32 protein-coding genes are annotated in these 44,119 nt (G+C 63.0%); 7 read left to right on the top strand and 25 right to left on the bottom strand.

Annotation, left to right across the window (positions count from 1 at the left end):
- Positions 1–77: 77 nt before the first annotated feature.
- The gene (locus tag CP49_RS42255; RefSeq protein WP_082645846.1) at positions 78–242 is read right to left on the bottom strand and encodes a DUF3309 family protein; all 165 of its coding nucleotides are present in this window, start codon (positions 240–242) and stop codon (positions 78–80) included.
- Between the two features lie 164 nt (positions 243–406).
- Here CP49_RS42255 and CP49_RS03330 point away from each other — a divergent pair, with 164 nt between their 5' ends.
- A complete protein-coding gene (locus CP49_RS03330) occupies positions 407–718 on the top strand; it encodes a polyhydroxyalkanoic acid system family protein (protein WP_057848881.1) in 312 nt (103 codons plus the stop codon).
- 16 nt (positions 719–734) lie between these two features.
- Here CP49_RS03330 and treY read toward each other — a convergent pair whose 3' ends face one another.
- Genes treY through treS form a run of 5 tightly spaced genes read right to left on the bottom strand, consistent with a single transcriptional unit; the run spans position 735 to position 12,799 of the window.
- Positions 735–3,524: a malto-oligosyltrehalose synthase gene (gene treY, locus CP49_RS03325; RefSeq protein WP_057848880.1), complete on the bottom strand. Its 2,790-nt coding sequence runs from the start codon at positions 3,522–3,524 to the stop codon at positions 735–737.
- Between the two features lie 4 nt (positions 3,525–3,528).
- A complete protein-coding gene (treZ, locus tag CP49_RS03320) occupies positions 3,529–5,283 on the bottom strand; it encodes a malto-oligosyltrehalose trehalohydrolase (RefSeq protein ID WP_057848879.1) in 1,755 nt (584 codons plus the stop codon).
- Positions 5,280–7,355 carry a glycogen debranching protein GlgX gene (glgX, locus tag CP49_RS03315; RefSeq protein ID WP_057848878.1) on the bottom strand — a complete coding sequence of 692 codons (2,076 nt, stop codon included), beginning with the start codon at positions 7,353–7,355 and terminating at the stop codon, positions 5,280–5,282. The genes treZ and glgX overlap by 4 nt, the downstream gene beginning before the upstream one ends.
- Before the next feature lie 3 nt (positions 7,356–7,358).
- On the bottom strand, positions 7,359–9,506 hold the full coding sequence (glgB, locus tag CP49_RS03310) for a 1,4-alpha-glucan branching protein GlgB (protein WP_057848877.1): 2,148 nt from the start codon (positions 9,504–9,506) through the stop codon (positions 7,359–7,361).
- The gene (gene treS, locus CP49_RS03305) at positions 9,503–12,799 is read right to left on the bottom strand and encodes a maltose alpha-D-glucosyltransferase (protein ID WP_245310485.1); all 3,297 of its coding nucleotides are present in this window, start codon (positions 12,797–12,799) and stop codon (positions 9,503–9,505) included. Before treS ends, glgB begins: the two co-directional genes overlap by 4 nt.
- 299 nt (positions 12,800–13,098) lie before the next feature.
- Here treS and malQ point away from each other — a divergent pair, with 299 nt between their 5' ends.
- Both malQ and CP49_RS03295 read left to right on the top strand, forming a co-directional pair.
- Positions 13,099–15,048, top strand: a complete 1,950-nt coding sequence (malQ, locus tag CP49_RS03300; protein WP_057848876.1) for a 4-alpha-glucanotransferase — start codon at positions 13,099–13,101, stop codon at positions 15,046–15,048.
- 136 nt (positions 15,049–15,184) lie between these two features.
- Positions 15,185–16,984, top strand: coding sequence for a glycoside hydrolase family 15 protein (locus CP49_RS03295; RefSeq protein WP_057848875.1), 1,800 nt, complete (start codon positions 15,185–15,187; stop codon positions 16,982–16,984).
- Positions 16,985–17,050: 66 nt separating this feature from the next.
- Here CP49_RS03295 and CP49_RS03290 read toward each other — a convergent pair whose 3' ends face one another.
- From CP49_RS03290 to CP49_RS03255, 8 genes are all read right to left on the bottom strand, one after another.
- The gene (locus CP49_RS03290; RefSeq protein WP_057848874.1) at positions 17,051–17,851 is read right to left on the bottom strand and encodes a Cof-type HAD-IIB family hydrolase; all 801 of its coding nucleotides are present in this window, start codon (positions 17,849–17,851) and stop codon (positions 17,051–17,053) included.
- On the bottom strand, positions 17,848–18,336 hold the full coding sequence (locus CP49_RS03285; RefSeq protein ID WP_156438019.1) for a gluconokinase: 489 nt from the start codon (positions 18,334–18,336) through the stop codon (positions 17,848–17,850). The genes CP49_RS03290 and CP49_RS03285 overlap by 4 nt, the downstream gene beginning before the upstream one ends.
- Before the next feature lie 22 nt (positions 18,337–18,358).
- The gene (pgl, locus tag CP49_RS03280; protein WP_057848872.1) at positions 18,359–19,114 is read right to left on the bottom strand and encodes a 6-phosphogluconolactonase; all 756 of its coding nucleotides are present in this window, start codon (positions 19,112–19,114) and stop codon (positions 18,359–18,361) included.
- 3 nt (positions 19,115–19,117) lie between these two features.
- Positions 19,118–20,629 (bottom strand): glucose-6-phosphate dehydrogenase, encoded by a 1,512-nt coding sequence (zwf, locus tag CP49_RS03275; protein ID WP_057848871.1) that lies wholly within the window; start codon positions 20,627–20,629, stop codon positions 19,118–19,120.
- A gap of 6 nt (positions 20,630–20,635) precedes the next feature.
- Positions 20,636–21,631, bottom strand: a complete 996-nt coding sequence (gene gnd, locus CP49_RS03270) for a phosphogluconate dehydrogenase (NAD(+)-dependent, decarboxylating) (protein ID WP_057848870.1) — start codon at positions 21,629–21,631, stop codon at positions 20,636–20,638.
- An 11-nt stretch (positions 21,632–21,642) separates the two neighbouring features.
- Positions 21,643–24,489 carry a bifunctional transaldolase/phosoglucose isomerase gene (locus CP49_RS03265; RefSeq protein ID WP_057848869.1) on the bottom strand — a complete coding sequence of 949 codons (2,847 nt, stop codon included), beginning with the start codon at positions 24,487–24,489 and terminating at the stop codon, positions 21,643–21,645.
- A 494-nt stretch (positions 24,490–24,983) separates the two neighbouring features.
- Positions 24,984–25,424 (bottom strand): DsrE family protein, encoded by a 441-nt coding sequence (locus CP49_RS03260; protein ID WP_057848868.1) that lies wholly within the window; start codon positions 25,422–25,424, stop codon positions 24,984–24,986.
- A gap of 41 nt (positions 25,425–25,465) precedes the next feature.
- The gene (locus tag CP49_RS03255) at positions 25,466–26,068 is read right to left on the bottom strand and encodes a hypothetical protein (RefSeq protein WP_057848867.1); all 603 of its coding nucleotides are present in this window, start codon (positions 26,066–26,068) and stop codon (positions 25,466–25,468) included.
- 503 nt (positions 26,069–26,571) lie between these two features.
- On the opposite strand from CP49_RS03255, the gene CP49_RS03250 reads away from it, so the two are divergent.
- The 3 genes from CP49_RS03250 to CP49_RS03240 are packed head-to-tail and all read left to right on the top strand — an operon-like array spanning position 26,572 to position 31,352.
- Positions 26,572–28,515: a PrkA family serine protein kinase gene (locus tag CP49_RS03250; RefSeq protein WP_057848866.1), complete on the top strand. Its 1,944-nt coding sequence runs from the start codon at positions 26,572–26,574 to the stop codon at positions 28,513–28,515.
- Positions 28,516–28,533: 18 nt separating this feature from the next.
- Positions 28,534–29,811: a YeaH/YhbH family protein gene (locus CP49_RS03245; protein ID WP_197423009.1), complete on the top strand. Its 1,278-nt coding sequence runs from the start codon at positions 28,534–28,536 to the stop codon at positions 29,809–29,811.
- Complete coding sequence (locus tag CP49_RS03240; RefSeq protein ID WP_057848864.1) at positions 29,808–31,352, top strand: SpoVR family protein; 1,545 nt, start codon at positions 29,808–29,810, stop codon at positions 31,350–31,352. Before CP49_RS03245 ends, CP49_RS03240 begins: the two co-directional genes overlap by 4 nt.
- Before the next feature lie 149 nt (positions 31,353–31,501).
- Here the strand turns inward: CP49_RS03240 and CP49_RS03235 are convergent, their stop codons facing one another.
- From CP49_RS03235 to pqqA, 11 genes are all read right to left on the bottom strand, one after another.
- Complete coding sequence (locus tag CP49_RS03235; RefSeq protein WP_057848863.1) at positions 31,502–32,557, bottom strand: 2-oxoacid:ferredoxin oxidoreductase subunit beta; 1,056 nt, start codon at positions 32,555–32,557, stop codon at positions 31,502–31,504.
- Positions 32,554–34,404 (bottom strand): 2-oxoacid:acceptor oxidoreductase subunit alpha, encoded by a 1,851-nt coding sequence (locus tag CP49_RS03230; protein WP_057848862.1) that lies wholly within the window; start codon positions 34,402–34,404, stop codon positions 32,554–32,556. Before CP49_RS03230 ends, CP49_RS03235 begins: the two co-directional genes overlap by 4 nt.
- On the bottom strand, positions 34,374–36,173 hold the full coding sequence (locus CP49_RS03225; RefSeq protein ID WP_057848861.1) for an FAD-dependent oxidoreductase: 1,800 nt from the start codon (positions 36,171–36,173) through the stop codon (positions 34,374–34,376). The genes CP49_RS03230 and CP49_RS03225 overlap by 31 nt, the downstream gene beginning before the upstream one ends.
- 300 nt (positions 36,174–36,473) lie before the next feature.
- Positions 36,474–37,673, bottom strand: a complete 1,200-nt coding sequence (gene chrA, locus CP49_RS03220; RefSeq protein WP_057848860.1) for a chromate efflux transporter — start codon at positions 37,671–37,673, stop codon at positions 36,474–36,476.
- A 433-nt stretch (positions 37,674–38,106) separates the two neighbouring features.
- Complete coding sequence (locus CP49_RS03215; protein WP_057848859.1) at positions 38,107–38,772, bottom strand: DUF4286 family protein; 666 nt, start codon at positions 38,770–38,772, stop codon at positions 38,107–38,109.
- Positions 38,773–38,783: 11 nt separating this feature from the next.
- The gene (pip, locus tag CP49_RS03210) at positions 38,784–39,770 is read right to left on the bottom strand and encodes a prolyl aminopeptidase (RefSeq protein ID WP_057848858.1); all 987 of its coding nucleotides are present in this window, start codon (positions 39,768–39,770) and stop codon (positions 38,784–38,786) included.
- Positions 39,760–40,968 carry a pyrroloquinoline quinone biosynthesis protein PqqE gene (gene pqqE / locus CP49_RS03205; protein ID WP_057848857.1) on the bottom strand — a complete coding sequence of 403 codons (1,209 nt, stop codon included), beginning with the start codon at positions 40,966–40,968 and terminating at the stop codon, positions 39,760–39,762. Before pqqE ends, pip begins: the two co-directional genes overlap by 11 nt.
- Complete coding sequence (pqqD, locus tag CP49_RS03200; protein WP_057848856.1) at positions 40,965–41,276, bottom strand: pyrroloquinoline quinone biosynthesis peptide chaperone PqqD; 312 nt, start codon at positions 41,274–41,276, stop codon at positions 40,965–40,967. Before pqqD ends, pqqE begins: the two co-directional genes overlap by 4 nt.
- Before the next feature lie 6 nt (positions 41,277–41,282).
- Positions 41,283–42,038, bottom strand: coding sequence for a pyrroloquinoline-quinone synthase PqqC (pqqC, locus tag CP49_RS03195; protein WP_057848855.1), 756 nt, complete (start codon positions 42,036–42,038; stop codon positions 41,283–41,285).
- 20 nt (positions 42,039–42,058) lie between these two features.
- Complete coding sequence (gene pqqB / locus CP49_RS03190) at positions 42,059–42,988, bottom strand: pyrroloquinoline quinone biosynthesis protein PqqB (RefSeq protein ID WP_057848854.1); 930 nt, start codon at positions 42,986–42,988, stop codon at positions 42,059–42,061.
- A 165-nt stretch (positions 42,989–43,153) separates the two neighbouring features.
- Complete coding sequence (pqqA, locus tag CP49_RS03185; protein WP_057848853.1) at positions 43,154–43,234, bottom strand: pyrroloquinoline quinone precursor peptide PqqA; 81 nt, start codon at positions 43,232–43,234, stop codon at positions 43,154–43,156.
- A gap of 295 nt (positions 43,235–43,529) precedes the next feature.
- On the opposite strand from pqqA, the gene CP49_RS03180 reads away from it, so the two are divergent.
- A complete protein-coding gene (locus CP49_RS03180; protein WP_028347078.1) occupies positions 43,530–43,787 on the top strand; it encodes a DUF6894 family protein in 258 nt (85 codons plus the stop codon).
- Positions 43,788–44,119: the final 332 nt, after the last annotated feature.

The raw sequence follows: 44,119 nt of genomic DNA, 5'->3' as shown, positions 1-44,119 counted from the left end.
GCGTGCCCACCATGTTGATTGCGCTAAAGAAGGTGGGCACGGCTGCGCCTTTGCCCCCCCTACGATCTACAATCCGCTCAAATCTTCCCGAGCAGCAGCAGGATCAGCAGGATCACGATCACCAGGCCGAGCCCGCCGCCACCGTAATATCCGGTGCCGTAGAACGGACCGCCGCCGATGCCGCTGAATCCGCCGAGCAAGGCGATGATCAGAATGATCAGAAGGATGGTGCCGATAGACATAAACTTCTCCTCAGCCCAAAAGGGCGTTCTGTATGCTCTGCCCTTCGCGTGGATCAACAGCCGGGAGTCATCTAAGTTCCGGTTTGCGTTGCGATAATGCGCGCAGCCCTTCCTTTCGAAGCAGGTGCAATTACATCCGGTTGGACGAGAGAGGGATTTCTGCGATGACCAAACCGCTGGTGGTTTCCATCCCGCACAGCTTGGGACGCGAAGAGGCGATGCGCCGCCTGAAGACCGGGCTGTCGCGCGCCGCTTCCGGCGTGCCGGTGCTGAGCGTCGATGAGGAGCGATGGGAAGACAACCGCATGATTTTTCGCGTTCGCGCGCTAGGCCAGGCGGCCGCCGGCCATGTCGACGTCGCCGAGGATCATGTGCAGGTGGAAGTCATGCTGCCATGGCTGCTGCAGCGCTTTGCCGAAGTGGCCCAGGCCGCGATTCAGAACCGCGGCAAGCTGCTGCTGACCAAGAAGAGCTGACGCAGAACCGAAGGCGCTAGGCGCGCGTGCGTTTGCGCGCCGGCTTTACCGCGCCGGTGAATCTTGCTTTCAGCACGGCGACCGGTAGATGCGTCAGCAGGTCGGACAGGCGCAATTGCGCAGCATCGGCGTCGGCAAAGCCTTCCACCGCATAGCCGCCGACATTCAGTGCGGCGTCATAATTCTCCGGACCAGGCCAATGTCTGCCGCTGTCGGTAAACGGCGCAAACCAACGCGTGACCACGGTGATCGCGGCTTCGCGGCCGCGCCGCCGCGCGAACGCGATAAAATGGTCGCGATGCGGTCCGCTCGCTTCCAAGGGCTCGTAATCGCCGTCCGTGAATATGTCGGCGAGTTCGGTCCGCAGCTTGAGCAGATGCTTGGTCCAGGCCAGCTTCAGATGACCGCTCGGCCACTTCTCGACCAGCCGGTCCCAATCCGCATTCTCCGGCGCGTCGAGCCGTCCGGCGCGTTCGGCAAAGTCGACCGGTCGCCGATTGTCGGGATCGACCAGTGAGAAATCCCAAAGCTCCGTGCCCTGATAGAAATCCGGCACGCCCGGCATCGTCGTCTTCAGCGTGATCTGGCTGAGCGAATTCAAGCTGCCCAGCAGCGACAGCCGCTGCGCCAGCGTTTGAAGGGAGTTCAGGAATTCGCCCGAGAGCGAGGGATCGAGGATTTTCGTAATGAAGCTCTCTACGCCCGCCTCGTAGGCCGCGTGGGGATTGAGCCAGCTTGTTTCCTGCTTGCCCTCGCGCGCGGCCTTTAGCGCATATTCCTGCATTCGCTCCAGAAACGAGGCATCGTCCGGCTGCCATGCTCCGAGCAGCGCCTGATACAGCATGTATTCGAACACAGCCGACGGCGCGCGAAGATCGCCATCGACCAAGAGATGCGGCGCGTTGAGCAGCTTCCATCGGGCCACGGCGCTGGTCCATTCGCCCGGAATTTCCGCCAGCGCCATGATGCGCGCACGCGCATCCTCGCCGCGCTTGGTGTCATGCGTCGCGGTCGCCGTCATGCCATGCGGCCATTCGCTGGCACGGGACCGCATCATCCCGTGGAATTCGTCGATCGAAAGCGCCTTTGCGGCCGGATCGCCGCCGACCTCATTGAGGGCGAGCAGGCGGTGGTAGCGGTAGAACGTGGTGTCCTCGAGCGACTTCGCCATCATGGGCCCGGTGAACTGCTGCACCTTCAATGCGAACCGGCGGACGCGCGGCGCGCTGTGGTGTGCGCGGCCGGGCCTGATCAGGTCCATCGTCAGCGTGTGGCGCAGGAAATCGAAAATGCCGTCGTCGGCGGCATACCAGTCGGCGCGCGCCCGTTCGATCGTGTTGGAGATCAACTGGCGGTCATGCGCTGACGGCCCTGACGATGTCAGGTAGGTGCGGTAGACCGGGAAATGCAGCACGTAGAGTTCGAGCGCCTGCCGCAGGCTGTCGGCGGAGTAGTCGCGGGTGGAGTAGTGTCCGCTGGCAATCCGTGCCAGCAGGCGCGTCAGCACCGTGAACTCGCTGGTCAGCAACGTTTCCAGCACGCGGCGCTTAGCCTCCTTCAGGATCGGTTCGATCTGCGGTGAACGGTTGCTGATCTGCCGCCAGATCTCGTCGAGCGGCTCCAGGCCGCGGCCGTCAATCAGCACATGGGTGATTGCGTTCATCCACTCATAGCCGGTGGTGCCATGAAGGCCGGCGAATGACGGCAGCTTTTCCTGTTCGCCGAGAATCTTCTCGACCAACACATAGAAGGGCCTGTTACGGCCGCCATGCGCCTCGCGGACCAGCCGGCGCAGGCGCTGGAAATACTGGACGGGATCGCGCAGACCATCGATGTGGTCGAGCCGCAGCCCCTGCAGCTTTTCCTCCGCAATCAACCGTTTGACCAGGCGATGGATCGCCTCGAAGGTGCCGGCGTCTTCGACGCGCAGCCCCGCCAGCGTATTGATGTCGAAGAACCGCCGGTAGTTGATATCGCTGGAAGCAAGCCGCCAGTGACCGAGCTTGTAGTGCTGACGTTCGAGCAGATGGTGCAGCGAAAGCGTCTGGGCGGCCCGATCCGCTCCGGCGCGATAGGCTTCCAGGCCATGCACGATGATGTCGGCAGCCCCTGTGATGCCTTTCAGTTCGGCCTTGAAGGCAGGTGCTTCCTTGCGGTTGGGACGCCGCAACCCTTGATAACGGAGAGCCAGCGCAAGCATCGCCTTGCCGGGCGCGCTATCCTCCGCGCCCGCCTCTTTGACGATCACGCGCAGGATTTCGCCATAGCGCTCCGGCGCGATCGGCAGCCGATGCTCGAAATACCAGGCCGAAAAGCTGCCTTCGCCGGCGTCATAGCGCAGTTCGATCTCGCCATTTTCCAGCGCCTGACCGTAGGACGAGCCGATGATCGGCAGCAGCACGCCGCCGCGTGCGCGGTATGGTAACTGCTCCCAGTCGATGTCGAAGGAGGCGGCGTGCGGCGAGGCGGGGCCCCATTCCAGCACGTCGAGCCACCATGGATTGTCGGCAAAATGCACACCGACATGGTTCGGCACGAAATCCAGGATCAGCCCGAGATCGTGTTGCCGCAGCACGGCGCTCAACCGCTCGAAGCCGGCTTCGCCGCCGAGCTCCGGATTGAAATGGGCGTGGTCGGTGACGTCGTAGCCATGCGTGCTGCCCTTGCGGGCGCGCATGAAGGGCGAGGCATAGAGATGCGTGATGCCGAGCGCCTTGAGGTAGGGCACCACGGAAGCAGCGGCGTCGAAATCGAAATCCGCCGACAATTGCAGGCGGTAGGTCGCGATCGGGATCGCCGGGGGCATTTTCCTATCCGATGCGCCAGAGCACCGTCCATGGCGGGACACTGTCGCCCAACTCGCTGCCCCAGATCAGGGTTCCCGCAGGCCCACCGGGCGCATGGCTGATGGCTTGATCCGACAGGTTGGCGAGGAGACGAAGCGTTGCGCCGTCGCCCATCCGCCAATGGGCCGTGAGCAAACCATCGTCTGCTGCCTGTGCGTTCCCGAAGGCTGCGCCGGCCAGACGGGGGATAATCTGCTGCTTCCGGGTTCGCAGCAGTTCGCGCACGAGCGTCAGGCGCTTTCGTCCCGCAGGCGTCTCGCGTCCGTCCCAGTCGAGCACCGCGGAGTCCCTCGTCGAAGCTGCAAGCGCGTCGGGGACCTCATCGCCATATTCCGCATAGGCCCAGGCCAGTTCAACGCGGCGGCCCTTGCGGACGGCGTCGGCAAGATCGCCGCCGAAGTCGCAGAAGAACGGGAAGGGGACGGTTGAGCCCCATTCCTCGCCCATGAATAGCATGGGAATGTGAGGCGCGATCAGCAGGACCTGAAGCGCCGCCTCGATCATCCGCGCGTCGGCATTGCCTTCGAGCCGGTCGCCCAACGCGCGATTGCCGATCTGGTCGTGGTTCTGCACGAAGTTGATGAAGGCGGTCGGCGCCAGATGCCCGCTCGGCTCGCCGCGCTTGCCGCGCCGGAACGTAGATACCTCGCCCTGGTAGACGAAGCCGGAGGACAGCGAGCGCGCGATGTCAGACCTCGGCGAGCGCTGGTAATCGCCATAATAGCCCTGCTTCTCGCCGGTCATCAGCACGCGCCAGGCGTGATGATAGTCGTCGTTCCATTGCGCGCGATACTTTCCGCGCGGCGGGTCTTCAGCGGCGTCCAGAATACTGGCGCGGTTGTCGCCGTTTTCCAGCACCAGGTGAATGTGACGGCCGGTTTCTGCGGCGAGTTTGCCGGCGGCGGCGCTGAGATCGTGCAGCAGCGACAGCCCGCCCGGCTCGACGATGCTGTTGACGGCATCGAGCCGCAAGCCATCGAAGCGATAGTCGCGCAGCCAGTGCAGCGCGTTCTCGATCGCGAAGGCACGGACTTCTTTCACGCGATAATCGATCGCGCTGCCCCACGGCGTCTGCGCTTCGGTGAAGAACGTCGGCGCATAGCGGCCGAGATAATTTCCTTCCGGGCCGAAATGGTTGTAGACCACGTCGAGCATCACCATCAGCCCGCGCAGATGCGCCTCGTCGATCAGCGCCTTGAGATCTTCGGGCCGCCCATAGGCGCTGTCGGGCGCGTACCACAACACGCCGTCATACCCCCAGTTGCGCAAGCCGGCGAAATCCGCCAGCGGCATCAATTCCAGCGCGGTGATACCGGTCTCAACGAGATGATCGAGCCTGTCGATCATCGCGCGATAGCTGCCTTCTTTGGTGAAAGTCCCGACATGGGCCTCGATGACGATCGCCTCCTGCCACAGCCGTCCGCGCCAGTTCGTTGCACGCCATGGATAGGCCTCATGATCGATCACCTCGCTCGGGCCAAAGACGTCATCGGGCTGAAACGCCGACGCCGGATCCGGCACGTCGATCTCGTCATCGATGCGGAATTTATAGCGTGCGCCGGCCTTCACGCCGGCGATGTCGGCCGTGAACCAGCCATCCTCGCCGCGCTTCATCGCGTGAGGCCGCTCCAGCATCACCTCGACGCGTTTCGCCGCCGGCGCCCACAGCCGAAACCGCGTGCCGTAGTTTGTCAGAAATGGGCCGTGTCGGTCATTCATGCCGCGCCCGCAAAGGCAAGCACTGACCGCGGCGGCGCGCTGGTCTTGGCGCCCGACGCGTAACCGGTGGGACTCTGCCCGGCGTCGGTCGTGTTCAGCACCTGCTGCCAGTTTTTGTACTCGGTCATCTTGGGCAATGTGAAAGCGATCTCTTCGGGCGCGGCATTCAGGACGATAAAGATCGGCGGCTGACCTTGTTCCAACGGCCCCAGCACATAGGCGAGGAATCGTCCCTCCGGAAAATTCCAGTCGGCTTCCTGCATCTCCTCGGCTGCCGGCGTCAGCCACAGCACGCCATAGGAGCCATCCTTGCGTCGTCCGGAGAGCCAGCGCTGGTAGCGGAGTTGGGCGAAGCGCCGTCGCAGCGCGGTCATGTGGCCGATGAAATCGGTGAGGTCGTCGCCCGGCTTGCCGAGATTGTCCCAATTCACCCAGCCGATTTCGTTGTCCTGGCAATAGGCGTTGTTGTTGCCGTTCTGCGAATTGCCGACCTCGTCACCGGCCAGCAGCAAGGGCGTTCCTTGCGCGAGGAACAGGCAGGCGAGCTGGTTCTTGCGGAGCTGCCGGCGCAGCGCGACGATCGCGGCGTCAGTGGTCGGGCCTTCATGGCCGCAATTGTTGCTGTGGTTGTCGTTGGAGCCGTCGCGATTGTCCTCCCCGTTCGCCTCGTTGTGCTTCTCGTTGAAGCTGAACAGGTCGGCCAGCGTGAAACCGTCATGAACGGTGATGTGATTGATGCTCGCGCGCGTCGCGCGGTTGTCGTGATGAAACAGGTCGGACGAGGCGGTCATGCGACGCGATACTTCGCCGATCAGGCTGCCTTCGCCGCTCCAGTAGCGCCGCATGGCGCTGCGATAACGGTCGTTCCATTCTGACCATTGCGACGGAAACGCGCCGACCTGATAGCCGCCCATGCCGAGGTCCCACGGCTCGGCGACGAGCTTGACCGTTGCCAGCACCGGGTCCTGCCGCACCGCGGTCAGAAACGAGGAATTGCGGTCGAAGCCGTTCGGCCCCCGCGCCAGCGTGGTCGCGAGGTCGAAGCGGAAACCGTCGACGTGGCAGACCTCGACCCAGTAGCGCAGCGAATCCATCACCATCTGCAGCACGCGTGGATGGGTGAGGTTGACCGAGCTGCCGCAGCCGGTGAAGTCGTCGTAGTAGCGCGGGTTGTCCTTGCTGAGCCAGTAGTAGGACGCGTTGTCGATGCCGCGGAAACACAGCGTCGGGCCGAGATGATTGCCCTCGGCGGTGTGGTTATAGACCACGTCGAGCATCACCTCGATGCCGGCGTCGTGCAGCCGCGCCACCGTGGTGCGGAACGCGTCGAGCGCGTTGTCCTGCGCATAGCGCGGCTCCGGCGCGAAGAACGCCAGCGTGTTGTAACCCCAGTAGTTTGCCAGCTTCCGTTCCACCAGCACCCGGTCGTCGATCAGCCCGTGGATCGGCAGCAGTTCGATGGTGGTGACGCCGAGCCGCTTGAGATGATCGATCATCGTCGGCGAGCACAGCCCGCCATAGGTGCCGCGCCAGCCCGGACCGACATCGACGCGCCTTTGCGTCAGGCCCTTGACGTGGGCCTCGTAGATAATGGTGTCCTCCCAGGCGATGTTCGGCCGTATCTCGCGGCGGCCCCAGTTGAAGGTCTCGTCGACCACCACCGCTTTCGGCATGCCGCGGGCATTGTCGCGGCGGTCAAAGGAAAGATCCTCGCGCGCGCTGCCGGTGCGATAGCCGAAATGCGCATCGCTCCACACCAGCCGGCCGGCGATCCGCTTGGCATAGGGATCGAGCAGCAGCTTGTTGGCGTTGAAGCGGTGCCCGCGCTCGGGCGCATAGGGGCCATGGACGCGATAGCCATAGAGCTGCCCGGGCGAGACGTCATTGAGATAGCCGTGCCAGACATCCTCGTTGCGCTCGGGCAGTTCGATGCGCTCGAGCTCGCGGCGGCCCTGGCCGTCGAACAGGCAAAGCTCGACTTTCTCCGCATTGGCCGAAAACAACGCAAAGTTGGTGCCCCTGCCGTCCCAGCTTGCTCCGAGGCGGGCGGGGCTTCCCGCGGACAATCGCATGCGTCAGCTTTCCGGAACGAGAAAGATCGCGGCCAGCGGCGGGATGGTCAGGCTGAGCTCGGGGATGCTGCCTTCCAGGGTGTGGACTTCGCCGACATTGCCGACATTGCTGCCGCCGTAATGCGCGGAGTCGGAGTTGAGCGCTTCCTTCCACTTGCCGCCGAACGGCACCCGGACGCGATAATTGTGATAGACGTTCGGCGAGAAGTTCACGACCACGAGACAGCGCGCATGGGCGTCGAATCCCTTGCGTAGCCAGGCAAAGACGTTGCCGCCGGAATCGTGGGTGATGACCCATTCGAATCCCGCCTGGTTGCAGTCCATCTCGTGCAGCGCCGGTACGCTGCGATAGAGCCGGTTGAGGTCGCGGATCAGGTTCTGGATACCGGTATGGCGGTGCTGCGCCAGGAGGTGCCAGTCGAGCGAATGATCGTGATTCCATTCGCGCTCCTGGCCGAATTCGCAGCCCATGAACAAGAGCTTCTTGCCGGGATGGCCGAACATGAAACTGTAATAGGCGCGCAGGTTCGCAAAGCGCTGCCATTCGTCGCCCGGCATGCGGCCGAGGATCGACCGCTTGCCGTGCACGACTTCGTCATGCGACAGCGGCAGAATGAAATTCTCCGAAAACGCGTAATGCAGCCCGAACAGGACGTCGCCGTGATGGTGCTTCCGGTACACCGGGTCCTTGCCCACATATTTCAGCGTGTCGTGCATCCAGCCCATGTTCCATTTGAAGCCGAAGCCGAGCCCGCCATATTCGACCGGCCGCGAGACTTGCGGCCACGCGGTGGATTCTTCCGCAGCCGTGGTGGCCTCCGGAAAATGTCCGAACAGTTCGATGTTGAAGCGGCGCAGGAACTCGATGGCTTCGAGGTTTTCCCGGCCGCCATGCCGGTTCGGAATCCATTCGCCGGCGGGCCGGCTGTAGTCGAGATAGAGCATCGAGGCGACGGCATCGACGCGCAGGCCGTCGATGCCGTAGCGGTCGAGCCAGAACAGCGCGTTGGAGACCAGGAAATTGACTATTTCGGTGCGGCCGTAATTGTAGATCAGCGTACCCCAGTCGAGGTGGCGGCCCTGCAGGGGATTGGCGTGCTCGTAGAGCGCGGTGCCGTCGAAATAACCGAGACCGTGGGGATCGTCGGGAAAATGTCCCGGCACCCAGTCGAGCCACACGCCGAGCCCCTCGCGATGGCAGGCATCGACGAGAGCGGAAAAATCTTCCGGCGTGCCGAACCGGCTGGTTGGCGCGTACAGGCCGGTCGGCTGATAGCCCCATGAGCCGTCGAACGGATGCTCGCTGACGGGCAGAAACTCGATATGGGTAAAGCCCATATCCTTCGCATAGGCCGGAAGCTGCTCGGCGAGCTCGCGATAGGTCAGCCATTCGTTGCCGTTCTTGCGCCGCCAGGAGCCGAGATGAACCTCGTAGATCGAGATCGGCGCGCCCACCGCGTTGATGCCCGATGGCGCCGGTCGCGGTTGCGGGATTCTGCTTTGGTCGACCACGATCGAGGCCGTCGAGGGCCGGATCTCCGCGGCAAAGGCCACCGGATCGGATTTCAGCGGCAGATGCCGCCCGTCGGAGCCGGTGATGTCGAACTTGTAGCGGTCGCCGGCGCGGGCGTGGGGCACGAACAGTTCCCAATAGCCGACGCCGCGCACCCGCATCGGATGCCGCCGCGCATTCCAGAAATTGAAATCGCCGACCACGCTGACCGCCTTGGCGTTCGGCGCCAGCACCACGAACGCCACGCCGTCGACGCCATCGAGTATCATCGGATGGGCGCCGAGCTTGTCGTAGATCCGCCGGTGGGTACCTTCGCCCAGGAGATAGAGGTCGAAGTCGCTGAGCACGGGCGGAAAGCGGTAGGGGTCGTCGAGATCGACAACGTTCTCGCCGAAACGGGCGCGGAGCTGGTAGCGTTTCGATCCGTTCGGCAGCGCGCCAGCGAACAGCCCGGCATCGTGAATGCGCTCAAGCGGCGCCGTCTCGCCTTGCTCGCCGATCGCCTCCACGTTGGACGCTTCGGGGATGAAAGCGCGCACCACGCTGCGGCCGCCTTCGCTGTGCAAACCGAGGTAATGAAACGGATCGGAATGCTTGCCTTCGATGATGGCATAGGCCTCGGCGGGGAGCTTGGTCATGAGGCCTCGATGGATGGTTGCGACAACACTTGGATGATTCCGGCCAGCGGCACGCGCAGCCATTCCGGTCGGAATGACAGTTCGTGTTCGATCTCGTTCAAGGCCTTCTCGAACAGGAAGAAGGTCAGCAGGCCGCCTGCCGCTTTCGGATCGGCCGGCCACAGCCGCTGATCGGTCATGGCCTCGTGGTAGGCGGCGAGAAATGCGGCTGTCGCCCGGTCGCGCCACTCGCCAAGCGCCGCGCCGAGCTTGCCGTGCTCATCGTGGGCCACTTTGAGCGCGCGCTCAAGAGCCGCGGTTGCCGAATAATCGATCGAGCGGATCAGGCTGGCAACGTCGCGCGCCGCGGGCGCCTTGCGCCGGCGTTCGGCGATACTGCGCCGCGGCGCGCCTTCGAAGTCGACGATGAAGATGTCGTCCTTGACGATCAGCAACTGACTGAGATCGAGATCGCCATGGCAGCGGATGTTGGCGACATCGGCCTCGCGCAAGAGCAGCGTTTCCAGCCAATCCGGCAGGGCCGGCTGCAACGCCAGCACCTGGTCGGCCAGCGCGCGGTCGGCTTCCTTTAGCGTATCCCGCCGCTGCCGGAGCGCATCGAAAACGCGCCCGGCGCAGAGCATCAAATCGTCGATCCAGCCCTGCACGTCGTCGCGGCCGGTCGGCTCCGGCGCGAATTCGGCAAGCTCGTTGTGGCTGGCGAGCGCTGCATGAAGTTCGGCCACGCGGCGCCCAGCCTGCGAAATGTAACGCAGATAGGGGATCTCTTCTTCGCGCTCGCCGGGATGGATGCTCGCTGCCAGCAGGCGCTGCTCCTCGACGAAGCGGTCGAGATACGCCGCACTCACGGTCCAGAGGTCGCCCTGATTGGCGACGAAGGCGTGAACGACGCCGACCGCGCTCTTCTCGTTGCCCTCGACCAGTTCGACGCTGCCGAGCAGCGCCGGCGTGTTGGCAAAGTTGGCGACATCGGTGAGGAAGCGCCCCATCTCGATCTCGGGATTGAGGCCCGGCTGCAGCGTCCGGTAGATTTTGACGACGCAGTCATTATCCACGAGCGCGGTGCTGCGGGGCAGTTCGGAATCGACGGTGCGGATGTGCTCGGGCTGCCGGATCGGCTTGTCGCCGAAGCGGCCGGTCGGCCGGAATTCAAGCCGCAGGCCCTGTTCGCTCTCGTCGACCGTTAGCGATTGTTGCAGATTGCGCAACAGCAGTGAAATGAAGATCTGGTCGGTGGCGACGTCGAGCAGGGTTCCTTCGCGCGCGCCCTGGCGAACGGCGGCCAGCGCATGCGGATTGTAGCGCTCGCGGTCGAAGCGTACCCACTCGATCTGCATCGGCAGCACGTAGCGCGTCGTGATGCCGCGTTCGGTCGTTTCAAAGAAGGCGAGCCACGGCCGGTTGTCGCCGATGTCACAGAACGGGATCGCCGACGTCAGGGTCGGCTTTATCGCCTTGGCCGACCGTTCCGGAAACCAGCGGCTGCGCGCCAGATGTCCCGGAAGCACGTCGCGCTCGAACACGCCGCGTTCGCGCGCCAGCGACACCCAGGTCGCGTTCAGCGGCACCACTAGCGTTTCGAACTCGGGCACCGCGCGCTGCGGCGGCGGCGCCGACTTGTCGCGCTCCTGCAGCTCGAACCAGTAGAAGCCGTAAGGCGCGAGCGTGATCATGTAGGGCAATTCGCCGATCGCCGGGAAGCGGGTGCGGCCGAGCATTTCCAGCGGGATGCGGTCCTTGAAGGCGGAAAGGTCGAGTTCGGTCGCCTGCGCCGACCGCGACAGGTTGGCGACGCACAAAATGACCTCGCCCTGATATTGGCGCACGTAGCACAGCACCGAGCGGTTTTCCGGGCGGATGAACGTCATGGTGCCGCGGCCGAAGGCGATCGTCGATTTGCGGACCGCGATGAGCCGCTTGGTGGCCGAGAGCAGCGAGGAGAGGCTGCGTGACTGCGCCTCGACATTGACGGCTTCATAGCCGTAGACGGGGTCCATGATGGTCGGCGCGTAGAGCCTGGCCGGGTCGGCGCGGGAGAAGCCGCCATTGCGGTCCGGCGTCCACTGCATCGGGGTGCGGACGCCGTTGCGGTCGCCGAGATAGATATTGTCGCCCATGCCGATCTCGTCGCCGTAATAGATGATCGGCGTGCCCGGGAACGAGAACAAGAGCGAGTTCATCAGCTCGATCTTGCGCCGGTCATTGTCCATCAGCGGCGCGAGCCGCCGGCGGATGCCGACATTGATGCGCGCCCGCGGATCGTTGGCGTAGGTCGACCACAGGTAATCGCGCTCGACGTCGGTGACCATTTCCAGCGTCAGCTCGTCGTGATTGCGCAGGAACAGCGCCCACTGGCAGTTGCCTGGAATGTCCGGCGTCTGGCGCAGGATGTCGGTGATCGGAAAGCGGTCTTCCTGCGCGATCGCCATGTAGATGCGCGGCATCAGCGGGAAATGATAGGCCATGTGGCATTCGTCGCCGCGGCCGAAATATTCCTGCACGTCCTCCGGCCATTGATTGGCTTCGGCCAGCAGCACCTTGCCCTTGGCGTAGGCATCGAGCTCGGAGCGCAGCCGCTTGATGATGGTGTGCGTCTCGGGCAGGTTCTCGTTGTTGGTACCGTCGCGCTCGCAGAGATAGGGGATCGCGTCGAGACGGAAGCCGTCGACGCCGGTGTCGAGCCAGCGCTTCATCACCTGCACCAGCGCGCTCACCACGCGCGGATTGTCGAAATTGAGGTCCGGCTGGTGCGAGAAGAAGCGGTGCCAGTAGAACTGGCCGGCTTCCGGGTCCCAGGTCCAGTTCGACTTCTCGGTATCGGTGAAGATGATCCGCGTGCCCAGATATTTCTGGTCGGTATCGCTCCAGACATACCAGTTGCGCGCGCTGGAATTCGGGTCCGAGCGGCGGGCGCGTTTGAACCAGTCGTGCTGGTCGGACGTGTGGTTGACGACGAGTTCGGTGATGACCCGCAGGCCGCGCTTCTTGGCTTCCTGGATGAAGCGCCTGAAATCCTTCATTGTCCCGAAATCGGGGTTGATGTCGCCGTAATCGGCGATGTCGTAGCCGTCGTCGCGGCCGGGGGAGGGGTAAAACGGCAACAGCCACAGCGTGGTGACGCCGAGATCCTGCAGATATCCCAGCTTCTCGGTCAGGCCTGCGAAGTCTCCGATGCCGTCATTGTTGCTGTCGGCGAAGGCCTTGACGTGGAGCTGATAGATGATGGCATCTTTATACCAGAGTTCGTCGGTGACGGGTCCGGCGGCGGGCGCCTCCTTGGTATCGAGCAACAGGCTGCTGCCCTTATCCAGCGGATAGGCACCACCGATATCGATAGGAAGGGAGACGCCGGGGTTGGAGCTCTCGGCGGTTTGCGCTTTTTTGTTCACGGTGATGCCATTGCCATGGAAATGACGCTCCCGTTTCGTTTGCAGAAAGGGAGACGTTCCGGACAGAGATAGAATCCGCTCGGCTGGCTTTGGTTCCATTGGAACCGTTGGTGGGTCCGAGCGTTACACACCGTCTATCTCCTTCCCGTAATTGGACAATTTCGCGACATCGGTTTGATGTTTGCGTGCAAAGTACGTGCCGAATGGACCTTTTTGCTCAAGCCAAAGCCCAGGGAATTCAGACCGAGTTCCTGGACGGCCAGGGTCACCGCCGTGTGACGGATGCCGCCGCTCTCAAAATTATCCTGGATGCCCTGCCGCCGCAGGCCCCGGGGCCGCTGATAGGCCACCCGATTGTGGTCCGTTCTGGGCGGCCGTCGCGAACCGAGCTCCCGGCAACAGTCAGGCTTCCGGCGGAGTGGAAAATCGTTGCGGACTCGGGCCTTATCGCCAAGGGCAAAAGTTCGGATCATGCCATCGACTGGCCCAAGGACGTGCCGCTTGGCGTCTACCGGCTTCAGGTGAGCGACGCCACGACCGCCGAGGACGTACCGCTGATCTCGGCGCCGGAAAGGGCGTTTAGTGGCGAGTTCGACCGTTGCTGGCTGCTCGCGGCCCAGCTTTACGGCGTTCGCTCCGCGCGCAACTGGGGCATGGGCGACTTCACCGATCTCGCCAGCCTGATCGAACTCGCCGATCATCTCGGCGCCGATGGCGTCGGCCTCAATCCGCTGCATACCCTGTTCGACGATCGCCCGGGCGATTGCAGCCCCTATTCGCCGAACAGCCGGCTGTTTCTCAACGCGCTCTATATCGACGTCGAAAAGCTTCCCGAATTTCAGCCCGATTCCGAAACCCGCGAGGCGCTGGCACCGTTGCGGGCGGGCGATGTCGTCGATTACGTCGGCGTCGCTGCTCTGAAGTGGCGGGCGCTCCGCAGGGCCTTTGCTGCTTTCAAGGCCAACGCCAAGCCGGGCCGCCAACAGGATTTTGACAAATTCCGCGCCGAGCGCGGCACCCTGCTGTCGCACTTTGCCTGCTTCGAAGTGCTGCGGCACAAATTCGGCAAGCCGTGGTGGGAATGGCCGGAAGAGTGGCGGCAGGCGGACGATGCCAAATGCGCCGCGTTGCGCGAGGGCGAGGAGGCCGACGAGATCGAGTTCGTCGAATTCGTGCAATGGACCGCCGACCGGCAGTTGGGCGCCGCGGCCGATCTGGCGAAGAAGCTCGGCATGAAGGTCGGGCTCTATCTCGACGTCGCGGTCGGGGTGCAGGCCGACGGCTTCGACGCCTGGAACGAGCAGGTCGCGATCTCCCGCCATCTCGGCGTCGGTGCGCCGCCCGATCCGCTCAACACCGCCGGCCAGACCTGGGGCCTCGCCGGCTTCAATGCCGTTGGCCTCGAGCAGCAATCCTTTGCGCCGTATCGCGACATGCTGCGCGCTTCGATGCGGCATGCCGGCGCCATCCGGCTCGACCATGTGCTCGGGCTGAAGCGGCTTTATCTGGTGCCACAGGGCTTCAGTGCGCGCGACGGCGTCTATGTTCAGATGCCGTTCGAGGCGCTTCTCGCGGTGACCGCGCAGGAAAGCGTTGCGAATCGCTGCGTCGTGATCGGCGAAGACCTCGGCACCGTCCCGGAAGGGTTTCGCGACCAGATGGCCGATTGGGGCATCTGGTCGTATCTCGTGATGATGTTCGAGCGCGACGACCAGGGCTCCTTCCGCAACATCGATCATTACCTGACCAACGCGCTCGTCACCTTCAACACCCACGATCTCTCGACCTATGCCGGATGGCGCTCGTTCGGCGATCTCACGCTGAAGCGCTCGCTCGGGATCGATCCCGGCGAGAGCGACGATGCGCGCTGGCACGCACTTGCCATGCTGGACGACGTGCTGCGTCATCACGCCATCGATCGCAACGATCTCTATTCGGTAGCGAATTTCCTGGCGCGGACCAAATCCCGGCTGCTCGCGATCTCGCTGGAAGATCTGCTCGATGTAGTCGATCAGCCCAATATCCCCGGTACTGTCGACGAGCATCCGAACTGGCGGCGACGGCTTCCGGTACTGATCGAGGAAATGACATCCAAGGTCGACGTCGTCGCGCTCAAGGCGGCAACCCACGAGCGATCGCGCGCCGCGCTCTGATATGATCCGGAAAAGTGGTTGCCGGTTTTCCCTCGGGACAAACGCGAAGCGTTTGTCCCGAGATCATGCTCCAGGATAAAGGTAGAGCGGGATGACGGTTCGAAGAAATGCCATCCCGCTACAATGGTGAAGCATCTTGCCGTGCCGTATCGAAGATTATGGGCTGATCGGCGATTGTGAGACCGCGGCGCTGGTCGGCCGGAACGGTTCGATTGACTGGCTGTGCTGGCCGGCCTTCGATTCCGACGCCTGCTTTGCCGCGCTTCTCGGCACCGAAAGGCACGGCCGCTGGCTGATCGCGCCGGTTGAGGAGGTGACCACCACTTCGCGCCGCTATTGGGACGACACCCTGATCCTTCAGACCCGGTTCGAGACGGCCGGCGGCGCGGTCGACCTGATCGATTTCATGCCACCGCGCGGCAACGCCTCCGACGTGGTGCGGCTGGTGCGCGGCGTTCGCGGCCGGGTCAGGATGCACATGCAACTGGTGATCCGCTTCGGCTTCGGCATCGATACTCCCTGGGTCAAGAGAAACGAGGACGGTTCGGCGCTGCTCGCGATCTGCGGGCAGGACATGACGGTGTTGCGGACGCCGGTTGAGACCCGCGGCGAGGACCTGACGACGGTTGCCGATTTCGAGGTCGGCGAAGGCGACAACGTTCCTTTCGTGCTCACCTACAGCCCCTCGCATCTGCCCGTGCCCAAGCCGATCGATCCTTCATATGCGTTGAAGGATACCGAAGCGTTCTGGACCGAATGGTGCAGCCGTTGCACCTATCGGGGCGAGTACCGCGACCTCGTGATGCGCTCGCTGATCACGCTGAAGGCGCAGACCTATGCGCCGACCGGCGGCATCGTCGCCGCGCCAACGACCTCGCTGCCGGAGAAGCTCGGCGGCGCCCGAAACTGGGACTATCGCTTCTGCTGGCTGCGCGACGCCACCTTCACGCTGCTGGCGCTGATGAATTCGGGCTATACCGGGGAAGCGTTCGCCTGGCACCAATGGCTGTTGCGGGCGGCGGCGGGCTCGCCGGCCAACATGCAGATCATGTACGGCATCATGGGCCAGCGGCGTCTCCTGGAATGGGAGGCCGTATGGCTGCCCGGCTACGAAGGCGCAAGGCCGGTGCGGGTCGGCAACGCTGCGCACGCGCAATTGCAGCTCGACGTCTACGGCGAATTGATCGACGCCTTTCATCAGTGGCGCACCGCCAAGCTCGAACTGGATGAAACCAGTTGGTCGCTGGAATGCGCCGTGCTGCAGCACCTTGCCGAACGATGGGACCAGCCGGATCACGGCATTTGGGAGCGCCGCGGCGCGGGCAGGCACTATGTTTCGTCGAAAGTGATGACTTGGGTCGCGTTCGACCGCGGCATCAAGAGCGCCGAGACGTTCGGCCTCAAGGCGCCGCTCGAGAAATGGCGCGTGCTGCGCGACGCCATTCACCTCGACGTTTGCTCGAAAGGCTTCGACCCCGGGCTGAACGCCTTCGTCGAATCTTACGGCTCAAAAATGCTCGATGCCAGCATCCTGCTGCTGCCGTCGGTAGGGTTTCTGCCGCCCGAAGACCCGCGCGTCCGCGGCACGGTTGCAGCGGTCGAACGGCATCTGATGCGCGACGGCTTTGTGCTGCGGCATGATCCCCGCGAGGTGGAGAAGCAACCTGCCGAAGGCGCGTTCCTGGCCTGTACGCTCTGGCTCGCCGACGCCTATGTGCTGGCGGGCGAGCTTGGCAAGGCGCAAGAGCTGTTCGCCCGCGTTGTTGCGATCGCCAACGACCTTGGCCTCTTGGCCGAGGAGTACGATACGGCCGCCGGCCGCCAGACCGGCAATTTCCCGCAGGCGCTGACGCACATCGCGCTGATCAACACCGCGCATAATCTCAGCGCGGCAGAGAAACCGACCGAGAAGCCGGCGATGCAGCGATCGAAATAAACTCGCCGTCATTCCGGCGCGCCGCTTGGCGACCTCGTGCTTCGACGACCGACGGTCGAGGCGTCGTCAGTTCTTCAGAATCGCATCGATCGCGCGCGCAAATCCATCGCGCTCGTTGCTGTCGGTCACATGCGTCGCACGCTGCTTGATGCCGTCGGCGGCATTTCCCATCGCAAACGAAACGCCGCTTCGGGCAAACATCGGAAGATCATTCTCCATGTCGCCGATGGTCGCCACCGCTTCGGCAGAAATGCCGAGCTGCGTGGTCATCGTGTCCACGAAGGTGCCCTTGTCGTGACCGGGCGGCGTGACGTCGAGATAATAGGTCTGCGAGCGGACCGCGGTCGCCTCCGCGCCGACGGCTTCCCCCATCGCCGCCTCGCAGCGCTGCAACAGCGCCGCGTCCGAACTGGCGCCCACGATCTTGCAGGTCTCTGCGAGATGCGGCGTGAAATCGTCGATGATGGTCGGATCGGCCTTGATCGCGCGCTTCTCGTGCGGGACGTACTCGCCGTCGGGATTGCGCGTGTACCAGCGATCGTTCGTGAACAGCCAGATATCGACGCCGAACGCATTGAGCACGTCGAGGCTGCGCTGGGCTACGCTCGGTCCGATCAAATGCTGCTCGATCGGCTTGAGCCCGGCGTCGACGATCGAGCTGCCGTTGAAGGCGCCGACCGGAAGCGTGATCGCAAGCGATTCGATCAGAAAACCCATGCCGATGGTCGGCCGGCTGGAAACGATGGTGAAGCCGATGCCGGCCGCATGCAGCTTGCGCACGGCTGCCTTCGCGCCGTCGGTCAGGATCTTGTCTTTCGTCAACAGGGTGCCGTCGACGTCGGAAACAACAAGCGCAATACGGGTCATTGGGGAACCAGGTTCAATTGGCTGACGATGTCGTCTACGATCGCCTCAACCGGCGCATCGATCGATACAATGATCGGCCGCTCGTTCGAGCCGGGCCGCTCCAGCGTCCCGAACTGGCTGGCGAGCAAGCCGGGCGGCATGAAATGGCCCTTGCGTGCCGCAAGGCGGGCCGCGATCAGATCCTGCATGCCGTCGAGAAAAACGATCCTGACATCGTCGCGGCCGTGCACGAGGACGTCACGATAGGCGCGCTTCAGCGCCGAGCAGGCGATCACGACGTGCGCGCCGGATGTGCAGACGCGGTCGATCTCGTCGGCAATCGCCTGCAGCCATGGCCAGCGGTCCTCGTCGGTGAGCGGATGGCCGGCGCTCATCTTCGCAACGTTGCCCGGCGGGTGAAACCTGTCGCCGTCCTCGTAGCGCCAGCCGAGTCGTCCGGCGAGATGATCGGCGATGGTGCTCTTGCCCGAGCCGGAAACGCCCATCACCACCAGCGCACAAGGAGTCTTACTGCCCACCAAAATCCCCCGGAAGCGCTTCCCGGTCGACCAGCCAGGTCGTCTCGCCGGAGGACTGCGCGCGGTTGGCGGGCAGGTTCTCGCCTGCGAACAGGCGCGTCAAGATCGCCCGCTTGTCCCGGCCAGAAACCTCGAACAGCATTTCGTGGCAGGAGGCGAGGGTGGGCAGCGTGAGAGTAATCCGCGGAACGAACGGCACGACATTCGCCCGTGGCACGCCGACGACCCAGCGCGCATTCTCGTCGAGCGCGGGATCGCCGGGAAACAGCGAGGCCGTATGGCCGTCGGGACCGACGCCCATCAGCACGAGGTCGAACAGGGGCCTCGCTTGGTCGAGCGTGTCTGCCCCGTAAAACGACTGCAATTCCCGTTCGTAAAGCGCGGCGCCCCGGTCGGGATCGGCGGGGTCGGCGGTCGCGGTCGGAATCGGATGGATGTTCGCTGTCGGCGCGCATTGATTGAGGAAAATCGTTTGCGCCATGCCCATGTTGTTGAGCGGATCGTCCGCCGGCACGAAGCGTTCGTCGCCGATGAACCAGTGCACGCGCTCCCAGGGGATCCGGCTCCGATAGGCCTCGGTTGCGAGCAGTTGATAAAGCAGCTTCGGGCTCGATCCGCCGGTCAGGCAGATCGCCACGCGGCCGCTGTTGGCAGCCGTTCTGGCCAGCAAATGCTCGGCGGCGGTCGCCGCCATCGCCGCCCCATCGGTGACCGCAATCACATGGCGATTGTCATTCGCTGCCATCGCTCACCCGAGCTTTCGCCAGCTTCGGCCGTCGCGGGTCAGCAGTTCGTTCGCTTCCCCCGGGCCTTCGCTGCCGGCCGTGTAGGTCTTCAAGCCGTCGGCTCCCGCCTTCCTCCAGGCATCGATAAACGGTTGCACCGCCTTCCAGCCGGCCTCGACGCTGTCGGCGCGCTGGAACAGGATGTTGTCGCCGATCATGCAGTCATAGATCAACGTCTCGTAGCCGGTCGAGGGCTCCGCCTTGAAATAATCCTTGTAGCGAAACTTCATTTCGACGCCGTCGATCAGGATCGAGGGGCCGGGTACCTTGGTGTTGAACTGCAGCGCGATGCCCTCGTTGGGGGCGACACCAATCACGAGGTAGTTTTGCGCCAGCCGTTCCACCGGCGTGCAGTTGAACATCGCGAACGGCGCCTGCTTGAACTTGATCGCGACTTCCGTGCGCTTGACGCCGAGCGCCTTGCCGGTGCGCAGGTAAAAGGGAACGCCGGCCCAGCGCCAGTTGTCGATGACCAGCTTCAGCGCCACATAGGTTTCGGTCGTGCTGCCGGATGTGACATCTTCAATGTTGCGATAGTCCGCGATTTCGGTATTTCCGATCCGGCCAGCCAGATACTGGCCGCGCACCGAATTGCGCAACGCCTCGGTCTCGCTCTGGGCCTGGATCGCGGCGAGCACGTCGGCCTTTTCCGTGCGCACCGAATGCGCGTCGAATCGGATCGGCGGCTCCATCGCGACCAGCGATAAAAGCTGGAACAGATGGTTCGGCACCATGTCGCGCAGCGCGCCGGTCTGGTCGTAGAAGCTGCCGCGATGACCGACGCCGAGCTGTTCGTTGACCGTGATTTGTACGTGGTCGATGTGGTTGCGGTTCCAGATAGGCTCGAACATCCCGTTGGCGAAGCGCAGCACCAGAATGTTCTGCACCGTCTCCTTGCCGAGATAGTGATCGATCCGGTAGATCTCGTGCTCATCGACGAGTTTGAGCAATTCGCCGTTCAACGCCTTTGCGGAGGCGAGATCGGTGCCGAACGGTTTTTCCACCACCAGCCGCCGCCACGCGCCGTTCTCGGCGAGCATGCCGGTGCGGCCAAGCTCGCGGCTGATCGGCAGGAATGCGTTGGGCGGGGTCGCCAGATAGAACAGCCTGTTGCCACCGGTGTTTCGCGCAGCTTCAAGTTCGCCGAGCTGCTTGCTCATTGCATCGAACGACGTTGGACGCTTTGGGTCGGCCTCGATGCAGGTGACGCATTCGAGCAGGCGCCGCGCGATCTTATCGTCCACTGGGCGGGTCGCAAACTCTCGCAGGCCTTTCATCAGATTGTCGCGAAGCGCGTCGCTCGCCATCCCTTCGCGCGTGATACCGACCACGCAGAAGTTGTCCGGTAACAGATCGGCCGCCGCGAGGTTATAGAGGGCAGGGACGACCAGGCGGTGCGCGAGATCGCCGGTCACGCCGAAAATGACGAAGGAGCAGGGATCGGGTTTCTTCTGTGCTGTTTGACCGACTGCCATGGCTGCTCAGGCCTTCGTGTCAGGTTTTTTCGGCGGCTCCTTGTGGCCGCCGAAGCCGGCCCGCATCGCGGACAGGATCTTTTCCGCAAAGGTGTGATCCTTGCGCGAACGGAAGCGTGCGTAGAGCGCCGCCGTCAGCACTTCCGCCGGCACGGCTTCGTCGATCGCGGCGTTGACGGTCCAGCGGCCTTCGCCGGAATCCTCCACAAAGCCGGAGTAATTATCGAGCGTCTGGTTCTCGGCGAGCGCGGATGCGGTGAGGTCGAGCAGCCAGGACGGGATCACGCTGCCGCGCCGCCACACCTCGGCGATATCGGCGATATCGAACTCGAAGCGATGTTGTGGCGGCAGCGCTTCGATGTTGGCATTCTTCAGGATGTCAAAACCTTCGGCATAGGCCTGCATCAGGCCGTATTCGATGCCGTTGTGGATCATCTTGACGAAGTGTCCGGCGCCGGATGGACCGGCGTGGATGTAGCCCTGCTCAACGCGCAGGTCGCGGCCTTCACGTCCGGACGTGCGCGGGATATCGCCAACGCCCGGAGCCAAAGTCTTGAAGATGGGATCGAGCCGGTCGACCACCGGCTTGTCGCCGCCGATCATCATGCAATAGCCGCGCTCGATGCCCCAGACGCCGCCGCTGGTGCCGACATCGAGGTAGTGCAGCCCTTTTGCTTTCAACGCCGCCCCACGTCGGACGTCGTCCTGCCAGAACGTATTGCCGCCATCGATGATGACGTCGCCGGCTTGCATCAGCTTTGCCAGCGCCTCGATGGTCGCCTCGGTAATCGGGCCTGCCGGCAGCATCACCCAGGCGATACGCGGCTTTTCGAGTTTCGCCACGAAATCTTCCAGCGAATTCGCAGCCGCTGCACCTTCCGCCGCAAGCGTGGCGACCGCCTTGGCGTCCCTGTCATAGACCACGGCGGTGTGGCCGTTCCTCATCAGCCGGCGGACGATGTTGCCGCCCATCCGGCCGAGGCCGATCATGCCGAGTTGCATAGCCTGACTTCCTAACTGAGCGCTTCCGTGATCGCGGCATCCAGCGCAGACAATCCCGATCCGAGGTCGCCCTTGAGATGGATGCGCAGCGCGCGCCGCCCACGTTCGGTGAGCACGTCGAAATCGCCGCGCGCCTGCGCCGCCTTGATGATACCAAAACTCGCCGTCTGGCCCGGCACCGGCAGATCCTCGGCATCGTCGGCCGTGATCTGCAGGAACACGCCGCTGTCGGGACCGCCCTTGTAGGCCTGGCCGGTGGAGTGCAGGAAACGCGGGCCAAATTCGGCGCAGGTCGCGAGATGATGCTTGTCGCGCACCGCAAGCCGCATTTTTTGCAGCGAGCCGATCGTGCCGGGATTGCGTGCGATATAGGCGAGCAGGGCGACGTAATCGCCGCTGTCCGAGCGCGAAAGATGCGCTTTGATCCAGGAGCCGAGCGTGCCGTCGGCGCCGGCCTTGCGCAGCTCGGCCGCGTTGTGCTCATCGGTGTAGAGATCGGCCTCGTCGGTCGAGACCACCGGCGTTTCCGCAGGCAGCGAGCCGGTCTTCTCAAACGCGCCGGTTAGTTCGCGGGTCTTGATCTTGGCCGCTTCCACGTCCGGCTGGTTGAACGGATTGATGCCGAGCATCGCGCCCGCCACGGCGGTAGCCATCTCGAACCGGAAAAACTCCTGACCGATATGGTCGATCGACTTCATGACGATCCGGGCGACGGGATGTCCGGCCGCCTCGAGCGCTTTGAGCCTGTCGTCATGCGAGGCATCGTCTTCGCCTTCGGTCCGGATGTCGATGAAGAAGCGGTCGTTGCCATAGAGCGACGGATCGCCGAGAGGCTCGCCGTCGATCGGGATCAGGCCCTTGCCCTCCTTGCCGGTGGATTCGGCAATCAGTTGTTCGGCCCAGGCACCGAAATCGGCGACCTTCTCCGACGAGGTAATCGTTACCTTGTCGCGGCCTTCGAGGCCGGCGAGTCCCATCGCCAGCCCAAGCTGCACGCCCGGGTTTTCATGCGGCGGCACGTCGGCGCCGCAGGAGCGCACCATCGCCAGTGTGTGGGTGAGCAGGGTGCGAACGTCGATACCGGCGGCAGCCGCCGGCACCAGTCCGAACGGCGACAGCACGGAATAGCGTCCGCCGATCGTGGGATCGCCATGGAAGATGCGGGCAAAGCCTTGGCTGATCGCCGTCTTCTCCAGCGACGAGCCGGGATCGGTGACCGCGATGAAGCGATGACCGGCCTTGTGCTCACCGATGGTCTTGGAGACGCGATCGAAGAAGTAATCCTTCATCACGTTCGGCTCGGTGGTGCCGCCCGATTTGCTGGAGACAATGAACAGCGTGCGGGCGAGATCGACCGTATCCTCCATCGCGCGCACCTGCGCGGGATCGGTGGAATCCAGCACATGCAACTTCGGGAAACCGGATTTCTTGGCAAAGGTTTCCGCCAGTACCTCCGGCCCGAGGCTCGATCCGCCCATGCCGAGCACGACGGCGTCGCTGAAATTCTGCCCCTTCACGCGCTGGGCAAAATCCTCGTAATTGCCGATATCTGCGGCGGCCGGGCTGTTCAGCCAGCCCAGCCATTTGTTCTCGTCGTCATTGGTCCAGATCGATTTGTCCTTTTGCCACAGGCGGCGGATCCTGGCGGAAGCGCGCCAGTCCTCGGTGGTTTTCTCGACGGCCTTCCCGATACCCTCGCCAAGCGAGAGTTGCTGCCGGTCGATGCCGCCTATAAGCGAGGTCGCACGCTTCTGCGCGACTGCGCCGTAGAGCTTGTCGGCGGCATCCGCAAACAGCTTGACGCCGTCCCTGACCAGCTCGGTGGTGATGGCGTCGAGCGAGATGCCGGATTTTTCGAGCTCTTCCAGCAGACGCCTTGCGTCCTCGATATTCTCCTCGAGGCTGTCCCTCATTTTGCCATGGTCGCGGAATGCATCGAGCGTGGCCGGCGGCATGGTGTTGACGGTGTTGGGGCCGATCAACTCCTCGACATACAGCACATCGCTGTAGTCCTTGTTCTTGGTGCCGGTGGATGCCCACAACAGCCGCTGCGGCTTGGCGCCCTTGGCCGCGAGCTTTTCCCAGCGGGGCCCTGCGAACAGCCGCTTGTAGTCCTGATAGGCAAGCTTGGCGTTGGCGATGGCGACCTTGCCCTTCAGCGCGCTGAGCCGCTCCTTCTCGCTGGGGTCATTGGCTTTTGCGATCTTCTCGTCGAGCTGCTTGTCGACCGCGGTATCGATGCGGCTGACGAAGAAAGACGCGACGCTGGCGACAGGCGCGGGATCGCCGCCCTCGGCGACGTATTTTTCAAGGCCGGCGATATAGGCCTCCGCCACCTCACGGTAGACGTCTTGCGAGAACAGCAGCGTGATGTTGATGCTGATGCCTTCGCCGATCAGATGTTCGATCGCGGGCAGGCCCTCCGGCGTGGCCGGTACCTTCACCATCAAATTCTGCCGCTTGACGTCCTTCCAGAGCCGTTCGGCTTCCGCGATGGTCCCCTTGGCGTCCATCGCCAGATAGGGCGAGACCTCGAGGCTGACGAAACCGTCGCCGCCGTTCAAGCGGTCGTAAACCGGGCGCAGCACGTCGGCGGCGTTCTGGATGTCCTCGACGGCGAGCGTCTCGAACAGGTCCGCGACGGGCCGGTCGCCGCCTTGCAGGGCGTGGCCGATCGCGCGGTCATATTCGTCCGAACTGCCGATCGCCTTTTCGAAAATCGAGGGGTTCGACGTCACGCCTTTGACGCCGTCGGTGTCGATCAGCGCCTTGAGGTCGCCCTTGGCGACGAAGCCGCGGGCGAGGAAGTCCAGCCAGACCGCCTGGCCGTGGTTTTCGAGTGCTTTGACGGGATTCATGATGCCTGTTCTGTTCGATCGGTCGATTTCTGGGTTTCCGGCAGCTTTCGGGGGCAGGGCCGGAAAGTCAATATTTGGTTGGGCGCGCAGCCGGATGGAATGAGGCTGGCCGGGACGATAACGCCATTAGCACCGGTTCGATCCCGAAAATGGCTGGTCTTGCCGGGCTTGCTTGATACTGCCGGATCGCTCGAACCGGATTTCGGAATGGCGACGCCAACGGGCGCAAGCACGAAGTCGTGAAGGGGTCCGTGATGCGCCGTCGTTTCCCGCCCCGGGCTGCTTCGCGCTTTGTGCGGCCTGATCGTCCTTGGCTCGGCCACGGCAGAAGCGGCCGGCATCGGCGTGCATTTGAGGGTTCTTGCGCAAAGCATTCCGCGAGCGGTTGCAGGGGGACACGACCCGCATGTCGGCGTGGGAGCGGGCGAAAGTACGGCGACCAGGTCGCTCAAATGAGGGATCGACGTGAAATGTTCACGTCGATCGGGAGGGCCTCAAGGCCGCAGGTAAAGATAGCCCTGCGATTGCAACTCGGCGATTCGCACCACGCCGCCCTTGTCGGCAGCAATGAAGCCCGGCAGCAAATCCTTCAGCGTGACATTCTGCGACTTCATGGTGTTGCCGCAGGCGGCGAACTCCAGGCCGGCTTTGGAGAATTGACCGACGCGCCGGGAAAGATCGGGATTGGCGGAAGCCGAATGAAACGCCCGCAACGCCTGGCCGTGCACCACCAGCGCGATCGTGACATGGTCGGGACCGCCGACGCCGTCGAGATGGTTCTGGATGTTGCCGAGGACGAAGCTGACCCTGTCGAGGTCGTTGAGGTGATAGACCACTTTCAATTTTGCCGGAGGCGCTGCCGCGCTGGCGCGAGAGGCGGCAAGTGCTGCACTGAGCGCCGAAATCGCGCCCCACAGGATATTGCGTCGATGCATGGCGTTCTCCCAGGCTGAATAGTGTGGCTGAATAGTGTGGCTCACTTGCGCCTGAGTGCGGCAAGCTTCTTGCGATCGGTCACAAGCTCGGCGCATTCGCGCAAGTCCGCGCGGTCGACGCGGAAGATCTTGTCGTCGGCGCCGGCAACCAGATCATTGCTGGCATCCTCGTCGGCCTTGTTGCGCTCCCAGATCCTGATCCGCTCCAGCCGGATCAGCGCGGATTTGTCGCCCTTCATCGCCACTTCAATGCCGCCGCCTTCGCAATCGATGCTGCAGCCTAGCCGAATTTCGCCACCGGTGTTTTCGGCGACAATGTGACTGCAGTAGCCGCTGGAATCGAAATTGCCCGCGCGGTGGCGATATTTGAAGCCGAGGCGGAACGAATAATTGACGGTCTTGTCTTCCGGCGCGTCCTCCGCCGTCACCAGCAGCTTCATCGTGCTGACTTTCTGCTTCGGATGCTGTGCAAGGTGGTTGGCGTCATAACGACGCACGAAGCAGGCATAGGTCTTTTGGCTGAGCGGGCCGCCGAACATTCGGGCATCGAAGGCGGTGGTTTTGGCTTTGTCGATGCCCTCGGCGTGGCAGGCATTGGCTCCGACGACGGAGGCAATGGCGGCGACGATCCAGACAGATTTCATGGCAGACTCGGATTAAACGCGCGGCATGTAACTTTAGTTGCAGGTGGCGCCGGGTGCGTTCAAACGCGCAGTCTGCCGCTGCCCTGACGGATATTTGGCCATTTTGCGTCAGCGCGGCCCGCTCAAGGGCCTGAATGCGCGATAAAGGCGGCGTTTATCCCCGGTTCAGAGCCCCGGATTGCTGCCTTTGCCGCCTCGGGCTAGCCAGCCCCGACGCAGATTGGAGGCGCGCCCCTACTCGGATTCCCCGAAAAATCCCCTACATGCTACTCAGTAGTTGCCCGGTGAAAATGTTGCAGCACGGCTACAACGCTGGCGAAATGGCACCGTATCTTTACGAGGTGAAGGCCCTTAGCACGACTATTGCATTGCATTGTGAAGTCGCTCGCGTGTCCAATCAGTGCATGTGCTGATTGTGATTCGCGAACGGAAGCTGTGACGCTCCGACACTGGAACTCTAGTGGTGCGTCCGGCATTTACAGGTGACCATGGAGAGACGGATCATGTACAACGATTCTCTGTTCAATGCTTTCGCCCGGTCCTTCGAAGCACGAAGCCAGACCGATATGTCGATGGCGGAATATCTGGACTCGTGTCGAAGCGATCCGATGCGATATGCCAATGCAGCCGAACGATTGCTAGCTGCCATCGGTGAGCCCCAGATGATTGACACGGCCAAGGACCCTCGCCTTGGCCGTATCTTCTTGAACCGCACGATGCGGCTCTATCCGGCCTTCGCCGGCTTCTATGGCATGGAAGACACGATCGAGCGCCTCGTCGGGTTCTTCCGCCATGCGGCTCAGGGTCTCGAAGAGCGCAAGCAGATACTCTATCTGCTTGGCCCAGTCGGTGGCGGAAAGTCATCGCTTGCCGAGCGCCTCAAGTCGTTGATGGAAGTGCATCCGATCTACGTGCTGAAGGCGGGCGATGAACTCAGTCCCGTGTTCGAAAGCCCGCTCGGCCTGTTCGATCCGGATTCGCTCGGGCCGATGCTCGAGGAGAAGTACGGCATTCCGCGCCGCCGCCTCAGCGGACTGATGAGCCCGTGGTGCTATAAGCGCCTCGAATCCTTCGGCGGCGACATTTCGCAATTTCGCGTCGCCAAGATCCAGCCGTCGCGGTTGCGCCAGATCGCGGTCGCAAAGACCGAGCCCGGCGACGAAAACAACCAGGACATCTCGTCACTGGTCGGCAAGGTCGACATCCGCAAGCTGGAGACCTTCGCCCAGAACGATCCCGACGCCTACAGCTATTCGGGCGGCCTCAATCGCGCGAACCAGGGCATTCTCGAATTCGTCGAAATGTTCAAGGCGCCGATCAAGATGCTGCATCCTCTGCTGACGGCGACGCAGGAGGGCAACTATATCGGGACCGAGAACATCGGCGCGATCCCGTTCACCGGCGTCGTTCTCGCGCACTCCAACGAGGCCGAATGGCAAAGCTTCAAGGCCAACAAGAACAATGAAGCCTTTATCGACCGTATCTGCGTCATCAAGGTGCCGTATTGCCTGCGCGTCACTGAAGAGCAGAAGATTTACGAGAAGCTGATCCAGGGCTCCGAACTGGCCAACGCACCGTGCGCCCCGGCCACGCTGGAAACGCTGGCGCGCTTCTCGGTGATGTCGCGGTTGCGCAAGCATGAGAATTCGACCGTGTTCGCCAAGATGCGGATCTACGACGGTGAAAGCCTGAAGGAATCCGATCCGAAGGCGCGCAGCGTTCAGGAATACAGGGATGCGGCCGGCGTCGATGAAGGCATGGACGGCGCTTCGACCCGCTTCGCATTCAAGGTACTCGCTGCGACCTTCAACCATGACACCAATGAGGTCGGTGCCGACGCGGTCCATCTGATGTACACGCTGGAGCAGGCGATCCGGCGCGAGCAGCTTCCCGACGAGGTCGAGAAGCGTTACCTCGAGTTCATCAAGGCCGAACTGGCGCCGCGCTATGCCGAATTCATCGGGCATGAGATCCAGAAGGCCTATCTCGAATCCTATTCGGACTACGGCCAGAACCTGTTCGATCGCTACGTCGACTATGCCGATGCCTGGATCGAGGATCAGGATTTCAAGGATCCCGACACCGGACAACTGCTCGATCGCGATCTGCTCAATCAGGAGCTGACCAAGATCGAAAAGCCGGCCGGCATCGCCAATCCCAAGGACTTCCGCAATGAGGTGGTGAAGTTCTCGCTGCGGTCGCGGGCCCAGAACAGCGGCAAGAATCCGGCGTGGACCAGCTATGAGAAGATCCGGGAAGTGATCGAGAAGCGGATATTCTCCCAGGTCGAGGATCTGCTGCCCGTGATATCCTTCGGCTCGAAGAAGGACGGCGAGACCGAGAAGAAGCATGACGACTTTGTCGCGCGCATGGTCGAGCGCGGCTACACCGAGCGGCAAGTCCGCCGGTTGGTCGAGTGGTACATGCGCGTAAAACAGGCTGGCTGAGGCGGATGAAACGTGGCCATTCACATTGTCGACCGGCGCCTGAATCCGGGTAGCAAGAGTCTCGAGAATCGGCAGCGCTTTCTGCGCCGGGCCAAGGCGCTGGTTCAGGGGGCGGTGAAGAAATCGTCGCAGGACCGGGACATCAAGGATGTCCTGGAAGGCGGCGTGGTCAGCGTCCCCATCGATGGCATGGATGAGCCGCGCTTTCGCCGCGAAGGCGGCACGCGCGACATGGTGCTGCCTGGAAACAAGAAGTTCGTCGAAGGCGACATCCTTCCGCGACCGAACCAGGGCGGTGGCAAGGGAGGAAGGGAGGCGGGCGAGGGCGACAGCGAAGATACGTTCCGCTTCGTTCTTAGCCGTGACGAGTTTGTCGACCTGTTCCTGGACGACCTGGAACTGCCCGATCTCGCCAAGCGAAAGCTGGCCGAGGTCGAAAGCGAGGGCATTCGCCGGGCGGGTTACACAACCTCCGGCTCGCCCGCCAACATTTCCGTCAGCCGAACCGTAAGTCGCGCCCTGGCGCGGCGTGTCGCGCTGCGGCGGCCGAGGCCGGAGGTGCTGGCGGCCATCGAGGCGGAGTTGGCGGATTGCAGCGACGAGGCGCGTCGCACCGAGCTCGTGGCCGAGATCGAAGCCCTGAAGACGAAGATGCGCCGGATCCCGTTCATCGATCCAATCGACATCCGCTATCGGCGTTTCGAGACGGTGCCGAAGCCCGTGGCGCAGGCCGTCATGTTTTGCCTGATGGACGTCTCCGGCTCGATGACCGAGCATATGAAGGATCTCGCCAAGCGCTTCTATATGCTGCTCTACGTGTTCCTGAAGCGGCGCTATCGCCACGTCGAGATCGTTTTCATCCGACATACCGACCGGGCCGAGGAGGTCGACGAGCAGACGTTCTTTTACGGACCGGCTTCCGGCGGCACGCTGGTGTCGAGCGCGTTGCAGGCGATGCACGACATCGTGCGGTCGCGGTTCCGGCCGGCGGACTGGAACATCTATGCCGCGCAGGCTTCCGACGGCGACAATTCCTACGCGGACGGCGAGGTCACGGGCCGGCTGCTGACCGACATGATCCTGCCGGTCACCCAGTTTTTTGCCTATCTGGAAGTCGGCCAGGAAAACGGCTTGAGCTACGAAATGCCCAATTCAGCGCTCTGGACCCTTTACGAGGGCCTGCGCGCGAGCGGCGCGCCGCTATCGATGCGCAAGGTCAACGAACGCAGCGAGATCTTCCCGGTGTTTCACGACCTCTTCCAGCGTCGGGGCCCGCAGGAGAGGACCGCGCCATGACCGCGACCGGCGAATTGCTGTTTGAGGGGGCCGACTGGGACTTCCGGACGCTGCAGCGGGTCTGCGACGCCTGCGAGCAGGTTGCGCGGGACGAATTGAAGCTCGACGTCTATCCCAACCAGATCGAGGTCATCACGGCCGAGCAGATGCTGGACGCCTATTCGTCGGTCGGCATGCCGCTGTTCTACAAGCATTGGTCGTTCGGTAAGCACTTTGCCTTCCAGGAGGCGTCCTATCGCAAGGGGCTGATGGGGCTGGCTTACGAGATCGTCATCAATTCGTCGCCGTGCATTTCCTATCTGATGGAAGAGAATACGGCGACGATGCAGACGCTCGTCATCGCGCATGCCGCTTTCGGTCATAACCATTTCTTCAAGAACAACTATCTGTTCAAGCAATGGACGGACGCCGACGGCATTCTCGATTATCTCGAATTCGCCAAGCGCTACGTGGCGCATTGCGAGGAACGCCATGGCCGGCTGGCGGTCGAGCACACGCTCGATGCCGCGCACGCGTTGATGTCGCACGGCATCGATCGCTATCCCGGCAAGAAGAGTCTCGATCTTCGCGCCGAGGAAAAGCGGGCGGGCAGGCGCCGTGCCCACGAGGAGAGCGCATTCAACGATTTGTGGCGCACCGTTCCGACCGGTCCGGCCAAGAGCGGCGCGGTACTGGACGTCGAGCGCCGCCGCCAGATGCTCGGTCTGCCGCAGGAAAACCTGCTGTATTTTCTCGAGAAGACGGCGCCGCGGCTGAAGCCCTGGCAACGCGAGATACTGCGGATCGTGCGGCACATCGCGCAATATTTCTATCCGCAGAGCCAGACCAAGGTGATGAACGAGGGCACGGCGACCTACGTTCACTATCGCATCCTGAACCGGTTGCACCAGCAGGGGCGGCTGACGGACGGCAATTTCCTCGAATTCCTGCAGTCGCACACCAACGTCGTGTTCCAGCCCGAGTTCGACGACCCGCGCTATTCCGGCTTCAACCCGTATGCGCTGGGATTTGCGATGATGCAGGACATCGAGCGCATCGTCACCAATCCCGAAGCCGAGGATCGCGAGTGGTTCCCGGATATCGCCGGGACCGGCGATACGATGGGCGTGTTGCGCGACATCTGGGCCAATTATCGCGATGAGAGCTTCATCAGCCAGTTCATGAGCCCGCGGCTGATGCGGCACTTCCGCTTGTTCCACCTGCATGACGATCCGGAGGAGCGGGCCGGCATCCGGGTCGACGCGATCCACGACGAGCGCGGTTACCGCCGGCTGCGGCGCGAGCTGTCGCGGCAGTACGATGTCGGCTTCATCGACGCGAACATCGAAGTCGTCGATGTCGACCTTGCCGGCGATCGTCGCCTGATGTTGCGCCATACCGTGGTAAAGGGCGCCCAGCTCAGCGAAGCCGACACCAAGCGCGTGGTGCAGCACCTTGCCGACCTCTGGAGCTACGACGTGTCGCTCGTCGAGGTCGATGGGTCCGACAAGGTCTTGAAGGAGTACGTCGCACACCCGCGGAACATCGCCGTGGCGGCATAACCAGGTTTACCGCGTAATTAACCCCTCATGGTGAGGAGCGCAAAGCGCGTCTCGAACCATGAGGCCCCGCCTGTGGCCTACATCCTTCGAGACGCCCGCTCTGCGGGCTCCTCAGGATGAGGGTTTTGAGCAGCTTTAACGCAGTAGAGCTACCGCAAGCTGGCGTTGATTTTTTCCAGCGCCACCGAGCCGGGGCACAGATCCTTGGCCTCCAGCGAATTGAGCGGCGTCTCGACGGTGTCGAGATGGGCGTGCAGATCCTCGGCATCCGGATCGACATAGAGCAGCCCGGTGACCACCTGGCCCTTGGCGGCGTGCTTCTGCAGGAAGGTCATCGCGGCCAGCCGGTCATTGGCGTCATAGTCGGCGTCGATCTTGCGCAGCGCCAGCCTTGTGCCGTCATGCTGCTCGACCATTTGCACCGTGCCCGGCGCGTAATCGACGGTGATCGGGTCGCGGCCGGTGAGCACGTCGAGACGGTTCACCGCGTCGTTATGCTCACGGACATAATCGAAACTCTTGGTCGAGCCGGCGTGGTTGTTGAAGGCGATGCAGGGGCTGACGACGTCGATGAACGCCGCGCCCTTGTGCCGGATGGCGGCTGCGATCAACGGCACAAGCTGGGTCTTGTCGCCGGAAAAGCTGCGCGCCACGTAGCTGGCGCCGAGCTGCAGCGCGATCGCCACCAGGTCGATGGCGTTGTCGGTGTTCATCACGCCCTTCTTGGACTTCGAGCCGCGGTCGGCGGTGGCCGAGAACTGGCCCTTGGTCAGGCCGTACACGCCATTGTTTTCGACGATGTAGGTCATGTTGACGCCGCGCCGGATCGAGTGCGCGAACTGGCCGAAGCCGATCGAGGCACTGTCGCCGTCGCCGGAGACGCCGAGATAGATCAGGTCGCGATTGGCGAGGTTGGCGCCGGTCAGCACCGACGGCATGCGGCCGTGCACCGAGTTGAAGCCGTGCGAATTGCCGAGGAAATAGTCCGGCGTCTTCGATGAGCAGCCGATGCCGGAGATTTTGGCGACGCGATGCGGCTCGATCGAGAGCTCGTAGCAGGCCTCGATGATCGAAGCGGTGATCGAGTCGTGGCCGCAGCCGGCGCACAGGGTCGAGATTTTCCCCTCGTAGTCCCGGTGGGTGTAGCCGAGCTCGTTCTTCGGCAGGCCGGGATGGTGGAATTTTGGCTTTGCAATGTAGGTCATGACACGGCCTTGCGGAGAGGGGTCACCTTGAGATGGTCCTGGTGGTCGCCGATGGCGTTGGCGATGAAGCGGGCGGTGATCGGGGTGCCGTCATAGTGCAGGATCGGCACCAGCCGGACCGGATCGATGCCGTTCTCGTTGACGATCAACTGGCGTAGCTGGCCGTCGCGGTTCTGCTCGACCACGTAAACGAAATCATGGTCGGCGATGAAGCTCGCCACGCTGGAGTGGAACGGGAAGGCGCGGATGCGCATGCGGTCGAGCTGATGCCCGCGCGCTTCCAGCAAGCCGATCGCCTCGTCCATCGCCGGCGCGGTTGAGCCGAAATAGATCACGCCGTATTTGGTCGGCTTGGCGGCGTTGGCCTGCAACGGACGCGGCACCATGTCCTGCGCCGTCTCGAACTTGCGCACCAGCCGCTGCATGTTGTCGGCGTAGATGGCGCCTTCTTCCGAATAGCGCGCGTAACGGTCGCGCGAGGTCCCGCGGGTGAAGAACGAGCCCTTGGTCGGGTGCGTGCCCGGATAGGTGCGATAGGGAATGCCGTCGCCGTCGACATCGAGATAGCGGCCGAAATCGCGGCCGGGTTCGTCGAGCATTTGGGCGGTCATCACCTTGCCGCGGTCGTATTGCCGGGCGTCGTCCCACTTCAGCGGGCGGCAGAGGCGGTGGTTCATGCCGATATCGAGGTCAAGCATCAGGAAGATCATGGTCTGCAGCCGATCGGCGAGGTCGAACGACTGCGCCGCGAACTCGAACGCTTCGGCCGGATCTTCCGGGAACAACAGGACGTGCTTGGTGTCGCCATGCGAAGCATAGGCGCAGGCGATGATATCGCATTGCTGGGTGCGCGTCGGCATGCCCGTGGAGGGGCCGGCGCGCTGAATGTTCATGATCACGGCCGGAATTTCCGCGAAATAGGACAGGCCGATAAACTCTGTCATCAGCGAAATGCCGGGACCGGAGGTTGCGGTGAAGGCCCGCGCGCCATTCCAGGAAGCGCCGATCACAATGCCGATCGATGCAAGCTCATCTTCGCCTTGTACGATCGCGTATCTCGCCTTGCCGGTCTCGGGGTCGTGCCGCAGCTTCTTGCAGTGACTTGTGAAGGCTTCCGCCACCGACGACGACGGGGTGATCGGATACCAGGCGCAGACGGTGGCGCCGCCATAGACAGCACCGAGCGCGGCCGCGCTGTTGCCTTCCATGAAGATGCGGTCGCCAACCTTGTCGGATTTCTTCACATGCAGACCGATCGGGCATTTCAGGTTCTGCAGCGCCCAGTCGCGGCCGAGATGCAGCGCATGGACGTTCGACGACAGGAGCTTTTCCTTGCCCTTGTACTGTTCGCCGATGAGCTGCTCGACCAGCTTCGGGTCCATATCGAGCAGGGCGCAGAGCGCGCCGAGATAGATGATGTTCTTGAACAACTGGCGCTGGCGCGGATCGGTGTAGGTCGAGTTGGTGATCGCGGTCAGCGGCACGCCGATTACGGTGATGTCGGCGCGGAATTTCGACGTCGGCATCGGCTTGGTCGAATCGTAGAACAGATAGCCGCCGGGCTCGATCGAGGCGACGTCCTTGTCCCATGTCTGGGGATTCATCGCCACCATCAAGTCGACGCCGCCGCGGGCGCCGAGATGGCCGTCTTCCGTCACCCGCACCTCGTACCAGGTCGGAAGGCCCTGGATGTTGGAGGGGAAGATATTGCGCGGCGACACCGGCACGCCGTGGCGCAGGATCGAGCGCGCGAACAGTTCGTTGGCGCTGGCCGAACCCGAGCCGTTGACGTTGGCGAAGCGGACGACGAAGTCGTTTACGCTGCTGATCGGGCTTTGGACTGACATGTTGATCCCGCGTAAGTCATATCGATGAGGTACTTCTGCATGTCCCAGGCGCCGGTCGGACAACGCTCGGCGCACAGCCCGCAATGCAGGCAGACGTCCTCGTCCTTCACCATGACACGGCCGGTCTTGAGGCCCTCGGCGACATAGAGCGCCTGGTCGGGGCGCGGCGAGGGCGCCTTCAGCCTCTGCCTGAGGTCCTCTTCCTCGCCATTCTCTGTGAACGTGATGCAGTCCATCGGGCAGATGTCGACGCAGGCGTCGCATTCGATGCAGGCGGGCGCCGAGAACACGGTCTGCACGTCGCAGTTCAGGCAGCGCTGCGCCTCGCCGAGCGCGAGCTTGACGTCATAGCCGAGCTCGACCTCGGCCTTGATGTCCTTCAGCGCGATCACCTTGTCGCGATGCGGCACCTTGTAGCGCTTGTCGCCGGAGATGTCGTTGTCGTAGCTCCACTCGTGGATGCCCATCTTCTGCGAAAAGACTTGCACTTCGGGCAGCGGGCGCTCGGTGATGTCTTCGCCCGAGATCATCTTGTGGATCGACAGCGCGGCGTCGTGGCCATGCGCCACCGCCCAGATGATGTTCTTCGGGCCGAACGCCGCGTCGCCGCCGAAGAACACTTTTGGATTGGTCGAGACAAAGGTTTTCGTATCGACCTGCGGCATGTTCCACTTGTCGAATTCGATGCCGCAGTCGCGCTCGATCCACGGGAACGCGTTCTCCTGGCCGACCGCGACCAGCACGTCGTCGCAGGGGATGGTCTGGTCCGGTTCGCCCGAGGGCACCAGATTGCGACGGCCATTGGCGTCGTATTCGGCCTTCACCTTCTGGAAGGTGACGCCGATGAGCTTGCCGCCGACATGCTTGAATGCCACCGGCACCATGTAGTTGAGGATCGGAATATCCTCGTGAAGGGCGTCTTCCTTTTCCCAGGGGCTCGCCTTCATTTCCTCGAAGCCGGAACGCACGATCACTTTCACATCTTGGCCGCCGAGGCGGCGCGCGGTGCGGCAGCAATCCATCGCCGTGTTGCCGCCGCCGAGCACGATGACGCGGCGGCCAATTTTCTCGACATGGCCGAATGAGACCGATGCCAGCCATTCGATGCCGATATGGATGTTGCTGGCTGCTTCCTTGCGGCCGGGGATGTCGAGCTCGCGGCCGCGCGGCGCGCCGGAGCCGATGAAGATCGCGTCGTAATTTTCGTTGAGCAGCTTTTTCAGGCTATCGATGCGATGCCCGCCCTTGAACTCGACGCCGAGGCCTAAGATGTAATCGGTCTCCTCGTCGATGACGGTGTCCGGCAGGCGGAACTTGGGAATCTGGCTCCGCATCATGCCGCCCGCCTTGGGATCGGCATCGAACACGGTGCAGTGATAGCCGAGCGGCGCGAGGTCGCGCGCCACCGTCAGCGAGGCGGGACCGCCGCCGACCAGCGCAACGCGCTTGCCGTTCTTCGCCGAGGGCTTCGGCATCCGGTGCTTGACGTCGTCCTTGAAGTCGGCGGCGACGCGCTTCAGGCGGCAGATCGCAACCGGGTTTTCCTCGACGCGGCCGCGGCGGCACGCCGGTTCGCACGGACGATCGCAGGTGCGTCCCAGGATTCCGGGAAACACGTTCGATTTCCAATTGATCATGTAGGCGTCGCTGTAACGCCCCTCGGCAATCAGTCGGATGTACTCGGGAACCGGTGTGTGTGCGGGGCAGGCCCATTGGCAATCGACCACTTTGTGAAAGTAGTCTGGCGCCGAGATATCAGTCGGTTTCATTCCTACCTTGTCCGCGCAAGCTTAGGAAACGCGGCCTTATTTTTGCCTGCGAACGCTTAACGAGCGTTCTTGTGGTTTTTGAATTGGATCATAGGGTTATCTTATTAGAGCCATTCCAGACGCGGCACACAAGCCAATTTTGCGAGATCACCAGCTTTCACTGCATGGGAGCTTGGACTTAGCGTCGCAGCGTTAATGTGGCGGTGCAGCATGTGCAGTGCAGCTTGAGCGGTTCCGCCTGCAAACGCGATGCGTTCGAGCGCGTCGCGCGGAGAAATGTATGCAGGTGAGGTGGTGTGCTCAGATCAGCCGCAGAATTGCGCCGGTCGTCCCCAACAGGACGACGACGATCCATGGTGCCAGTTTCCAAACCGTCAGCAGCAGGAAGCCGGCGAGCGCCACGGCGAAATCACGCGGCGTGAACACGGCGCTGGTCCATACCGGGTTGTACAGCGCCGCCCCAAGTATGCCGACGACGGCCGCATTGGTGCCGCGCATGGCGGCTTGCGCCATGGGGCGCAGGCGTAGCGCGTCCCAGAACGGCAGCATGCCGTAGACCAGCAATAGTCCCGGCAGAGACAGCGCGATGAGCGCAATCACCGCTCCGGCGAGGCCATTGGGAGCGGGGCCGGTGACGGCGCCGAGATAGGCCGCAAAGGTGAATAGCGGTCCGGGCACGGCTTGCGCCATGCCGTAGCCGGCGAGGAAATCAGCATTGCTGACCCAGCCTGGCGTCACGACTTCCGCCTGCAACAGCGGCAACACGACATGGCCGCCGCCGAACACGAGGGAGCCGGAACGATAAAACGCGTCGAACAGGGCAAGGCCCTGCGAGCCGGTCCTTACGGCCACCAGTGGCGTGACCAGGAACAGCACTGCGAAAAGTGCGAGTGCGACTACGCCGTGTTGACGCGACACCGAAAAGCCGAGTTGGCCGGTCAGCGCCGGCCCGTCGCCGCGGCACAGCCACAGCCCGGCCACCGCCCCAAGCGCGATGGCGCCGATCTGCCCGAACGATCCGCCGACGAAAACCACGATCGCAACCGCCGCAAGCGCGATCGCAGCCCGCGCCCGATCCGGCGTCAGGCTGTTTGCCATGCCCCAGATCGCTTGCGCGACCACGGCAACCGCGACCAGCTTCAGGCCGTGAAGAATCCCCTCGGCGAACGGGCCGGTGAGGGCGGTTGCGCCGAGTGCAAAGGCGAACATGATGAGGGCGGAGGGCATGGTGAAGGCGAACCACGCCGCCAATCCGCCAATCAGGCCGTTGCCGCGCAGGATGCCGAGCGTGAAACCCACTTGGCTGGATGCCGGCCCCGGCAGGAACTGGCAGAGCGCAACGATATCGGCGTAGCTGCTTTCGCTCAGCCATTTCCGCCGCTCGACAAATTCTGCCCTGAAGTAACCGAGATGCGCGATCGGCCCGCCGAACGATGTGAGGCCGAGTTTGAGGAAGGCGGCGAAAATCTCGGCGATACTGCGCGCGGACTTTTCCGCCATGCATCTCAACTCCAGTGTGGGCTGAAAAGTAGATGCATGTGGCATCTTCAGCCGATCGATCGCTCCAGCACCCGCAAGAAGGAGCGCTTCCACGCAACCATCGCACATCTGAGAGATAACATCAGCAGGGTAATTGAAAGCGATATTAGAGACTTTGGCAGAAGTTCTCACCTGCCTTATCAAGGCATTCGACCGTTACGAGAAGAAGAATTGAAGCCGCCTGGCGCAAGCACCAATCGTGCGGACCCGCTCCGGACCAGGCAATTCATGCCAGAAAGCAATCTTGGCCACCGGTTTACTCGACATCGCGTTAACAACGCCTTCACCGGGTTTTTACGGAGCGACATCGCTAGTTACCGTTTCGGAACGCCGCGATCAAGCCACCAACCGGGTTCACGAACCTGCGCGCGACCCTCGGCAGCGGGGAAAGCGCCTAGCCGATATCGCTCTTCGCCAGGTCCCACATCAGCCGATAGACGCCGCTTGAGACCGTCAGCGGCTTCAATGCGATGTTACCGCTGAAGCGCAGCATTGCCGCGGGCAACGCGCCGACATCGGTCGCATCGATCAGCACGAACCAGTCGCCGGCGCCGGGATTGGGCGCGGAAGGATCGTCGGTGATCGGCTTTGACAGCGCCGGGTCACTCTCGATCAAATGCAGGGAGATGATGCCGTCGAGCTGGGCGGGATCGAGTTGCTCGGCGAGTGCAGCGCGCAATTTATCCTCGCCGCCGGGCGCGGGACGCAGCCTGACAATTCCGAGCGCTGCACCGCGGCCGGTGCCGCGGCTGACCGTGATGCGCGCAACCGCCCGGATCATGTTCTGGAAGCGCGCAATGTTGGCCATCGACCACGCCGTCTGGTTCGCCAGCGCGGCGCGATAGGCCGGGCTGTCCAGTACCTCGAAGGTCTCGGTGGAGTAGAGGCTGAGATATTTCGGATTGCCGTCATGCGCGACATAGCGGCGGGCTTCGAGGAAGCCGTCGATCGCGACGCGCTCTTCGAGATGTTCGCGGTCGTACCAGCGATTGAATTCAGCTTCGTGCGCGGCGTCGATGTTCATCGACGTCAGCAGCATGCCCTTTCCGGCCATCGGCATTTTCTTGTTTCCTATTTGCCAGTTCTGGAAGCCATGTCCGCGATTGCCTTCATCACGGCGTCGCGGACGCCGGGATCGTACAGCGTATGGCCGGCGCCCTCGACAAAGCGGATTTCGGCTTCCTGCCACACGGCAGCAAGCGCATGCGAGGTCGCAGGCGGGCACAGCAGGTCATAGCGGCCCTGCACGATGATGCCGGGGATGCCTTTGAGCTTGCCCGCTTCGCGCAACAACTGGTTCGGCTCCATGAAGCAGTCATTGGCGAAGTAGTGCGCTTCCATGAACGGCGTCGTCGGCAGGCCCCGCGATGAATTGAGTGTAGCCAGATCGAGGCGTGTGCGATTTGGCGTGTGTTCGGAAAGGATACGTTCGGTTTCGCCCCAGGCCCGCGCGGCAGGAATATGCACGGCGGTATCGGGATCGAGGATCCTGCGGAAATAGGCCTGGATCGGTTGCCCGCGTTCGTCTTCCGGCAACACGCTCAGGAAGTCATCGTAAAGACCGGGATAAAATCGCGGCAACACCCTGAGAAAACCGTTTTCAATTTCCTCTGATGTACCGAGGAAAGTGGCGCGCAGCACGATGCCGGTGACGCGGTTGGGGTGGGTCTCTGCATACGCCAGCGCCAGCGTCGCGCCCCAGGAGCCGCCGACGATCATCCAGCGCGGAAAGCCGAATTTTTCGCGGATCGCTTCCATGTCCGCGATCAGATGCGGCAGCGTGTTGGCTTCGCGGCCGCCCTTGGGGCGGCTGCGCCCCGCGCCGCGCTGGTCGAACAGCACAGCATGGAAGCGTTCGGGATCGAACAATCGGCGATGGTCCGGCTGGCAGCCGCTGCCGGGCCCGCCATGCAGATAGACCGCGGGAATGCCGTCTGGCCGGCCGACGCTTTCGACGTAGATATCGTGACCGTCGCCGACCGCGAACTGCTCCGACGTCAGCGGCGCAAACGGATCTGCGGGTTTGATGGATTTGCCGGCGTCGGCGTCAGGCGCCATGCTCGCCTTCCGTCTCCAGCGTGCCGCCGGCGAAATTGCGATAGAGGAAGCGGTCCTGGTGCGCGGCGGCCTCGCGCTCGGCCTGCTTGAAAATCTCTTCATGCCGCGGCGACAGCGTGCAGGCCGGATCGGTATTGCCGGCGTCGCCGGTCAGCGCAAAAGCCTGGCAGCGGCAGCCGCCGAAATCGATTTCCCGGAACTCGCAACTCTTGCACGGCTCCTTCATCCAGCCGGTGCCGCGATAGCGGTTGAAGGCTTCGGAATTTTGCCAGATCCAGGCGATCGAATGATTGGAGCGCACGGATTCGAATTCGAGCCCGGTGATGCTTTCCGCCGCGTGGCAGGGCAGGACCTTGCCGGCGGGCGAGATATTGAAGAACTGCCGGCCCCAGCCGCCCATGCATTTCTTCGGTCGCAGCGCGTAATAGTCCGGCACCACATAGTCGATCGCGAGAATGCCCTTCAGGCGTGTCGCGGCCTCCTCGACGATGCGGCTGGTCTCCTCGATCTGCTCGAGCGCCGGCATCAAGGCGGCGCGGTTCTTCAAGGCCCAGCCGTAATACTGGACGTTGGCGACCTCGAGCCGGTCGGCGTCGAGATCGACCGCCATCTGGATAATATCCTGGAGCTGATGCAGGTTTTGGCGGTGCATGACCGCGTTCACCGTCAGCGGCAGGTCGAGCTCGCGCGTCCATTTCGCGGCTTCGATCTTTTTCTCATGCGCGTTTTTCAGCCCGGCGACGCGATCGGCCACCACGGGCTCGTTGCCCTGGAAACTGATCTGCACATGGCAGAGGCCGGCATCGGCCAGCGCCGAAAGTTTGTCTTTAGTCAGGAGGACCGCCGACGTGATGAGATTGGAGTAGAGCCCGACATCGGTCGCGTGCTGGACCAGTTCGACCAGATCCTTGCGCGCGGTCGGCTCGCCGCCGGAGAAATGGATCTGCAGCACGCCGATTTCGGCGAGCTCGCTGAGCACCTTCTTCCATTCTTCGGTCGTGAGTTCGCTGCTGCCGCGGTCGAGCTCGATCGGGTTGGAGCAATAGGGGCATTGCAGCGGGCAGCGGTGCGTTAGTTCGGCGAGCACCGCGAGCGGAATGCCGAACGTCTCCGCCGTCGAACGCTGCGATTCCAGAACCGCGAGCCCGTCACTGGGAACGGTGCTGGCTGTCTTGCCATCGGCGAGGAGGTCGCTCATGACGTCTTCTCCCGCGCTTCGGTCAGAAAACCCTTGTCTGCGAGGTCCTGCAGCATGGCGACCACGTCGGTGGCGATCGCCTCGCGCGGTGCCGCGTATTTGACGGCGAGTTGGTCGATCATGTCGGCAACGCTGCGCACGCCGTCGCAAAGCTGCAGCACCTCGACCGCGATCTCGTCCGGCGCCAGCACGCGCTCCGGCGCCAGGATCACCCACACCTGCCGCGTCTCATCGAATTTCAGCCGGGCGTGCCGCGGCAATTTCGGCCGGCTCGCCTCGCTGACACTGATGTTGCGGCTCAAAGCCATCGATCGCTAGTCTCCTTTGGGCACGAACGCGCCGGGCGGAATGTGGCCCTCGACATAGGCATGATACAGCGCGTCGAGCTGAACCCATAGCACATTGGTCTTGAAGATCAGCGCGTTGCAGACCGCCTCGCGCTCCGCCGGCGTCCTTGCATTGGCCTTGACGTATTGCAGCGCGAAGCCCGCGTCGCGCGGGGCCTGCGTCAGGCGGCGGCTGAAATAGCTCATGATATCAGGATTGACGAAATCATAGTGCTGCAGCATCCCCGAGATGCGCTCCTCATGCAGGTTCGGCGCGAACAGTTCCGTGAGCGAGGAGGCGATGGCTTCCAACGGCGTTCTGTCGCGGCAGAAATGCACGTAGGCTTCCACCGCAAATCGCGTCGCGGGCAGGATGCCTTCGGTCGATTCCACATAGGCGCTGTCGAGCCCGAGGCCCTCGGTCAGCTTCAGCCAGCGCTCGATACCGCCTTCGGAGCCGATATCGCCGTCATGATCCTCGATGCGGTGCCGCCATTCGATCCTTGTGGCGCGGTCGCGGAACCGCGAGATCACCATCGCGTCCTTCAGCGGGATCGTGCTCTGGTAAAAATAGCGGTTCAGCGCCCAGGCCTGCACTTGTCCCTTGTTGAGCTTGCCGCCGTGCAGCAGCCGGTGGAACGGATGCAGATTGTGATAGCGCGTCGCGCCGATGTGACGGAGCATCGCTTCCAGCTCATCGGCACTGTTGAGCGTGATGCCCTTGCCGATCGAGTGCGCGGTCATTCCGCTGGTAGGCACGACATTCACAGCGTGATCTCCATTCCATCGGCCGGAATCTGCCAGCCCGCCTGCTCCAGTGCCTTTCGCTCTTCCGAGCCGGAGAGCAAAGCGGGGTTGGAGTTGTTGATATGCAAGAACACCTTGCGGCCGATGTCGAGGCCGGCAAGGCTCGCGATCGCACCCTGATCGCCCGACATCGAAATGTGGCCCATGCTCTGTCCCGTCTTGGTGCCCAGGCCGGCTGCGATCAATTCGTCGTCGCGCCACACCGTGCCGTCGAAGAAGACCAGCGCGGCGCCCGCCAGGCGCGATTTGAGATCGTCGGTCACCCGCGCGCAGGCGGCCAGGAAATAAAAATACTTGCCGCTTCCCTTGTCCAGAATGCGAAGTCCGAGCGTGTCGCCCGCGCTGTCGCCGCCGGTCGGATGCGCCTTGCCTTCGAGATACCACGCGCCCTTGCCGGGAACCGCGAAGGGGAGGATCTCCATGCCGGATGGCGAGCCGTCGGGCAGGGCCGGCTCGAACGCCCTGTCGACCTCGATCGGCCGCCGCTTCACGTTGTTTTCGCCCAGCACGTTAAAGATGCTGTTGGATCGCAAAATCGCAAGGACCCGCTCGTGCGCATAGAGCGTGAAGGGCGAACCCTCGCGCATCGACAACAGCCCTGCGACCGCATCGATTTCGCCGTTGGTCAGGATGACGCCGGCGATCGGGCTGTGCCTGACCTGGCCTGCCCTGGGGTGAAGCTGCGGTGTCGCAATGAGCTGCTGGCGGACGTCGGGAGAGGCGTTGACGAGGTACCAGTGCTCGCCGTCGGCGCTGACCGCGATCGAGGCCTGGGTGCTCTGCAATTCCTGATTTTCGCTTCGTGCTTTCCGGCACACCGGACATCCGCAGTTCCACTGCGGAACGCCACCGCCTGCCGCGGCGCCCAGGACGACGACGCGAAGCATGATCCGTCTCCTGGAAACTCAAAAAAAACTGCCGATACAAACCCGGGCGCTAAGCCCCGAGAACAAACAGCACGAGGTGGACCCCGATTTTGCGACACGTCTCCCCGTTCGGGAACGTATCTGCCCGGTGGTCCACCTACGTGAGAAGTGAAATTGCGCTACCGCTTACTTGCGGGCGGCGCACATATACATGTTGATTTCCATGCCCACCGGCACTTCGACGATTTTCGGCGCTTTCCAGGCCATTTTGGCTCTCCTTTTGCTACCGGACGAACTCCGCCCTGGGGAGTTAAGGTAGCGCGGATCGAAAAGTTCGCCAGTTAAATCTTTGCAGGAAAATTGAGAGAGTTATGCTGCGCTGCGAAAGGGCTCACGGAGCTGTGCAGGGAACCGCTGGTCAAAACAACGTGGGATCAGGCGTTTCCCGGTTGTTCGAGCCGTTGTGAATGACGATGCTGGGTTTGCGGTGCTGCACGCCCGCTAACCTGTGAGGAATGCGGTCTCCAATTGTGGGACCCTAACAAGAGTGAAGTTTCCGCCGATGCCGCGATATTATTTCAACACCCGTATCGGCGATGAGCTGATTTCCGATCCTGATGGCGAGGTGCTCAGGGATCCTGACCGCGCCTGGGAAATGGCGCGTGCCATGATCCGGGAGCTGCTCAAGACCGACGGCGCTGATGGTGCGCTTCTCAGCGCCACCATCGAAGTCACCGACGACGATGGCGAGATCGTGCTGGAGTTTCCGTTCGCCGAAGCGATTCTCGACGCGCCCGGCGGTCCGATCACCAGGCACTGAAACCGCGCGGAGCCGACAGGCGTTAAAGCTTCACGTACCGTTTCCGCAGTGCAACTTCGAGCGGCATGTTTCCGATTGCGCACCAGCAGGTAAATATCGGAGAGTGCCGGCCGGGAAAGCCTCCGGCGCGGCAGTATATTAGCCTGCATATCAGCCCGCGCGAAGAGAAAGGCTTCCGCCAGGGAGAACGCCCATGATGAGCTATTTGTCGGTGCCGCGCAGCCTGTTGCTATCAGGCGCATTCTTGAGTGCCTTCGTGCTAAATGCCGCTGCCCAACAGGCCGCCGATCCCCCGCCCGCCGCCCAGCCGCCTGCCACGCCGCCCGCTGCCG

This window comes from Bradyrhizobium valentinum, assembly GCF_001440405.1.
Taxonomy (GTDB): domain Bacteria; phylum Pseudomonadota; class Alphaproteobacteria; order Rhizobiales; family Xanthobacteraceae; genus Bradyrhizobium; species Bradyrhizobium valentinum.
This window is presented reverse-complemented; position numbering and strand designations above follow the sequence as displayed.

What these genes read in the sequence shown, in the direction of transcription:
- chrA (WP_057848860.1), bottom strand. Translation starts at nt 37,673, where the DNA reads ATGGCGGAAAAGTCCGCGCGCAGTATCGCCGAGATTTTCGCCGCCTTC.
- CP49_RS03215 (WP_057848859.1), bottom strand. Translation starts at nt 38,772, where the DNA reads ATGCCGATGGCCGGAAAGGGCATGCTGCTGACGTCGATGAACATCGAC.
- gnd (WP_057848870.1), bottom strand. Translation starts at nt 21,631, where the DNA reads ATGCAACTCGGCATGATCGGCCTCGGCCGGATGGGCGGCAACATCGTC.
- malQ (WP_057848876.1), top strand. Translation starts at nt 13,099, where the DNA reads ATGGACCTTTTTGCTCAAGCCAAAGCCCAGGGAATTCAGACCGAGTTC.
- pqqA (WP_057848853.1), bottom strand. Translation starts at nt 43,234, where the DNA reads ATGGCCTGGAAAGCGCCGAAAATCGTCGAAGTGCCGGTGGGCATGGAA.
- pip (WP_057848858.1), bottom strand. Translation starts at nt 39,770, where the DNA reads ATGGCGCCTGACGCCGACGCCGGCAAATCCATCAAACCCGCAGATCCG.
- CP49_RS03235 (WP_057848863.1), bottom strand. Translation starts at nt 32,557, where the DNA reads ATGACCTACATTGCAAAGCCAAAATTCCACCATCCCGGCCTGCCGAAG.
- pgl (WP_057848872.1), bottom strand. Translation starts at nt 19,114, where the DNA reads ATGGCAGCGAATGACAATCGCCATGTGATTGCGGTCACCGATGGGGCG.
- CP49_RS03250 (WP_057848866.1), top strand. Translation starts at nt 26,572, where the DNA reads ATGTACAACGATTCTCTGTTCAATGCTTTCGCCCGGTCCTTCGAAGCA.
- CP49_RS03180 (WP_028347078.1), top strand. Translation starts at nt 43,530, where the DNA reads ATGCCGCGATATTATTTCAACACCCGTATCGGCGATGAGCTGATTTCC.
- treY (WP_057848880.1), bottom strand. Translation starts at nt 3,524, where the DNA reads ATGCCCCCGGCGATCCCGATCGCGACCTACCGCCTGCAATTGTCGGCG.
- CP49_RS42255 (WP_082645846.1), bottom strand. Translation starts at nt 242, where the DNA reads ATGTCTATCGGCACCATCCTTCTGATCATTCTGATCATCGCCTTGCTC.
- glgB (WP_057848877.1), bottom strand. Translation starts at nt 9,506, where the DNA reads ATGACCAAGCTCCCCGCCGAGGCCTATGCCATCATCGAAGGCAAGCAT.
- pqqE (WP_057848857.1), bottom strand. Translation starts at nt 40,968, where the DNA reads ATGAGCGACCTCCTCGCCGATGGCAAGACAGCCAGCACCGTTCCCAGT.
- treZ (WP_057848879.1), bottom strand. Translation starts at nt 5,283, where the DNA reads ATGAATGACCGACACGGCCCATTTCTGACAAACTACGGCACGCGGTTT.
- CP49_RS03260 (WP_057848868.1), bottom strand. Translation starts at nt 25,424, where the DNA reads ATGCATCGACGCAATATCCTGTGGGGCGCGATTTCGGCGCTCAGTGCA.
- CP49_RS03330 (WP_057848881.1), top strand. Translation starts at nt 407, where the DNA reads ATGACCAAACCGCTGGTGGTTTCCATCCCGCACAGCTTGGGACGCGAA.
- CP49_RS03265 (WP_057848869.1), bottom strand. Translation starts at nt 24,489, where the DNA reads ATGAATCCCGTCAAAGCACTCGAAAACCACGGCCAGGCGGTCTGGCTG.
- CP49_RS03255 (WP_057848867.1), bottom strand. Translation starts at nt 26,068, where the DNA reads ATGAAATCTGTCTGGATCGTCGCCGCCATTGCCTCCGTCGTCGGAGCC.
- glgX (WP_057848878.1), bottom strand. Translation starts at nt 7,355, where the DNA reads ATGCGATTGTCCGCGGGAAGCCCCGCCCGCCTCGGAGCAAGCTGGGAC.
- CP49_RS03230 (WP_057848862.1), bottom strand. Translation starts at nt 34,404, where the DNA reads ATGTCAGTCCAAAGCCCGATCAGCAGCGTAAACGACTTCGTCGTCCGC.
- pqqC (WP_057848855.1), bottom strand. Translation starts at nt 42,038, where the DNA reads ATGACCGCGCACTCGATCGGCAAGGGCATCACGCTCAACAGTGCCGAT.
- CP49_RS03290 (WP_057848874.1), bottom strand. Translation starts at nt 17,851, where the DNA reads ATGACCCGTATTGCGCTTGTTGTTTCCGACGTCGACGGCACCCTGTTG.
- CP49_RS03285 (WP_156438019.1), bottom strand. Translation starts at nt 18,336, where the DNA reads ATGGGCGTTTCCGGCTCGGGCAAGAGCACCATCGCCGATCATCTCGCC.
- zwf (WP_057848871.1), bottom strand. Translation starts at nt 20,629, where the DNA reads ATGGCAGTCGGTCAAACAGCACAGAAGAAACCCGATCCCTGCTCCTTC.
- pqqB (WP_057848854.1), bottom strand. Translation starts at nt 42,988, where the DNA reads ATGCTTCGCGTCGTCGTCCTGGGCGCCGCGGCAGGCGGTGGCGTTCCG.
- CP49_RS03240 (WP_057848864.1), top strand. Translation starts at nt 29,808, where the DNA reads ATGACCGCGACCGGCGAATTGCTGTTTGAGGGGGCCGACTGGGACTTC.
- pqqD (WP_057848856.1), bottom strand. Translation starts at nt 41,276, where the DNA reads ATGGCTTTGAGCCGCAACATCAGTGTCAGCGAGGCGAGCCGGCCGAAA.
- CP49_RS03225 (WP_057848861.1), bottom strand. Translation starts at nt 36,173, where the DNA reads ATGAAACCGACTGATATCTCGGCGCCAGACTACTTTCACAAAGTGGTC.